The sequence below is a fragment of the Kitasatospora sp. NEAU-69 genome (genome assembly GCF_057158765.1).
In genome coordinates this window covers 1-57671 of the sequence record NZ_JBWXUE010000008.1, presented here as the reverse complement: position 1 = coordinate 57671, position 57671 = coordinate 1, and the positions used below count along the sequence as shown (strand labels likewise).

The 57671-nt window shown below is 72.0% G+C and carries 49 protein-coding genes and 1 pseudogene (1 of these 50 running past the window's edge); 27 read left to right on the top strand and 23 right to left on the bottom strand.

What is annotated here, in order from left to right:
- Positions 1-333 carry the start of a glutamine synthetase family protein gene (locus AC060L_RS11535; RefSeq protein WP_483798557.1) on the bottom strand. It extends 1026 nt beyond the left edge of the window, so the window shows 333 of its 1359 coding nt (coding positions 1-333); its start codon is at positions 331-333; its stop codon lies off the left edge, out of view.
- Positions 330-1916, bottom strand: coding sequence for an amino acid permease (locus AC060L_RS11530; protein ID WP_483798556.1), 1587 nt, complete (start codon positions 1914-1916; stop codon positions 330-332). Before AC060L_RS11530 ends, AC060L_RS11535 begins: the two co-directional genes overlap by 4 nt.
- 189 nt (positions 1917-2105) lie before the next feature.
- Here AC060L_RS11530 and AC060L_RS11525 point away from each other — a divergent pair, with 189 nt between their 5' ends.
- Entirely contained in the window at positions 2106-2852 is a 747-nt protein-coding gene (locus AC060L_RS11525; RefSeq protein WP_483798555.1) for a FadR/GntR family transcriptional regulator, read from the top strand.
- Between the two features lie 30 nt (positions 2853-2882).
- Here the strand turns inward: AC060L_RS11525 and AC060L_RS11520 are convergent, their stop codons facing one another.
- On the bottom strand, positions 2883-3767 hold the full coding sequence (locus tag AC060L_RS11520) for a DUF4389 domain-containing protein (RefSeq protein WP_483798554.1): 885 nt from the start codon (positions 3765-3767) through the stop codon (positions 2883-2885).
- A gap of 201 nt (positions 3768-3968) precedes the next feature.
- On the opposite strand from AC060L_RS11520, the gene AC060L_RS11515 reads away from it, so the two are divergent.
- Both AC060L_RS11515 and AC060L_RS11510 read left to right on the top strand, forming a co-directional pair.
- Positions 3969-4409, top strand: a complete 441-nt coding sequence (locus AC060L_RS11515) for an RrF2 family transcriptional regulator (protein ID WP_483798553.1) — start codon at positions 3969-3971, stop codon at positions 4407-4409.
- Between the two features lie 86 nt (positions 4410-4495).
- Positions 4496-5698, top strand: a complete 1203-nt coding sequence (locus AC060L_RS11510; RefSeq protein WP_483798552.1) for a globin domain-containing protein — start codon at positions 4496-4498, stop codon at positions 5696-5698.
- Positions 5699-5748: 50 nt separating this feature from the next.
- Here the strand turns inward: AC060L_RS11510 and AC060L_RS11505 are convergent, their stop codons facing one another.
- The 3 genes from AC060L_RS11505 to AC060L_RS11495 form a co-directional block, all read right to left on the bottom strand.
- Entirely contained in the window at positions 5749-6507 is a 759-nt protein-coding gene (locus tag AC060L_RS11505) for an AIM24 family protein (protein WP_483798551.1), read from the bottom strand.
- Between the two features lie 156 nt (positions 6508-6663).
- Entirely contained in the window at positions 6664-7074 is a 411-nt protein-coding gene (locus AC060L_RS11500) for a (2Fe-2S) ferredoxin domain-containing protein (RefSeq protein ID WP_483798550.1), read from the bottom strand.
- Positions 7071-9155: a heavy metal translocating P-type ATPase gene (locus AC060L_RS11495; protein WP_483798549.1), complete on the bottom strand. Its 2085-nt coding sequence runs from the start codon at positions 9153-9155 to the stop codon at positions 7071-7073. Before AC060L_RS11495 ends, AC060L_RS11500 begins: the two co-directional genes overlap by 4 nt.
- Before the next feature lie 62 nt (positions 9156-9217).
- Here AC060L_RS11495 and AC060L_RS11490 point away from each other — a divergent pair, with 62 nt between their 5' ends.
- Positions 9218-9628 (top strand): ArsR/SmtB family transcription factor, encoded by a 411-nt coding sequence (locus tag AC060L_RS11490; RefSeq protein WP_483798548.1) that lies wholly within the window; start codon positions 9218-9220, stop codon positions 9626-9628.
- 49 nt (positions 9629-9677) lie between these two features.
- Here the strand turns inward: AC060L_RS11490 and AC060L_RS11485 are convergent, their stop codons facing one another.
- From AC060L_RS11485 to AC060L_RS11475, 3 genes are all read right to left on the bottom strand, one after another.
- Positions 9678-9917 carry an SGM_3592 family protein gene (locus tag AC060L_RS11485; RefSeq protein WP_483798547.1) on the bottom strand — a complete coding sequence of 80 codons (240 nt, stop codon included), beginning with the start codon at positions 9915-9917 and terminating at the stop codon, positions 9678-9680.
- Positions 9918-10090: 173 nt separating this feature from the next.
- Entirely contained in the window at positions 10091-10741 is a 651-nt protein-coding gene (locus AC060L_RS11480) for a tetratricopeptide repeat protein (protein WP_483798546.1), read from the bottom strand.
- Between the two features lie 125 nt (positions 10742-10866).
- Entirely contained in the window at positions 10867-12069 is a 1203-nt protein-coding gene (locus tag AC060L_RS11475; protein ID WP_483798545.1) for a lactate 2-monooxygenase, read from the bottom strand.
- A 122-nt stretch (positions 12070-12191) separates the two neighbouring features.
- On the opposite strand from AC060L_RS11475, the gene AC060L_RS11470 reads away from it, so the two are divergent.
- The 11 genes from AC060L_RS11470 (at position 12192) to AC060L_RS11420 (ending at position 23119) form a co-directional block, all read left to right on the top strand.
- Entirely contained in the window at positions 12192-13235 is a 1044-nt protein-coding gene (locus AC060L_RS11470; protein WP_483798544.1) for an Lrp/AsnC family transcriptional regulator, read from the top strand.
- Positions 13236-13553: 318 nt separating this feature from the next.
- On the top strand, positions 13554-14288 hold the full coding sequence (locus AC060L_RS11465) for a DUF6875 domain-containing protein (RefSeq protein WP_483798543.1): 735 nt from the start codon (positions 13554-13556) through the stop codon (positions 14286-14288).
- Positions 14289-14356: 68 nt separating this feature from the next.
- Complete coding sequence (locus tag AC060L_RS11460; protein ID WP_483798542.1) at positions 14357-15154, top strand: alpha/beta hydrolase; 798 nt, start codon at positions 14357-14359, stop codon at positions 15152-15154.
- Between the two features lies 1 nt (position 15155).
- Positions 15156-16037, top strand: coding sequence for a tryptophan 2,3-dioxygenase (locus AC060L_RS11455; protein ID WP_483798541.1), 882 nt, complete (start codon positions 15156-15158; stop codon positions 16035-16037).
- Between the two features lie 20 nt (positions 16038-16057).
- Positions 16058-17353 carry a kynureninase gene (kynU, locus tag AC060L_RS11450; RefSeq protein ID WP_483798540.1) on the top strand — a complete coding sequence of 432 codons (1296 nt, stop codon included), beginning with the start codon at positions 16058-16060 and terminating at the stop codon, positions 17351-17353.
- Positions 17354-17365: 12 nt separating this feature from the next.
- A complete protein-coding gene (locus tag AC060L_RS11445) occupies positions 17366-18424 on the top strand; it encodes a methyltransferase (protein ID WP_483798539.1) in 1059 nt (352 codons plus the stop codon).
- On the top strand, positions 18421-19482 hold the full coding sequence (locus AC060L_RS11440) for an LLM class flavin-dependent oxidoreductase (protein ID WP_483798538.1): 1062 nt from the start codon (positions 18421-18423) through the stop codon (positions 19480-19482). Before AC060L_RS11445 ends, AC060L_RS11440 begins: the two co-directional genes overlap by 4 nt.
- A 31-nt stretch (positions 19483-19513) precedes the next feature.
- Positions 19514-20224 carry a bifunctional 2-polyprenyl-6-hydroxyphenol methylase/3-demethylubiquinol 3-O-methyltransferase UbiG gene (gene ubiG / locus AC060L_RS11435; protein WP_483798537.1) on the top strand — a complete coding sequence of 237 codons (711 nt, stop codon included), beginning with the start codon at positions 19514-19516 and terminating at the stop codon, positions 20222-20224.
- On the top strand, positions 20218-21132 hold the full coding sequence (locus AC060L_RS11430) for a 1,4-dihydroxy-2-naphthoate polyprenyltransferase (protein ID WP_483798536.1): 915 nt from the start codon (positions 20218-20220) through the stop codon (positions 21130-21132). Before ubiG ends, AC060L_RS11430 begins: the two co-directional genes overlap by 7 nt.
- Positions 21133-21164: 32 nt before the next feature.
- Positions 21165-22652 carry a flavin-containing monooxygenase gene (locus AC060L_RS11425; RefSeq protein ID WP_483798535.1) on the top strand — a complete coding sequence of 496 codons (1488 nt, stop codon included), beginning with the start codon at positions 21165-21167 and terminating at the stop codon, positions 22650-22652.
- Positions 22653-22666: 14 nt separating this feature from the next.
- Positions 22667-23119 (top strand): DUF2834 domain-containing protein, encoded by a 453-nt coding sequence (locus AC060L_RS11420; RefSeq protein ID WP_483798534.1) that lies wholly within the window; start codon positions 22667-22669, stop codon positions 23117-23119.
- A 27-nt stretch (positions 23120-23146) separates the two neighbouring features.
- Here the strand turns inward: AC060L_RS11420 and AC060L_RS11415 are convergent, their stop codons facing one another.
- Together AC060L_RS11415 and AC060L_RS11410 are read right to left on the bottom strand one after the other, a co-directional pair.
- Complete coding sequence (locus tag AC060L_RS11415; RefSeq protein WP_483798533.1) at positions 23147-25366, bottom strand: putative Ig domain-containing protein; 2220 nt, start codon at positions 25364-25366, stop codon at positions 23147-23149.
- A gap of 97 nt (positions 25367-25463) precedes the next feature.
- Positions 25464-27044, bottom strand: coding sequence for a sialidase family protein (locus tag AC060L_RS11410; RefSeq protein WP_483798532.1), 1581 nt, complete (start codon positions 27042-27044; stop codon positions 25464-25466).
- Between the two features lie 294 nt (positions 27045-27338).
- On the opposite strand from AC060L_RS11410, the gene AC060L_RS11405 reads away from it, so the two are divergent.
- The 6 genes from AC060L_RS11405 to AC060L_RS11380 all read left to right on the top strand — a co-directional run bounded on the left by AC060L_RS11405 (position 27339) and on the right by AC060L_RS11380 (position 32460).
- Positions 27339-27782: a hypothetical protein gene (locus tag AC060L_RS11405; protein ID WP_483798531.1), complete on the top strand. Its 444-nt coding sequence runs from the start codon at positions 27339-27341 to the stop codon at positions 27780-27782.
- A 186-nt stretch (positions 27783-27968) separates the two neighbouring features.
- Positions 27969-28481: a signal peptide protein gene (locus AC060L_RS11400; RefSeq protein ID WP_483798530.1), complete on the top strand. Its 513-nt coding sequence runs from the start codon at positions 27969-27971 to the stop codon at positions 28479-28481.
- 110 nt (positions 28482-28591) lie between these two features.
- Positions 28592-29005, top strand: coding sequence for a PaaI family thioesterase (locus tag AC060L_RS11395; protein ID WP_483798529.1), 414 nt, complete (start codon positions 28592-28594; stop codon positions 29003-29005).
- An 83-nt stretch (positions 29006-29088) separates the two neighbouring features.
- A complete protein-coding gene (locus AC060L_RS11390) occupies positions 29089-29850 on the top strand; it encodes an ABC transporter ATP-binding protein (protein WP_483798528.1) in 762 nt (253 codons plus the stop codon).
- 2 nt (positions 29851-29852) lie between these two features.
- Positions 29853-31226, top strand: coding sequence for an ABC transporter permease (locus tag AC060L_RS11385; protein ID WP_483798527.1), 1374 nt, complete (start codon positions 29853-29855; stop codon positions 31224-31226).
- Positions 31219-32460 (top strand): sensor histidine kinase, encoded by a 1242-nt coding sequence (locus tag AC060L_RS11380; protein ID WP_483798526.1) that lies wholly within the window; start codon positions 31219-31221, stop codon positions 32458-32460. Before AC060L_RS11385 ends, AC060L_RS11380 begins: the two co-directional genes overlap by 8 nt.
- Here AC060L_RS11380 and AC060L_RS11375 read toward each other — a convergent pair whose 3' ends face one another.
- Both AC060L_RS11375 and AC060L_RS11370 read right to left on the bottom strand, forming a co-directional pair.
- Complete coding sequence (locus tag AC060L_RS11375; protein ID WP_483798525.1) at positions 32461-33144, bottom strand: response regulator; 684 nt, start codon at positions 33142-33144, stop codon at positions 32461-32463.
- 221 nt (positions 33145-33365) lie between these two features.
- A complete protein-coding gene (locus AC060L_RS11370) occupies positions 33366-33953 on the bottom strand; it encodes a hypothetical protein (protein ID WP_483798524.1) in 588 nt (195 codons plus the stop codon).
- 141 nt (positions 33954-34094) lie between these two features.
- On the opposite strand from AC060L_RS11370, the gene AC060L_RS11365 reads away from it, so the two are divergent.
- Positions 34095-35087, top strand: coding sequence for an ArsR/SmtB family transcription factor (locus tag AC060L_RS11365; RefSeq protein ID WP_483798523.1), 993 nt, complete (start codon positions 34095-34097; stop codon positions 35085-35087).
- 87 nt (positions 35088-35174) lie between these two features.
- Here AC060L_RS11365 and AC060L_RS11360 read toward each other — a convergent pair whose 3' ends face one another.
- From AC060L_RS11360 to AC060L_RS11345, 4 genes are all read right to left on the bottom strand, one after another.
- Positions 35175-37235 carry a DUF11 domain-containing protein gene (locus tag AC060L_RS11360; RefSeq protein ID WP_483798522.1) on the bottom strand — a complete coding sequence of 687 codons (2061 nt, stop codon included), beginning with the start codon at positions 37233-37235 and terminating at the stop codon, positions 35175-35177.
- A 38-nt stretch (positions 37236-37273) separates the two neighbouring features.
- On the bottom strand, positions 37274-39511 hold the full coding sequence (locus AC060L_RS11355) for a hypothetical protein (RefSeq protein ID WP_483798521.1): 2238 nt from the start codon (positions 39509-39511) through the stop codon (positions 37274-37276).
- Positions 39508-41502, bottom strand: coding sequence for a hypothetical protein (locus AC060L_RS11350; RefSeq protein ID WP_483798718.1), 1995 nt, complete (start codon positions 41500-41502; stop codon positions 39508-39510). The genes AC060L_RS11355 and AC060L_RS11350 overlap by 4 nt, the downstream gene beginning before the upstream one ends.
- A 593-nt stretch (positions 41503-42095) precedes the next feature.
- Positions 42096-42950, bottom strand: coding sequence for a YihY/virulence factor BrkB family protein (locus tag AC060L_RS11345; RefSeq protein WP_483798520.1), 855 nt, complete (start codon positions 42948-42950; stop codon positions 42096-42098).
- Positions 42951-43212: 262 nt separating this feature from the next.
- Here AC060L_RS11345 and AC060L_RS11340 point away from each other — a divergent pair, with 262 nt between their 5' ends.
- The 4 genes from AC060L_RS11340 to AC060L_RS11325 all read left to right on the top strand — a co-directional run bounded on the left by AC060L_RS11340 (position 43213) and on the right by AC060L_RS11325 (position 47412).
- Complete coding sequence (locus AC060L_RS11340; RefSeq protein WP_483798519.1) at positions 43213-43569, top strand: PRC-barrel domain-containing protein; 357 nt, start codon at positions 43213-43215, stop codon at positions 43567-43569.
- A 187-nt stretch (positions 43570-43756) separates the two neighbouring features.
- Positions 43757-44362: a VOC family protein gene (locus tag AC060L_RS11335; RefSeq protein ID WP_483798518.1), complete on the top strand. Its 606-nt coding sequence runs from the start codon at positions 43757-43759 to the stop codon at positions 44360-44362.
- A 58-nt stretch (positions 44363-44420) separates the two neighbouring features.
- A complete protein-coding gene (locus tag AC060L_RS11330) occupies positions 44421-46199 on the top strand; it encodes a LuxR C-terminal-related transcriptional regulator (RefSeq protein WP_483798517.1) in 1779 nt (592 codons plus the stop codon).
- A gap of 136 nt (positions 46200-46335) precedes the next feature.
- On the top strand, positions 46336-47412 hold the full coding sequence (locus tag AC060L_RS11325; protein ID WP_483798516.1) for an alpha/beta fold hydrolase: 1077 nt from the start codon (positions 46336-46338) through the stop codon (positions 47410-47412).
- 9 nt (positions 47413-47421) lie between these two features.
- Here the strand turns inward: AC060L_RS11325 and AC060L_RS11320 are convergent.
- Together AC060L_RS11320 and AC060L_RS11315 are read right to left on the bottom strand one after the other, a co-directional pair.
- Positions 47422-49069, bottom strand: a pseudogene (locus AC060L_RS11320) (tannase/feruloyl esterase family alpha/beta hydrolase).
- A 175-nt stretch (positions 49070-49244) separates the two neighbouring features.
- Complete coding sequence (locus AC060L_RS11315) at positions 49245-51941, bottom strand: AAA family ATPase (RefSeq protein ID WP_483798515.1); 2697 nt, start codon at positions 51939-51941, stop codon at positions 49245-49247.
- 177 nt (positions 51942-52118) lie between these two features.
- On the opposite strand from AC060L_RS11315, the gene AC060L_RS11310 reads away from it, so the two are divergent.
- Entirely contained in the window at positions 52119-54569 is a 2451-nt protein-coding gene (locus AC060L_RS11310) for a non-reducing end alpha-L-arabinofuranosidase family hydrolase (RefSeq protein WP_483798514.1), read from the top strand.
- Between the two features lie 100 nt (positions 54570-54669).
- Here AC060L_RS11310 and AC060L_RS11305 read toward each other — a convergent pair whose 3' ends face one another.
- From AC060L_RS11305 to AC060L_RS11290, 4 genes are all read right to left on the bottom strand, one after another.
- Positions 54670-55605: an urease accessory protein UreD gene (locus tag AC060L_RS11305; RefSeq protein WP_483798513.1), complete on the bottom strand. Its 936-nt coding sequence runs from the start codon at positions 55603-55605 to the stop codon at positions 54670-54672.
- The gene (gene ureG, locus AC060L_RS11300) at positions 55602-56222 is read right to left on the bottom strand and encodes an urease accessory protein UreG (RefSeq protein WP_483798512.1); all 621 of its coding nucleotides are present in this window, start codon (positions 56220-56222) and stop codon (positions 55602-55604) included. The genes AC060L_RS11305 and ureG overlap by 4 nt, the downstream gene beginning before the upstream one ends.
- 44 nt (positions 56223-56266) lie before the next feature.
- On the bottom strand, positions 56267-56959 hold the full coding sequence (locus AC060L_RS11295; protein ID WP_483798511.1) for an urease accessory protein UreF: 693 nt from the start codon (positions 56957-56959) through the stop codon (positions 56267-56269).
- The coding region (locus tag AC060L_RS11290; RefSeq protein WP_483798510.1) for an amidohydrolase family protein at positions 56956-57671 on the bottom strand (716 nt) is incomplete at its 5' end. The genes AC060L_RS11295 and AC060L_RS11290, both read right to left, overlap by 4 nt.

Here is a 57671-nt window from a genome sequence, read left to right as displayed (position 1 = left end):
CTGCGCCACGTCGCACTGCACCATCACGGTGGCCGGGTGCCAGGGGATCATCCGCAGCGTGCTCAGGTCGGGGATGAACACGAAGTCGCCGTAGCCGGTCTCCCAGGAGGAGTTCTCGTAGCCGTCCACGGTGTTCATGTCGATGTCCACGGCGAGCAGGTAGCCGCAGCCCTCGGCGGCGTGCGGAACCACGTCGCTGAGGAAGTAGTCGGCGGCCAGCCGCTTGCCCTGCAAGCGGCCCTGCATGTCGGTCATGGCGAGCACGACGGTGTCGATGCTGCCGTCGGCGACGCTTGCGCGGAGCTGATCCAGCGTCAGCCGGGCGCCACTCATCGAATCTCCTCCATGGTGGTAGCGGGGGCGGTGTCCTGGATGCGCGGACCGGTGAACCAGCGCCGCGCGGAGAGCAGCCACCAGAGGCCGGCGAAGCCGAGCACCACCAGGACCGCCACCGAGGTGTAGTTGAAGTTCTTCGCGGTGATCGGGCTGACCGTCGGCAGCATGAAGAGCACGGTGATCAGTGCCGTCCAGGCCACCGCCACGATGCCGATCGGCCGGCTCCAGCGGCCCAGGTGCCAGGGGCCGCGCTGGAATCCGTCACCCTGGCGCAGCCTGAGGTAGACCGGGATCACGTAAGCGAGGTAGAGGCCGATCACCGAGACCGAGGTGACGGCGGCGAACGCGGTGGAGTTCCACAGCGCCGGCAGGCCGAGCAGGAACGCCCCGCCGGTGGCCAGCCAGATCGCGTTGTTCGGGGTCTGGGTGCGCGGTGCGATCCGGTGCCAGAGCTTGCTGCCGGGCAGCGCGCCGTCCCGCGAGAAGGCGTAGATCATCCGGGAGTTGGCGGTGACCGAGGCCATCCCGCAGAAGAACTGCGCGCCGATCACGATGAGCAGCAGCAGCTTGGCGCCGGTCGCGCCGATCGCGTCGAGGAAGATCTGCGCCGGCGGCACGCCGGTCGCGGTGTTCAGCTCCCCGTCGTAGTTCTGGATCGCGAAGGTCATGCCGAGCAGCAGGATCCAGCCGGCCACCAGCGAGACCAGGATCGAGTTGACGATGCCGCGCGGGCCCGAGCGGGCCGCGTCCTGGGTCTCCTCGGTCATGTGCGCCGAGGCGTCGTAGCCGGTGAGCGTGTACTGCGCGAGCAGCAGGCCGAGCAGCGCGACGTAGAAGGAACTGTGGAAGCCGGTCTCGTTGACGAACTTGCCGAAGACGACCGAGGCCGAGGTGTGGTGGGCGGGCACCAGCACCAGCGCGCCGACGATGACCAGCACGCCGACCAGGTGCCACCAGACGCTGACCGTGTTGAAGATCGCGACCAGTCGCACGCCCAGCGCGTTCAGCAGGCCGTGCAGCAGCAGGATCACCGCGAAGATCTCGACCGTGTGCGCCGGGGTGGCGGCGAAGCCCCACTGGAGGTCCAGCAGTGCGTTGGTGAAGCTCGCGGCGCCGTAGTCGACGCTCGCGGTGACGGCCACCTGGCCGAGGAAGTTGAACCAGCCGGTGAACCAGCTCGCGGCCGGGGCATGGACGCGTGCCAGCTTGGCGGACCAGTAGTACAGGCCGCCCGCGGTCGGGTAGGCGGAGCAGATCTCGGCCATGGCGAGGCCGACGAAGAGCGTCATCACGCCGACCACCGGCCAGCCCCAGGTGATCAGCGCCGGACCGCCGGTCGCCATGCCGAAGCCGTAGAGGGTGAGACAGCCGGAGAGGATGGAGACGATCGAGAAGGAGACGGCGAAGTTGGAGAAGCCGGAGAGCGAACGGGCCAGTTCCTGGGTGTAGCCGAGTTCGCGCAGCCGCTGCTCGTCGGCGGAGACGGCGCCGGCGGTGGTGTCGGCGATCGCAACATCGGCGGTCGCCGTCGGCAACAGTGGTCTGTCAGGCTGGTCGACGGGTGAGGTTTCAGGAGACATGCGCACCCCTTGGGGGTTCGGTGGGGGAGTCCGAAATGTGCGCCCACAGCGTTGTGGCGGCCAATGGACCGGAACCAGACCTTTGGCGTAGTGCGCATGGTTCACCCTCCGCCAGCACCGCGTCAAGAGGTCAGCCCCGGACGGAAGCTCACAGGTCACCGGGGCTCGCACCTGGGTACGATTCGCCTCGTGGACCTCATTGGCGACCGCGACCCGCGGATGGACTGGCAGGGCGGTGCGATCTTCCGCCCCGTCCGGACCGGCAACGCCTTCGAGGAGACGGTCGAGCGGATCCTCGAGGCGGTCAAGCTCGGCGTCTTCGGCTACGGCGACCGGCTGCCGGCCGAGCGCGAGCTGGCCACCCGGCTCGGCATCAGCCGCGAGACGCTGCGCGAGGCGATCCGCTCGCTCCAGGAGGCCGGCTGCGTGGAGTCGCGCCGCGGCCGCTACGGCGGCACCTTCGTCACCTACCGGCTGCCGCCGCCGTCACTCGGCGAACTGCGCCGCGCCGTCCAGGACATGGGCGCGGAGCTGGAGGACGCGCTGACCTACCGGATGGTGCTGGAGACCGGCGCCTCCGAACAGGCCGCCCGGCGGGAGCTGACCGAGGATCAGTGTGACTACCTGGCACGGCGGTTGGCCGATCTGGAGGGCGCCGACGCGGACGCCTACCGCCGGCTCGACTCGCGCTTCCACCTGGCGATCGCCGAGTTGACCGGCTCGCACTCGCTGGCGGCCGGCGTCGCCGAGAGCCGGATGCGGCTGAACGACCTGCTGAACGCGATACCCATGCTGGAACGCAACATCGAGCACGCCTCCCAGCAGCACCGGGCGATGGTCGAGGCGATCCTCACCGGGGACGTCGAATCGGCCCGCCGCTTCACCGAGGAGCACCTGGAAGCGACCGCCGCGCTGCTGCGCGGGTTCCTCGGCTGAGGCCGCCCCGCAGCCCCACACGGGCGGGTGTCACCCCAGCTGGCTGTTGCCCCAGCGCAGCGACGGATGCATCGGCCGGTTCGGCGCCGTGCTGACGGTCGGGTTGTCCGACTTCGAGTCCGAGGAGTTGTTCCAGAACGAGTTCCCCACGTCACTGCCCAGGCCCAGCACCAGGAAGAGCACCACCAGGCCCTTGCCCCACCCGCTGAGCACCAGCGGCCGGGTCGCCGAGTACCGCTCGCCGGCGGCCACCGCCTCGCCGTCGCCGAACAGCCGCTTGGGGTACGCCGAGGTCAGCAGCAGCCCGTACGCCGTGAGCCGCATCCGGAACCGGACCGCGGCCGCCGTCGCCTCGAAGACCGGCCGCGGCATCCGCCCGGCGATCAGCACGATCAGCCAGAGCACGAAGGCGGCGACGAGCCAGCCCGTGTAGAGCAGGCCGCTGATGATCCCGGCCGGGATCATCAGGATCAGCCGGAAGAAGACCGCCAGCCGGTTCAGCCGGTCGGGCCGCACCTCGATCCGCACCGGGTACTGCACCGGGTACTGCGCCCCGCCGTGGCCCTGCCCCGGCTCCTGGGCCGCCGGCCAGAGCGCGAACGGCGGATAGTCCTCGACGAGCAGCGTCGCGTACGCCGTCACCCGGCTCTCGTAGCCCACGTACGCGGTCAGGAAGCGCGCGATCGACTCGGGCAGCCTCGCCGTGAAGAGCGCGGCGAACCAGCCGACGATCACCACGAAGAACGCCGCGATCGAGAGCACCCAGAGCACGATGGCCTGCGGGATCACCAGCAGCCACCGCAGCAGCACGGTCCACCGCCGCTGGCTCGCCGGCTCCATGACGTCCAGCACCGGCAGGAACTCCGGCGGCCCGGCCGCCACCGGCATCGCCCAACCGCCCTGCACCTGCGCCATCGTGCGCTCCTCTGCCCTCGGCCCTTTGACCTCGGCCCTCGGCCCTCGGCCCGAACCCGGTCGGTCGCTGCCTGTCACGTTGGCAGCCCTGCACCGATCGGGCATCCGCACGCGTCCGGACGTGTCACCGGAGCAGCGCAGTGAAACCGGGCATCCGATGTAATTGGACTCTGAGATGCCAATCTGACTAGAGTCGTCAACGTGCGACTGACCAAGGGAACGGACATCGCCCTGCGGATCGCCATGCGACTGGCGGTCCTGGAGGGCCAGAACCCGACCACCCGCGAGGTGGCCGCGGCCGTGGACGTGCCGTACACCCACGCCGCGAAGGTGGTGAGCCGGCTCCAGCACCTGGGGGTGGTGGAGGCCCGGCGCGGCAACGGTGGCGGACTGGTGCTCACCCAGGCCGGACGGACCGGCTCGCTCGGCGGGCTGGTCCGGGAGCTGGAGGGAGTCGGCGACCCCGTCGGCTGCGAGGACGACCCGCCGTGTCCACTGCGGGCCGCCTGCCGGCTGCGCGGGGCACTGCGAGGCGCCCAGGAGGCGTTCTACGCCTCGCTCGACCCGCTCTCGATCCAGGACCTGGTGGCCCCGCCCACCGGCCCGATCCTGCTCGCACTGAGTCCGCGCCCGGCGGACTGAATCCGCGATCCTGCGCCCGCACCCTCACGCGGGCGCATTCGCACCCTTTCAAATGCGAAGATCATCTACCAGTTTGGAGTTGCCCGATGCTGTCCGAGAAGGCGCTGGAGACCGTCCGCACGACCCTTCCCGTGGTCGGCGGCGCGATCGGGGAGATCTCCCCGCTCTTCTACCGCAAGCTCTTCGCCGCCCACCCCGAGCTGCTGCGCGACCTCTTCAACCGGGGCAACCAGGCGAACGGCAGCCAGCAGCAGGCCCTGGCCGGCTCGATCGCCGCGTTCGCCACCCTGCTGGTCGAGCGCCCGGACGTCCGCCCCGACGCGATGCTGGCCCGGATCGCGCACAAGCACGTCTCGCTCGGCATCCGGCCCGAGCAGTACCACGTCGTCCAGGAGCACCTGTTCGCCGCGATCGTCGAGGTGCTCGGCGAGGCGGTGACCCCCGAGGTCGCCGCCGCCTGGGACGAGGTCTTCTGGCTGATGGCCAACGCGCTGATCGCCATCGAGGCCGACCTCTACGGGCAGGGCGACAACCCGGACGGTCAGGTCTGGCGCGACTACCGGGTGACCGGTCGGGTGACGGAGGCCGAGGACGTCGTCTCCTTCCTGGTCGCCCCCGCGGACGGCGCGCCGCTGCCCGCCCGGCGCCCCGGCCAGTACGTCTCGGTCCAGGTCGAACTGCCGGACGGCGCACGGCAGATACGGCAGTACAGCCTCTCCGGCGAGAGCGACGGCGAGCTGCGGTTCACCGTCAAGCGGGTCGCCGGCACCCCGCTCGGCGAGGTCTCCAACCACCTGCACGAGCACGCCGGGGTGGGCACCCCGCTGTGGATCAGCGCCCCGGCCGGCGACGTGCACCTCGACGAGAGCACCGACTCCCCCGTGCTGCTGGTCTCGGCCGGCATCGGCTGCACCCCGATGATCGGCATGCTCTGGCAGCTCGCCGAGACCGGTGCCACCCGCCGGGTGGTCTCGGTGCACGCCGACCGTAGCCCCGCCGCGCACGCGTTCCGCGCCGAACTCGACCAGCTCACCCGGAAGTTGCCCTCGGCCACCGCGCACGTCTGGTACGAGCGGCCGGAGGCCGGCTGGCCCGCCGAGCGCACCGGCCGGCTCGACCTCGCCGCCCTCGCCGGCTCCGGGGAGCTACCGGCCGACGCCACCGCCTACCTCTGCGGCCCGCTCCCGTTCCTGCGCGCCGCCCGCAGCCAGCTGCTCGCCGCCGGGCTGCCCGCGTCCGCGATCCACTACGAGGTCTTCGGGCCGGACCTCTGGCTCGGCCAGGACTGACCCCACACGGCGCGGAGCCGACTGCTCGCCGACTGCTCGTCAGCTGCTCGTCAGCTGCGCAGGATGCCGCCGACGATCGAGCCGAGGCCGACACCCTCGGCGCCGGCCGTCGCGGCATCCCGGGCCAGGTACGGCTCGAGCGCGTGCGCCAGGTTGGGCAGCGGCATGCTCTGCAGCCAGATCTCGCCGGGCCCGGTCAGCGCGACCAGGTGGTAGCCGTCGCCACCGAAGATCTTGTTCGCGATGCCGGGCACGGTGGTGATGGAGAACCGCACCTGCTCCTCGAACATCCCGACGTGGCCGGGGTGGACGAGCATGGTCTGACCGGGCGCCAGGCTGTACCGGGTGAGCTCGCCGGAGAGCTCGACCCAGGCCCGGCCCTGGCCCTCCAGCCGCTGCAGCACGAAGCCGTCGCCGCCCCACAGGCCACCGCGGAACGACTGCTGGAGCGCGACGGTCGGCGCGACGCCGGGCGTGCCGCAGACCCAGCCGTGCCGGTGTACGAGCATGCTGCGGCCGGGCGCGATGTCCACCGGCACGATGTGTCCGGGCACCTTCGCGGCGAAGGCCACCAGGCCGGCGCCGCCGTGCGCCTGGTACTGGGTCAGGAAGATCCCGCCGCCGCCGACCGCCCGCTTGAGCGTGCCGAGCAGCCCGCCGCCCCGCTGGCCGCCGGCGTTCGTGGTCTGGGACATCTGCACGTTCGCGGACATCCACGACAGCTCACCGTGCGCGGAGACCACGCTCTCGCCCGCACCCAGCTGGATCTCCAGCACCGGCAGCGTGCTGCCCTTGATATCGGCCTGCATGTCGGCACTCCCCCCGGCCGGGCCCAGCCGGCCGCCTCGCTCGCGGCATCTCCGCTGACCGTCATTGTGCCCGCGATCGGCGCTGTTCAGAACTCCGTCCGTGTCACGGAAACGCTCCTGCTCTGTCACAACGCCGCCCGGCCTCGCAGCGGATCGTCAGCCCTCGACCGCCTCGCGGACCCGGCGGGACGGCGCGAAGGCGTAGAGGTCCAGCACGCCCGGCGGGTCGGCCAGGCCCGGGCCGCCCGCGGCGACCCACTCGGTGATGTCCCGCGAGGCCTCCGGGTCGTTCACCTGACCCAGCCAGACCGGGCGGCCGCCGGCCCGGCGACCCTCCGCCGAGGGCTGTATGACGATCACATTCGCGCGCTCGCAGGCGTCGAGGCACCCGACCGGGCGCACCTCGGCCACCCCGGCGAGTGCCTGCCGCAGGCCCGTGAACTGCGCCGCGTGGTCGAGCCCCGGCACCTTCGGCGTACCGCAGCAGCAGCCCCGGCAGACCGTCACCGTGCAGCGCGGCACCCCCTCGCCCGCCGCCCCGCCCTTGCGCCCGCCTCGCCGGCTCATCGCTCCCCTTCCCTCGTCCTTGTCACCTGCACCGCCGCATGGACCGCCGCACCACCGGCACGCTGCCAGGCGGCCTCGCGCAGCAGCCGCAGACCGTTCAGTCCGACGATCACCGTCGATCCCTCGTGCCCCAGCACTCCCAGCGGCAGCGGCAGGTGCCCGGCGAGATCCCAGACCACCAGGCCGGTGACGAAGAACGCCGCGATCACCAGATTCTGCACCACCAGCGCCCGGGCCCGCCTGGACAGGGCCAGCACCCGGGGCACGGTGGCCAGCTCGTCGCGCACGATCACCGCGTCCGCCGTCTCCAGTGCCAGGTCCGACCCGGCCCGGCCCATCGCGATCCCGATGTGTGCGGCGGCCAGCGCCGGCGCGTCGTTGACACCGTCACCAATCACCAGCACCCGGCGCCCGGCCTGCTCGCACTCGCGCACGGCGGCCACCTTGTCGGCGGGGAGCAGCCCGGCCCGGACGTCGGTGATGCCGACTTCCGCCGCGATCCGAACAGCGGCGGACGGGTTGTCACCGGTCAGCAGGATCGGCACCGCGCCGGTGAGGGCGCCGAGCGCGGCCACCGTGCCGACCGCGTCCGGCCGCAGGCGGTCGGCGATGCCGAGCACCCCGACCGGGACGCCGTCGCGGACCACCAGCACCGCCGTCAGCCCGTCGCGCTCCAGCTCCGCCACGGCGCGATCGGCGGCAGCGGCCGTCACGGCATCCGCACCGATCGCCGCACCGGCCCGGTGGCCGGCCGGAAGGCGCTGCGGCGCGCCCACCTCCACCCACTGCCCCGCGACCAGCGCGCCGACCCCGACCCCGGGCGTGGCCGCGAACTCCTCGGCCGCCCCGAGCGGCAGGCCGCGGGAGCGGGCGGCGCCGACCACCGCGCGGCCCAGCGGGTGCTCGCTCGGGTGCTCGGCGGCGGCTGCCAGGGCCAGCAGCCCGTCCTCGTCCAGGCCCGAGCCGGCCAGCGGCCGGATGCCGGTGACCTGCGGCACGCCCTCGGTCAGCGTGCCGGTCTTGTCCAGCGCGACCGCGTCCACCTGCCCGATCCGCTCCATCACGACGGCGGACTTGACCAGCACGCCGTGCCGCCCCGCGTTCGCGATCGCGCTGAGCAGCGGCGGCATGGTCGCCAGCACGACGGCGCACGGCGAAGCCACGATCATGAACGTCATCGCGCGCAGCAGCGATCCGCTCACACCGGCGCCGAAGGCGAGCGGCACGGCGAAGACGGCGAGCGTCGCGGCGACCATGCCGAGCGAGTAGCGCTGCTCGATCTTCTCGATGAAGAGCTGGGTGGGCGCCTTGGTCTCGGACGCCTCCTCGACCAGCTGCACGATCCGGGCGATCACCGAGTCGGCGGCGTCCCGCTCGACGGTCACCCGCAGCGCGCCCGTCCCGTTCAGCGTGCCGGCGAAGACCTCGTCCCCCGGCCCCTTGGCGACCGGCAGCGGCTCGCCGGTGATCGTCGCCTGGTCCACGTCGCTCACGCCGGCCAGGACTCGTCCGTCCGCACCGATCCGCTCGCCGGGCCGGATCAGGATCGTGTCGCCGACCGCCAGCTCGGCCGTCGCGACCGTCTCCTCACCGCCGTCGGCGGTGGCGGTGGCGGTGGCGGCGCTCAGGCGGGTGGCAGTGGCGGGCGCCAGGTCGAGCAGCCCGCGCACCGAGTCGGCGGTCCGCGCGGTGGCCACCGCCTCCAGCGCACCGGAGGTGGCGAAGATGACGATCAGCAGCCCACCGTCCATCACCTGACCGATCCCGGCGGCGCCGAGCGCGGCCACGATCATCAGCAGGTCGACGTCCAGCGTCTTCTCGCGCAGCGCCTGAAGGCCCGCCCAGCCCGGCTCCCAGCCGCCGGCCGCGTAGGCGAGCGCGTAGAGCGGGCCCCAGGCCCAGGCGGTACCGCCGGTCAGCTGGAGGGCGAGTGCGATCAGGAAGAACGCGGTCGCGGCCGCGGCCCAGCGGACCTCGGGCAGCGCGAACGCCCGGGTCCGCCGCCGAGGTGCGGCGAGAGCGGCGGTGGCGGCCGCGCCAGTGGCGTCGGCTGCCGGGCGCGTGGTGAGCAGGGAGGTCATGAGACCTCACCTTACAGGAATACATGAACAGCTCTTCATTCGTCATCAGTATGATGGACGCCATGGGTCATGGAGCCGTTACGCGCACCGGCGGGCACACCGCCGAGGACACCAAGAGCGTCGAGACCGCCGAGCGCGGGAGCGTTCCGCCGGCCCGGCTGGACGCCGGCAACGCGAGCAGCGTCGCCACCACGCTCCAGGCCCTGGCCACGCCGTCCCGCCTGCTGATCCTGGCCCGCCTGCGCGAGGGGCCCTGCGCCGCCACGGAACTCGCCAACGCGGTCGGGATGGAGCAGTCCGCCTGCTCGCACCAGCTGCGGCTGCTGCGCAATCTGGGCCTCGTGGTCGGCCGGCGCAACGGGCGCTCGATCGTCTACGCACTCTACGACGACCACGTGTCCGCGCTGCTCGACCAGGCCGTCTACCACACCGAGCACCTGCGCCTCGGGCTCGCGGACCCCACCGAGGACTGACCCCCGTGCCCGCCGGTTCGCGGCGGGCCGGCCACGGGTCAGCAGCGGCTCAGCCGCGGCGCCGGCGCCCCTTGCGCACCCGGCTCCAGAACCACCCGGCCGGTGGCTGGTCGGAGCGCCACGGCTCCGGCTGCGGCGGCTCCCGGCGCCACCGCGCGGTCAGCATCCGGGCCCGGCCGGACGCCTCGGCGACCGGCGCCGAACGAACGAAGTCCTCGTCCAGCACGACGTCGTCCCAGTCACCCGACTCGTCCGCGCCGCCCTCGGGCGGCGTCCCCACACTGCCCATCGACGCTGCACCCGCCTTCCGTTCCGTGCCGGTACCTTCCCCTCTGCCAACGTACGACCCCGCCACCCGGTGCCCGGAGCCCCGGGCGGCGATCGACGGGCGAACGGGTGAACGGGCGACGGGCCCGCGGGATGACCCGCGAGCCCGTCGGCGTCCTGCCACTCCCCCGCCTGCTACAGCTGCTCGAACTGCCCGCGGCTCGCCTCGATCCACGACAGCACGCCCTGCGCGCCGACGCCCCGGGCGATCTGCGCGGCCTCGTCCAGCAGCGCCCGGCCGCGCTCGCGGTCCCCGTGCCTCAACTCCCACTCGGCGAGCGCGTGCTTGCCGGCGGCGACCCCGGCCGTGAACCCCAACTCCTCACGCAGGCTCACCGATTGCTCGAAGCGCTCGCGGGCCAGCGCGAGCTCCCCGGCCTCCGCGTCGCCGAACGCGAGGTGCCGCACGGCGTACGAGAGCGTGAGTTTGTCGCCGAAGCCGTCGGCGAGCGCGGCGGACTCCTCGAAGTACCGCCGCGCCGCCGCACCGTCGCCACGCACCACCTGGTGGCACGCGCCCACCCAGAACAACGCCTCCGCCTCGCCCCGGACGTCACCCACCGAACGGAACAGCCCGACCGCCCGCTCCAGCGCCGCGAGATGCTGCGGCCGCTCCTGACGGTCGATCAGGAAGCGCGCGTGCAGCACCCGCCCGCGCCCGAGCAGCAGGTCCGCCTCGACTCCGTCCAGCTCCTGGTCCGCGCAGTCCAGCGCCTTGCCGGCGCCACCGAAAACCGCCTGCTCGTACAGCTGGCGAGCCCGTTCGATCCGATCCACTTGCCCCATGTCCTGCACCCCTCCGCCGAGTTCATCGAACAGTTCGAACAAGTCCGAAACTACCGGACGGGGCAAGCGGGATTCTGCCGAGCCCAGCGCAGGTAGCTCAGCGCAGGCGGCCCACCACAGGTAGCTCAGCGCAGGCGGCGCAGCGCCTCGCGCGTGAGTGCGGCGAGGTCGGGGTAGCCGTCGACCGCCATGGTCAGGTCCGCCTCGGCCAGGACCGAGCGCAGGACGTGCACGATGCCCTCGGTGCCGCCCAGCGCGAGGCCGTAGGCGTACGGGCGGCCGATACCGACCGCGCTGGCGCCCAGGGCGAGGGCCTTGACCGCGTCGGTCCCGCTGCGGACGCCGGAGTCGAACAGGACGGGCAGCTCACCGGCCGCGTCGACGACGGCGGGCAGCGCGTCGAGGGCCGGCAGCCCGCCGTTGGCCTGGCGGCCGCCGTGGTTGGAGCAGTAGATGCCGTCCACGCCGCCGTCCTTGGCGCGGCGCACATCCTCCGGGTGGCAGATGCCCTTCAGGATCAGCGGCAGCGTGGTGAGCGACCGCAGCCAGGGCAGGTCGTCCCAGGTCAGCGGGTTGCCGAAGACCTGCATCCAGCGCAGGACGGCCGCGCCGGGGTCCTCCTGCGGGCTGCGCTCCAGCTGGGAGCGGAAGACCGGGTCGCTGGTGTAGTTGGTCAGGCAGTGGCCGCGCAGCTGGGGGAAGTTGCCGGTCGCCAGGTCCCGCGGGCGCCACCCGGTGACCCAGGTGTCCAGGGTGACCACGATGCCCTTGAACCCGGCCGCCTCGGCGCGCCGCACCAGGCTCTCGGCGAGGTCCCGGTCGGTCGGGGTGTAGAGCTGGAAGAAGCCCGGGGTCGCGCCGAACTGCGCGGCCACCTCCTCCATCGGGTCCACGGACAGGGTCGAGGCGATCATCGGGACCCCGGTGCGCGCGGCGGCCCGTGCCGTGGCGAGGTCGCCGTGCCCGTCCTGGGCGCACAGGCCGATGACCCCGACCGGCGCCATGAACAGCGGCGTCGGCAGCCGTATCCCGAACAGCTCGACGGACAGGTCGCGTTGCGCGGCCCCGACGAGCATCCGCGGCACCAGCCCCCAGTCCTCGAACGCGGCCACGTTGGCCCGCTGGGTGTGCTCGTTCCCGGCGCCACCCGCCACGTACGACCAGACCGACGGGGGCAGCGCGGCCTGCGCGCCCGCCTCCCAGCCGCCGTAGGTCATCGGGTACGACGACACGACCCCGCGCAGGCCGGCCGCATAGATCTCGTTCTGGTAGGACCCGAACGCCTGACTCCTGGGCTGCGCCTGACTCCTGGACTGCGCCTCGCTCATGACCATCCCTTGCTCCTCGAACCATCGGATCCCGGGGCACCGGAACTCCGCCGGCCCCAGAGTGCGATGATCATCGGCAGAACCGGCGCAGACGCAGGAATCCCGCAGGAAAGAGCACTTGGATGCAGGAAACAGCGGCACTGCTGAGCGAGGAGGACCTGGCGCTCGTCCATGCCCTGCAACTGCGCCCACGGGCCTCCTGGACGGTGCTCGGGCGCGCGCTCGGGGTGGACCCGGTCACTGTCGCCCGGCGCTGGAACCGGCTGGAGCAGCGGGGCGATGCCTGGGTGCTGGGCTCGCCCGGTCCGCGCCTGTTCGACCACGTCTGCGTGGCCTTCGTGGAGGTCGAGTGCGCCGTCGGCAGCGCCGCCGCCGTGACCCGGGCGCTGAGCCGTCACGCCCACGCGCTCACCATCGAGCGTCCGGCCGGCAGCCACGACCTCCTCGTCACGGTGTCCACCCGCGACCTGCTCGCGATGTCCCGCTTCACCCTCGATCTCGTGCCGGCGATCGAGGGCGTGACCGCCGTGCGCCCCCGGATCGTGACGCACATGTTCGTCGAGGGCGGCAGTTGGCGCATCGACGCGCTGGCCACCGGTCAGCGGGCCCGCCTGAGCGAGCCGTCGGACGAGCGGCCCAGCCGCCAGGGATCGCCGGAGATCAGCCCGTTCGACCGGTCGATCCTGCGCCGGCTGGCCGTCGACGGCAGGGCCTCCTACCAGGCGGTGGCCACCGAACTGGACACCAGTGCCGCCACCGTGAAGCGCCGGATCGACCGGCTGGTCCGCCTCGGGCTGATCACCTTCCGCTGCGACTTCGCCCGGCCACTGGGCGGCTGGCCGGTCGCGGTCGCCTTCTGGGCCCGGGTCCCGCCCGCGGACCTGCCGGAGGTCGGCCACGCGATCGTCCGCTACCCGGAGACCCGCAACTGCGCCGCCGTCACCGGACCGCAGAACCTCATCGTGGAGGCGAGCCTGCACTCCCTCGCCGACGTCCTGCGGTTCGAGATGCAGCTGGCGACCCGGCACCCCGGCCTGGAGATCGTCGACCGTGCGGTGATGCTCCGTCAGGACAAGCTGCTGGGCCACCTGCTCGATCCACACGGCAGGTCCGTGGGCGTCGTGCCGGCCGACCTCTGGTCCACCCCCGGCACCCCGGCCACGTAAATGCCCATGGGCCGAAAGCTTCCGGATTTCCATGATCTCCATTTTGCCTTCACCTGACCCGGAGAAAGCGGCCGGACGATCAAGCCGCCGAGAAAGATCACGCGTGTCCGTCAGTGATCAACGCGCCTACCTGGGCAGATGATTTATCGGCCCGTCCGGAAGGCCCGGCGCACCCCCGGATACACCTGACGCACTCCGAGGGGCACTTGACGAGTTGCGTATTCAGCCGCGATTCCCGAGGCTTCGCGCTGGCGTGGTCTCGCTCCTTCCACTTAGCCTCTGAATGGCTACCAAATACCACGGGGGAAGGAAGTAGCTATGCAGGACAGCCATGCTCGGGCCGGAAACGAGGCCTCGGCCGACGGTGGACCGGACCGGTTTCGAATACCGCCGCAGGAAGAGTTATCGCAGGCCGAAGAGCGATTCCGCGCACTGGCCGCGGCGCCGGACCAGCGGATCCGGGCGGTCATCCACGACTGGCTGGACGACTACGTCTGCCGGCCGCACGAACAGATCGGACGCAGCGGGGCCGTCTGCCCCTTCGTCCTCCCCGCGCTACGGGCGCATTCGCTGGAGATCCAGGTGCGAAAGGCCGGCCCGGCCCCCGGCCTCGCGGCGATCACCGACATGATCCGCCAGGCCATGGACGCATTCGATCTGATCGAGTGGCAGGGCTCGAACCCGACGCTGCGAAGCCTCCTGGTCGCCCTGCCCGATCTGTCGCCGACCGACTGCCACCTGCTCGATGACGCGCACCGGGCGGTCAAGCCCGAGGCGGTCCACCGCGGCATGATGATCGGGCAGTTCCACCCGTTGTGCCAGGAGCCGGCCGCCCGGAACCCCTGGTTCCCCGTCAACCGCTCGCCGGTGCCGCTGGTGGCGATCCGGTCGATGGCCCTGCACGACGTGCTGTTCCTGAACGAGCGCAAGGACTGGTTCGAGGAGTACCACCGGCGCTTCGCCGGTCAGTACCGACCCGGCCGGGATGCGATGGACCCACTGTTCGTCGAAGTGTTCCAGCAGGCCCTGGAAAAGCACGGGACCGGCTCATGAGTAATTCCAGCGGCTATGTCGGATTCAGTCGCCAGGAGCTCGACCGGGAATACTCGCCCAGCTCCGTCGTGCCGAGTCTCGCATTCTATCTGCATGAGTACGCGACCCTCAGCGCGGCCGCCCGGGAGAATCACCGAGTATTCGCCGATCTGCATTACGGCACGCTCCCCGAGGCCCGGCTCGATCTGTTTCCCGTGACCGGCGGTGCGTCCGCGCTCCAGCTGTTCGTGCACGGCGGCAACTGGCAGCAGGTGACGAAGGGGGAATCCGCCTTCGCCGCCCCGGACTTCGTCGCCGCCGGCACCGCGTTCGCGGTGCTCGACTACGGGCTGGCACCCGCCTACCCGCTGGACCGGATCGTCACCATGGTCGGGGAAGCCGTGGCCTGGATCCATGCCAACGCCACCCGCTTCGGCATAGACCCGCGGCGCATTCATCTCAGCGGAAGCTCCGCGGGCGCCCAGCTCGTGGCGATGGCGCTCGTGCGGGACGACGCACGGCGGATCGCCGGCGCCACCCTGCTGAGCGGGATCTACGACCTCGAGCCCGTGCGGCACAGCTACGTGAACGACGCCCTGGGGCTGGACGCCGACGCCGCGCTGCGCAACAGCCCGGTCTACCACCTGCCGAAGCGGCTCCCGCCGATCGTCATCGCCCGCGGCGGGGTCGAGACGGCGGAGTTCGTCCGCCAGCACGACACCATGGCGGCGCTGCTCCGCCCGCGCGCCGCGGTCACCGAGATCGTCAGCCCGGCACGCAACCACTTCGACCTCCCCTACGACCTGGGAAACCCCGACACCGCACTCGGCCGGGCCGTGCTCGCCCAGGTCCAGGCGCCCGCCACCGTCTTCACCGAGGAGGGCTGACGTGCCCACGAACGGCCGGCAGAGCAGCACCGGCGGCTGCCCGTACCTGTCGGCCGCCACCGGGGACGACGGACCCGAAGCGGGCCCGCTCCTCCCCTCGGGCAGCACTCCCTATGCGGCGTACGCCGAGATGGACACCCTGCTGTCGCTGCAGCACCCCAGGACCGACTCGGAGACCGAGCCCGGCTTCATCATCCTGAGCCAGGTCAAGGAGCTGCTGTTCAAGCTGCTGCACACGGAGTTCACCACGGCTCGCGACCACCTCACGGCCGACCGCCTCGACGACGCGCTCTGGACGCTGCGCCGCGCGGGCCGCGTGCAACAGCTGCTGCTCTCCTGCTGGGACGCCTTCAGCGCGCTCTCCCCGGCGGAGTTCGCCTCGTTCCGGGAGGTGCTCGGCTCCGCGTCCGGGTTCCAGTCCGTCATGTACCGCCGGCTCGAGTTCCTGCTGGGCAACAAGAACGCGCAGCTGCTCGCACCGCACCGGCACACCGCGAACTACCCCGAGGTGCTCGCCCAGTTGAACGAGCCGAGCCTGTACGACGAGGCCGTTCGCCACCTGGCCAGGCGCGGCCTGGAGATCCCGCCGGAGTTCGTCGAGCGCGACGTCTCGCTGCCGTACCAGCCGAACGAGAAGGTGGCACAGGCCTGGCGCCTGGTCTACGAGCAACCCGACCGCCACCACGGGCCGTTCCTGCTCGCCGAGGCGCTCACGGACGCCTCCGACCTGTTCGCCCGCTGGCGCTACACCCATCTGCTGACCGTCCAACGGATGCTGGGCGACAAGCCGGGCACCGGCGGGACCGAGGGCTCGCAGTGGCTCGCCACCATCGCCGAGCACCGGTTCTTCCCCGAGCTCTGGTCGATCCGGTCCAGCTTGTGAGCGAGAGAGGTACCGCAGGCATGAGCAGGACGACGACCGGCATCACCCGCGCCGCTGCCGAGGAGCTCGACGCGGCCGATGAACTACGGTCTTTCAGAGCTGAGTTCGTCTTCGAGGAACCGCAGACGATCTATCTCGACGGGAACTCGCTGGGCCGCCTGCCGGCTGCCACGGCCGGCTTCCTGGAGCAGGTCGTGCGGGACGGCTGGGGTCGCGGGCTGGTGCGCTCCTGGGAGAGCTGGATCAGCTGGAGCAGAGCCCTCGGCGACCGGCTGGCCGCCCACACCCTGGGCGCCGAACCGGGTGAAGTGGTGCTCGGCGACTCCACCTCGGTGAACCTCTACAAGCTGGCGGCCGCGGCGCTGGACGCCAGACCCGGGCGCGGGACCATCGTGGCCGCTGCCGACGACTTCCCCACCAACCGCTACATCCTGCAAGGGCTGGCCGAACAGCGGCAGTTGAAGCTCGTCATGTTGCGAAGCCCCGATTCCGGCCGCGGGGACCCCGACCCCGGCCGCGGGCTCGACCCGGACGGGCTGCGCGAAGCGATCGGCGAGGACACCGCCCTCGTGGTGCTCTCCCTCGTCTCGTACCGCTCCGGAGCGCTGCTCGACATGGCCGCCGTCAACAGCGCCGCCGAGCGCGCCGGCGCGCTCGTCCTCTGGGACCTCAGCCACGCCGCCGGCGCCGTTCCGGTGCAACTCGGCGCGGCCGGGGCGAAGCTGGCCGTGGGAGCCACCTACAAGTACCTGAACGGTGGACCGGGCTCGCCCGCCTTCCTGTACGTCCGCCGGGATCTCCAGCAGCAGCTGCGGCAGCCGATCTGGGGCTGGTTCGGCCAGCGCGACCAGTTCGGGATGGGGGACCTGCACGAACCGGTGGGCGACGTCGATCGCTTCCTCGTCGGCACCCCGCCCCTGCTGTCGCTGGCCGCGGTCCAGCCCGCGCTGGACGTCATCGAGCGGGTGCCGATCCCGCTGCTGCGCCGAAAATCGATTCAACTCAGTGAACTGACCATCGAGTTGGCCGACGAGTGGCTCGCTCCGCACGGCTTCCGGCTCGCCTCACCACGCGAGGCCGCCCGGCGCGGCTCCCACGTCGCGCTGGCCCACCCCGAGGCGGCGCGCATCTGCCGAGCACTGCGCTCGCAGCAGCAGGTGATCTGCGACTTCCGTCCCCCCGATCTGCTGCGGATCGGACTCGCCCCGCTCTACACCCGCTTCACCGACGTCTGGGACGGCCTGGACCGCCTGCGCAGCCTCGTCGAGAGTCGCGGCCATCTGCACCTGCCCGCCGAATCGCCCCGCGTGACCTGAGAGGGATGACCAGTGACCCCCAAGACCCCCCTGACCAAGGACGATCTGGTCGGCATCCTGTTCGGTGCGGGAGCCTTCCAGATGCTCAACGCCGGCTGCGAGCTCGGCCTGTTCCGGCTGCTGCGGCGCAGCCCCGCACTGACCCAGGAGCAGATCGCGCAGGAACTGGGCCTGGCGGCACGGCCGGTGCAGATCATCCTGCTCGGCACGACCGCCCTCGGCCTGACCGTCCGCGCCGATGACCGCTACCGCAACGGCGAGTTGGTGGACGAGCTGTTCCGGGAGGACAGCTGGGACATCATCGAGGATCTCGTCGAGTTCCAGCAGCACGTCACCGGCCCCGCGAGCCTGGACTTCGCAGCCTCACTGCGGGAGAACACCAACGTCGGGCTGCGGCACATACCCGGCGACGCCGGCGACCTGTACCAGCGGCTGGCCGCCGACCCGGAGCTGGAGCAGCTCTTCTACCGCTGCATGAAGTCCTGGTCGTCGCTGTCGAATCCGATCCTGGTGGAGAACGCCGAGCTGACCGGCGTCGGCCGGGTCCTCGACGTGGGCGGCGGTGACGGCGTGAACTCGATCGCGCTGGCCACCGCCAACCCCGGCGTCGAGTTCACCGTCTTCGACCTGCCCGGAGCCGTGGCCATCGCCGAGGAGAAGGTCCGGCAGCGCGGGCTGGAGAAGCGCATCGGCGTCCTCGCGGGCGACATGTTCGCCGACGCCTTCCCCGATGGACACGACTGCCTGCTCTTCGCCAACCAGCTCGTCATCTGGTCGCCCGAGGAGAACCGCGCGCTGCTGCGCAAGGCCTACGACGCGCTGCCGGACGGCGGGCGGGTGCTGATCTTCAGCGCCATCTCCGACGAGACCGGCGACGGCCCGCTCTACGCGGCGCTCGACAACGTCTACTTCGCCACGCTGCCGACCGGGAGCAGCATGATCTACCACTGGGCGCAGTACGAGCAGTGGCTGACCGAGGCCGGGTTCTCCGACGTGGTGCGGCTGCCCGGGAAGACCTGGACGCCGCACGGTGTCATCGCCGCCACCAAGCCACGCGGAGGGGCGAAGTGATCGACGTCGGCCTGGCCTTCTTCCCGGACGTGGACGATCGCGACCGAAGCGCTGCCGAGTACTTCGCCCAGTGCCTCGACTTCGTCGAACTCGGCGACCGACTCGGGTTCCAGCACGTGCGCATCGTCGAGCACTACTTCCGCCGGTACGGCGGATACTCGCCGAACCCGATCGTCTTCCTCGCGGCCGCCGCCCAGCGCAGCCGCCGGCTGAAGCTGATCACTGGTGCGGTGCTGCCCGCCTTCAACCATCCGCTCAAGCTGGCCGGCGAGATCGGCATGCTCGACGCCCTCTCGCAGGGCCGCGCCGAGATCGGCTTCGCGCGGGCGTTCCTGCCGCACGAGTTCCAGCGGTTCGGCGTCGACATGGACGAGAGCCGGGACCGGTTCGACGAGGGCATCCGGGTCGTCCGGGACCTGCTCGCCGACCAGGAGGTGGCGCACCACGGGAAGTTCCACCGGTTCCCGCCGACCACCTCCCTCCCCCGGCCCACCCAACGCCCCCACCCGCCGTTCTGGGTCGCCGCGCTGTCCTCACCGGAGAGCTTCCGGCTCGCCGGTGAGCTCGGCCACGGCATCATGGCGCAGCCCGTGGTCCCCGACTCGCTCCGCCGCAACCTCGACGTGTACCGGCAGGCTTGGCGGGAGGCCGGCCACCCGGGCCGGGGCCGCGTCATGCTCGCGTTCCACATGCTCTGCACGGCCGACGGCGCCCAGGCGCGCTCGCTCGCCCGCGAGCCGGTCAACCGCTACCTGCGGTTGCTGGCGGAGGCCACCAGCGAGTGGACCACCGGAGCCGGCAGCGACGCGTACCCCGGCTACCGGCAGATGATCGAGAAGCTGCGCCAGGACGACTTCGACCGCCTGCACGAGCGGGGCTCCGCGCTCGTCGGCTCACCGGACGAGATCACGGCGATGCTGCTCGACTACCACGCGGCGTGCGGGGGCTTCGAGGCCGCCAGCATCCAGTTCTACTTCTCGGACATCGATCCCGCGCTCGCACGCAGCTCGCTCGAACTCTTCGCCACCCAGGTCCTGCCGAGGCTCCAGCAGGCCTGAAGCCGCTCCTCACCGATTGGTGGTCCTCCCCGTGTCAGCCATTCGCAGCGACTTCATCACCGACTACGACGGTCTCGCCGATCAGTGGTGGGATCCGCGGGGCCACCTCGCCCCGCTCAGCTGGATCGCGCGGACCCGCGCCGAGTTCGTCCCCGAGGCCCGCGGCGACCAGGCCGCCCTGCTCGATGTCGCGTGCGGGGGCGGCCTGTTCGGACCGCATGCGGCCGCCAAGGGCTACCGCGTGGTCGGCGTGGACCTCTCGGCCGCCTCGCTGCGCGAGGCCCTGCGCCACGGCTTCGACGAGGTCACCCAGGCCGACATCAGCAGCCTCCCGTTCGACGACGAGTCCTTCGACGTCGTCACGGCCGGTCAGTGCCTCGAACACGTGCCGGATCCCTACGCCGTGGTGCGGGAGTGCTGCCGGGTCCTGCGCCCGGGCGGCACCCTGGTCGTGGACACCATCCCCGACACGAAGCTGGCCCGGCTGGTCTCCATCACGCTCGCCGAGAACCTCCCGCTGCCGGGCCGGCCGCCCCGCGGCACCCACGACCACCACCTCTTCGTCAACCGGAAGCGGCTGACCGACACCGCGCGCGAGCACGGCGTCGAGCTCGAACTGGTGGGCCTGCGCCCGAAGATGCGCGACATGGTGCGGTACGTGGCCGGGTGGCGCGAGGACGTCCGCATGGTCCGCACCAGGTCCACCGATGTCGTCTTCCTCGGTGCGGGGACGAAATGGTGACGCTCCTCGAGGAGAGACCGACCGCCGGCACCGCGCGGAGCCTCACACGGAGCCTGCTGCTCGGCGCCCGGTTGAAGACCCTGCCCGCGACCTTCGCGCCGTTCGCCGTCGGGCTCGCCGTCGCCCGCTCGTACGGGCAGCTCAGCTGGTGGCGGGTCACCCTGACGGTGCTGTTCCTGCTCGCCTTCGTCATCGGCACGAACTTCTTCAACGACTACAGCGACGGGGTCCGCGGCACCGACGCGGACCGGGCCGGGCCCGTGCGACTGGTCGGCTCCGGGCAGGTGTCACCGCGCCAGGTCCTGCGCGTCGGGCAACTGCTGTACGGCGTCGGGGCGCTGGCCGGGGTCCTGCTGGCCGTGACGGTCTCCTGGTGGCTGCTCGCGGTGACGGTGCTCTGCGCGCTCGGCGGCTGGTTCTACACCGGCGGCGCCCGCCCGTACGGCTACCGGGGGTTCGGCGAGCTGAGCGTCTTCGCCTACCACGGTCTCGTCTTCACGTGCACCACGGCCTACGTCCAACTCGGCCGGGTGCCCTGGCTCGCGCTCGGCGCCTCGGTCCCCGTCGGCCTGCTCGTCTGCTCGCTGCTGGTGACCAACAACCTCAGGGACATCCCCACCGATGCCGCGGCGGGGAAGATCACCCTGGCAGTCCGGCTGGGCGACCGGCGGACCCGCGTGCTCTACGCGGCCTTCGTCGGCCTGAGCCTCGCCGGCGCCCTGGCCCTGGCGCCGGCTGCCGGCCGGCCCTGGGCGCTGCTCGCGCTCGCCGCCGTCCCGTTCGCCATCCGCCCGCTGCGCCTGGTGCGCAGCGGGGCCCGCGGCCGAGACCTGGTGGCGGTGCTGGAGGGCACCTGCCTGCTGCTGCTCGCCTTCGGGACCCTGCTGGCGATCGGCCTGGCGCTGTGACCGCGCAGCCGGGGGAAGTGAGGAGAAGACCAATGACACCGGATCACGAAGTCGTGGTGATCGGCGCCGGGTTCGCCGGCATAGCCGCCGCGATCAAGCTGCGCGAGGCCGGCATCGACGACTTCCTCGTGGTGGACGAGCAGGACGACGTCGGCGGCTCCTGGCACGCCAACCGGTATCCCGGCGTCGCCGTGGACATCACCGCGTTCACCTACTCCTTCGCCTTCGAACCCGTCCCGTCCTGGTCCCGGGTCTTCCCGCCCGGATCGGAGCTCAAGGCGTACGCGGACCACTGCGTCCACAAGTACGGCATCGGGCCCCACCTGCGCCTGAAGACGGAGGTCGTGCGGGCCGAGTACGACGCGCAGGCGCACCTGTGGCAGCTCTCGCTGAGCGACGGCGACTCGCTGACCGCACGCTTCGTCATCTGCGCCACCGGCTGGCTCACCAAGCCCAAGAAGCCCGACATCGAGGGCCTCGACCGGTTCGAGGGAGAGCTGGTGCACACGGCGCTCTGGGATCCGTCCGTGGAGCTGACCGGCCGGCGCGTGGGCGTGATCGGCACCGGCGCGTCGGCGGTGCAGGTGGTGCCGGAGATCGCCGCTCGCGTGGCGCAGCTGAGCGTCTACCAGCGCACCCCGATCTGGCTGCTCCCGAAACCGGACTTCGCGATCCCGCGGGCCGTCCGCCGGCTGTTCGAGACCGCGCCGTGGACGCAGCGGGCGATCCGGCTCTTCACCGACGCCATGACGGAACTCAGCTTCGTGATCGCCATGGTGTACAACCGTCAGTTCCCGTTCCTGGTGAAGGGCGGGGAGGCGCTCTCCCGGCTCTACCTGCGCAGCCAGGTCAGGGGCGACCGCGCGCTGATGGCCAAGCTCACGCCCCGCTACGCACTGGGCTGCAAGCGCCCGTCGTTCGCCAAGGGCTACTGGCGGTCCTTCACCCGCGACAACGTCGAGCTGGTCACCGAAGGCATCGAGCGGATCACCGAGACGGGCGTCCGCACCGCCGACGGTGCGGAGCAGGACCTCGACGTGCTGGTGCTGGCCACCGGATTCCACGTCCTGGAGAACCTGCCGCCGTTCCCGACCTACGGGAGCGACGGCCGGGAGCTGCGGGAGTTCTGGCGGACCGAACGGTTCCAGGCCTACGAGGGCAGCTCGGTCAAGGGCTTCCCGAACCTCTGGTTCCTCGTCGGCCCGTACTCCTTCACCGCCGGGTCCTGGTTCGGCGCGATCGACTACCAGGTCGCCCACGCGCTGCGGGTGATCGTGGAGGCCCGGCGGCGGCAGGCGACCCAGGCGGTGGTCCGCCCGGAGAAGCACGACCGGTCGTTCCGCCAGACGCTGCGCCGGCAGCGGAACACCATCTACGCCAACGACCGGTGCCGGGGCTCCAACAGCTACTACTTCGACGCCCGCGGGGACGCGCCCGCCGTCCGGCCGGCCTCGACCTACGAAGCCGCTTGGCGGGCAAGGCACTTCGACCTCGACGACTACCGCTACGACCGGTCCTGAGCAAGGAGCCAGCTGTGCTGCGATTCGATCACGTACACGGAAGAGACCGATCACTGAGCCTGTTCTACGGCCTGTTCACCATCGGCGGCCTGCTCGTCATGGGTGCGATGGCCGTCGCCTACGTACTGGACCACAGCGGCGACGGCCCCTACGGCATCGTCCGGGACTTCCTGCGCGAGGCGACGACGAACCTGGCCGCCCAGTTCGTCTACGCGGACCTGACGCTCGTCTGGATCGCGCTGTCCGGATTCATGATCGTCGAGGCCCGGCGCCTCGGGATCCGCTACGTCTGGGCGTACATCGCCGGTGCCCCGCTGCTGGCCTTGTGCGTGACCTTCACGCTCTTCATGCTCGTCCGGCAACTGAAGCTGGCGGCCACGGCGACGACCCACGAAGCGACGGCCGACGAAGCGACGGCCCCCGCGACGCACCGATCGTCGCCGCCGGCCGGCACCCTACGGGTGTGACGGGGCCGGCCGGCGGCGACTCCGGGTTCAGGAGGCGTTGAGCGCGGTGTCGTCGATCACGAAGCTGGTCTGGGCGGAGGAGGAGTTCTCCACGCCGTTGAACTTCAGCGTGACGCTCTTGCCGGCGTAGGAGGAGAGGTTGAACGTCTTCTGCACGTAGCCGTTGTTGGCGTTCAGGTTGCTGTAGGTGGCCAGCGTGGTGCCGTTGGCCGAGACGGTCAGCTTGTCGGCCGCGGTGGTGCCGGTCTTCGCGGTGTCGATGTGCAGCCAGAAGCTGAAGGTCGCGGAGCAGCCGGCCGGGATGGTGACGGTCTGCGTGATGCTGTCGGTGTGGGCGGCGCCATAGCCGTCCAGCCAGGCGTCCCAGCTGCCGGAGTGGGCCGGCTCGGAGACGGTGTCGTTGTTGATGACACCGGCGGTGGCGGTCCACGGGGAGGCGCTACCGGTCTCGAAACCCGGGTTGCCGAGCAGCTGGCCGGCGCCAGTGCAGCCGCCGCCGCTGGTGCTGACGGTCCAGGTGAACGAGGTGCTACCGGTGGCACCGGTGGAGTCCTTGGCGGTGACCGTCACCGAGTAGCTGCCCGCGGTGGTCGGGGTGCCGGAGATCAGGCCCGAGGAGCTGATCGACAGGCCGGCCGGCAGGCCGGTGGCCGAGTAGGTCAGGGTCTGGCCGGAGGCGGAGTCGGTGGCGCTGACCTGCACGGACGCGGCCGTTCCGACGGTGCCGGTCTGGTTGCCCGGGTTGGTGACGGTGACCGTGTTACCGCCCGTGGGCTGCCCCACCGGCAGGCCGCCGGTCGGCGAGTACATCGCCACGTCGAAGGTGCTGCCGCTGGGGGCGTGGGCGATCGGGATGACGGGGACGGCGTTGCCGCCGGCGAGCACCGAGGTGGAGATGTAGTCGCCGAACATCCGGCCCTGGCTGGTGTTCGGCAGCCAGGCCAGCGTCATCGGGCCCGCGAGCTGGACGGGCGCGGTCCAGGTGGCGCCGCCGTCGGCGGAGGAGACGTAGCCCGCGTCCAACTGGCAGGTGGTGTCCGTGCAGGAGGCGTTCGGGTAGTAGTAGTACGTCAGGCCCAGGCGGGCGCTGCTCCCCGAGCTGCTCGGGTCCACGCCGATGCCCGCCGTGAAGTGGTCCACCGTGCTGGTGACCGGGTCGATCGGCACCCGCACCGGCGTGCTCCAGGTGGTGCCGTCGGTGGAGGTCGACATGATGATGTCGTTGCTGCTGCAGTTGGTGCGGAAGCTGCAGTCGGACCAGACCGTGTAGACCTTGCCGGCGGCGTCGATCTCGGCCGACGGTAGCGGGCTCTCGCGCAGCGTGTCGTGCGGCAGCTTGGCGATGTCACCGGCTGCGGCGTCGTTCTCCAGTCCGGCGACAGTGTGGTGCGAGACCGCGGCGATCTGCACGCTCGCGGTCCAGCTCGCGCCGCCGTTGCCGGAGGTGAAGGCGTCCTCGGCGTTCGAGCTGCCCGAGGAGAACGGCACGACGACGGTGCCGGAGGGCTGGACGACCGGCTGACCACCCAGCCCGCTGGGGCTGTCGGCCGGGCTCTGCTGCGCACCCCAGGTCAGGCCGCCGTCGGTCGAGGTGCGCATGTGCTCGGCGTCACCGGAGTTGGCGTCGTCGTACTCGGTGTAGCAGTGGCCGTAGTACGGGCTGGACGCGTGGTCGTCGCAGACCGTCCAGTTCTTGTCGTCGAACGTGCCGGTGGAGATGGCGACCGGGCTGCCCCAGGTGTGTCCGCCGTCGGTGGAGCGGCTCAGCTCGACGTCGACCTCGCTGCCGGAGGTGATGCCCAGCCAGGAGACCATCCAGACGCCGTCCTTGGCGTCGTAGGCCACCGAGGCGTCGCTGGCCGCCGCGTACGGGCCGCTGGTGTTCGTGGTGGAGGCGGGCATGAACCCGTGCGTCCAGCTCTGGCCGCCGTCGGTGGACGTCGCCCAGCCGATGTTGGACGCACCGCCGCCGGTGACCCGGCCGACCTGGAACGCGGAGACGACGGTGCTGCCGTAGCTGTAGGTGTCCGGCTCGACTTCGGTGGCGTGCTGGGCCTGCGCGTCGGTGTACGGATCGCTGCTGACCCGGGTGAGGGCAGGAGCGGTGACCCGGGGCGCGCGGGAGCCGGGGGAAGCGCCGTGGGCGGTGGCGGTGGCGGTGGCGGCGAAAGCGGGAGCGGTGAACGCCGTCGCAGCGGCCAGCGCGCCGGCGAGGAGGAGGGAACCTTTTCTGGTCAGTCCGGACATGTCTCTCCTGACATACCGAGCGGTATCGGATGGATGTCGGCTGCCGCCGACACGGGACAGCCGGATGCCGGCAGGCTCACCGGCCCCGGGTCCTTCGTCAGCGCCGCAACCGGTGGGCGTTGTCCAGGCTTGCGCTGGGGCTCGGCGCGTGGCTCAGCGCGTGGCTCGGCGCCGTCCTCGTGGCGGACGGGGCGGGGTTCGCGCGGATCACCGTGGGCTGGAAAGTGCCGCTGTAGGCGTCGGTGCTGTCCTGGGGGTTCGAGCTGTTGGTCTCGATCAGCAGCGGGCGCACCGCGCTGCCGTCCAGCGTGAGGCCCTCGTAGTCGCCGAGGAAGTGGCCGGAGCCGGCGTAGGGCGCCTGGAGCCAGTCGAAGACCGAGCTGATCCGCCGCTCGGTGGGGTAACTGCCGTCCCCGTGCGGGAGGGTGACCAGCCAGGCGGCGGTGGGCAGCGTGCTGGTGTTGCCGGGAGTGAGGTAGCGCAGGTCGTAGTAGGTGACGGCGACCGTGCCGTGTTCGTCGACGGTGGCCGTGGGAGTGAACGCCGGGGCGGCCGGGGCCTGGTTGATCTGCTCGGGGCCGGACCAGGTGGCGCCGCCGTCGGTGGAGTGCACCAGTTGGATCGCGTCGTACCGGCCGCCGGTGAAGTCGGTTCCCTCGTAGGCGACGTAGAGTTCGCCGGTGCGCGGGTCGATGGCCGGGCCGGGCAGGCCGCTGCCGGCGCGCAGGGCCTTGGTGGCGTCGGTCGGCGCGTTGGGGTCGACCTCGGCGACGGAGGTGTCCGTCGCGACGGTGGTGGGTCGGCTCCAGGTCGCGCCCTGGTCGGTGGAGTGGACGACGGCGAAGTGCAGGTCGGTGGCCTGGGTCCCGGTGGCGTCGGAGTAGGTCTGCCACTCGAAGAAGTCGTAGAGGGTGTCGGTGCGCGCGTCGACCACGATGACGTTGCCGATGGTCTGCGAGTTCGCCACCGTGCCGGTGTCGACGAACGGGCGGGCCGTGCTCCAGGTGTGGCCGTGGTCATGGGTGACGGAGATGTAGGCCGGGCCGTCGTAGTGGGCGTTCGGGCCGCTGGAGACCTGGTCGATGCGGTCCCAGACCTGGTAGGCGACGCCCGGGTGGACCGGGTCGGCGGTGACCGAGTTCTTGTCGTCCGTGATGGCCGGATCGGTGTCGGCGATCAGCGGTGTGGTGTGCTGCCAGGTGCGGCCGCCGTCCTGCGAGGTGGCCGCCGCGACGCCGCCCCGCGTGGTGGTGGCGTCGAACACGAGCCCGCTGGCATAGGCGGTGCCGTCCGGACCGATGCTCACCCAGCCGTCCGAGGCGCGCTGGTAGTCGAGCCCACCGGGAGCGCAGGAGCTGAACGGCAGTGGCGTCTCGGCGAAGTGGCGGCCGTCGCTGCTGTAGGTGGCGACCAGGCCCTTGGCGCCGCCGTCGGACCAGCGGTCCTGCTGGAAGGCGCCGATCACGCGGCCCGGGTGGCTGGGATCGGCGGTGACGTCGGGTTCCACCTCCGACGAGGGGTAGTTGACGCCCTGGGGGCTCGCGCCGATCGTGCAGTTGGCGAAGGGATCGCCCGCGGAGACCAGGTGCACCGGCTGGTCCGCGGCGCCCGGCGCCGGGCCGGCGTGGGCGGTACCCACGACTGCGGAGAGCAGGAACAGCGCGGTTGCTGCGGTCACGGAGGCTCTTGCACGCATCTGCGGATCTCCTTGATCCTTGGCTGTGCGGCCGACCCGGCAGACCTTACCCGCGCATGACAGCGATGAGAACGCCCCGCACACCACACGGGTCCCGGTGTCTGACGAGCCGACAGGTCGCTTCCTGTACAGCTGATTTGACAGGATCACCCCCACCCCGCAGCCCGCCGCCCGCCGCCCGCCGCCGCGGTATGCGGGAACCAACCCGCGGGCCGTATCGTCCAACTGGCCGATGCCCGGACCGGGTGCCCCGGAGTGAACGCGGAGAATCGTCCTATGTACAGGCGGATGCCGGTCCTGATCGTCGGCGCGGCGATCCTCGCCTCGCTTTCGGCCTGCGGTTCGAGCAGTGGGGACCGGGTGGTGCCCGCCAAGGGACCCTCGCACGTGTCACCGCCGCCGACGGCGGCCGGCACCCCGCCCGCAGCCGCGAGCGCCGAGTCGTCCGTGCACGCAACGCCGTCAGCGCCACCGGTGCCGAGCGCGACGAGCGGGCTCCGCACTCCCGCCGCACCGTCCGCCACCGCACGGCCGGTCTCCCCCGCGAGCGCACAGCCCCCGAGCGCACAGCCCGCGAGCGCGGTGCCGGCGACCGTGACGCCCGCGAGCGCGGCGCCCACCACGACCGCGACTGGGCCTGGGTCCGGGCCCGGCGACGTCGAGAACCCGGTCGACCCGGTGCGCCGCGGCACCGCCCCGCCGTCCCACCCGACCGGCTGACGCTTCGGCCGGGCCGCCGGATGCGCCGCAGGCCACTATCGCGCAGGGTGGATGGGTACAGCCTGCACGGACAGCGACGGTCTGTGCGCCACCGGAAGCGCTCGGTCACCAGGCACCGCGTCCCGTGCCCGGGCGGCTCCCGCCGGCGCACGCCACGGCGCCACCGATGAGCGAAGGAGTCGCAGCATGCCCACCAGGAAGATCCGTCGCCCCATCCTGGCCCTGGCCGTCGCCGCCCTCGCCGCGCCGGCGACCGCCGCCCTGGCGGCACTGGCACCGGCAGCGGTCGCCGCCACGCCCGCCGCGACGGCTGCCGCGTCGGCCTCGCCGACTGTCGCGCCGACCGGCTTCGTCAACCTGCCGACCAGCCCGCTGCCGACCGACGGCGCGCCGCACGAGATCTCCTACCAGTACCGCAACGACTCGGCCGGTGACCAGACCATCGCTCCGCAGGTCCTCATCGAGTCCCCGGTCAACGGCCCGTTCCTCGATCCGACGGCCGTCAGCCTCCAGGTGGAGAACGCCGCCGGCCAGTGGCTGCCCCTGCCGCTCGGCGTGGAGACCGGCACGCTGTACACCGACCTGATCCCGGCCAAGCTCGTGCTGCACAGCCACCACACCCTGACCGAGCACTACCGCCTCACCGTGCTCAGGCCGGCCGTGGGCACCGTCGCCCCACGGGTGGCGCTGTACGGGTAGCCGAACCGGACGGAGCGTCACCCCTCCCGCCGCCCAGCCCTCCTGTCGCCCACCCGATCCGGTGGGCGGGCAGCCTCGTGCTCGAAGGAGGATTGAGCGACACTGGCGGCATGCCTCTCACCGCCGCGGAAGCGGACAAGATCCTTGACGACAACTTCGCCCCCTGGGTGCTGGCACTCGGACTCTCGGTCGTGGAGACCGGGGAGCGCTCGGCGGTGCTCCGCCTGCCCTGGTCGGCGCAGTTGGCGCGCGAGGGCGGCGGGATGTCGGGGCAGGCCCTGATGGCCGCGGCGGACACCGCGACGGTGATCGCACTGTCGGCGGCGCTGGGCGGCTTCGGGCCGATGACCACGATCCAGCAGTCCACCAGCTTCCAGCGCGCCGTGGTCGGGGCGGACGTGCTGGCGACGGCGCGGGTCACCAAGTTGGGGCGGCGGCTGGCCTTCACCGAAGTCCAGCTCACCGCGGAGGGCGAGGCCGAGCCGGCCGCCCAGGCCAGCACGGTCTACGCCTTCCCGGGGTAACCGGGAGGGGTTCGGATTTCCGTACCAAACACTCGGGTGTGAGCACGATCGTTTCCCGGGCCTCATCTCCCGAAGATGAAGTCATGGCTGACAGGACAGGAAACGAGCGCTCGACGAGCCCCCGCCCCGCGGCGCGGGCCGAGGATCTGAGCCGGGAGTACGGCCGGGGCACCGGCCGCGTCCGCGCGTTGCGCGGGGTGACGCTGGAGCTGTGGCCCGGCACCTTCACCGCGGTGATGGGACCGTCGGGCTCGGGCAAGACCACCCTGATGCACTGCCTCGCCGGGATGGACCGGCCGACTCGCGGGACGGTCTGGTGGGGCGACACGGAGGTTTCCCGGCTGGCGGAGCGGCGCCTTGCCGAGCTACGGCGAAGCCGGGTCGGATTCGTGTTCCAGGCGTTCAATCTGATGCCGGCCATGACGGTGGCTCAGAACGTCGAGCTGCCCGGGCGGCTGGCCGGCGAGCGGGTCGACCGCGCGGCGGTGCGGGCGGCACTGGATCAGGTGGGTCTGGCCGGCCGTGAGGGGGACCGACCCGGCCGGCTCTCCGGCGGCCAGCAGCAGCGCGTGGCCATCGCCCGGGCCCTGGTCTCCCGGCCGTTGGTGTTGTTCGCGGATGAGCCGACGGGAGCGCTGGATCGCCGTACCGGGCAGGAGATTCTCGCGCTGCTGCGCGACGGGGTGGACCGGCGCGGGCAGACCTGCGTCATGGTGACCCACGACCCGGTCGCGGCGGGGTACGCGGACCGGGTGGTGGTGCTGGCCGACGGCCGGGTGGTCGATGACCTCGACCGGCCGTCGGCGCAGGCCGTCGCCGACCGGTTGAGCCGGCTGGGAGGCTGACCGTGCTGACCTTTGCCCTCGGGCAGATCCGGCTGCGGCCGACGGCGTTCGTCGGTCTCGCGGTGGCACTGTTCCTCGCGATCGGCACCCTCACGCTCTTCGGCTCGCTGCTGACCGCTGGTGGCGCCGCCCGTGCTGCCCCGGGCCAGACGGTGACCGGACCCAGCCTGGCGGTGATCGCGGGTGTGTTCGGGGAGATCGCCGTGCTGGTGTCGTTCTTCGTGGTGGTCAACACCCTCGGCTTCGCGATCCGCCAACAGCACCGGGAGCTGGCCCTGTTGCGCACGGTGGCGGCCACGCCCGGTCAGGTCCGGCGGCTGGTCCGCCGGCAGGTGCTGGTGACGGTGCTGCTGGTCGCCCCGGCGGCCTGGGCGGCGGGGGCGCTGGGAGCACGCTGGTTCCTGAACGCACTGCTGGCACGCAACATGGTCGCCCCCGGGGCCCGCATCCCCCACTCTCCCGTGCCCATGCTGGTGGCGGGCGCGGCCACCCTCGGCATCGGCCTGCTGTCGGCCTCGGTCGCCGCACGCCGGATCACGCGGATCACGCCGGCCGCGGCGATGGCGGCAAGCAGCACCGAGCACGGGCGGACGGGCTGGTTCCGGCTGACGGCCGGGCTGGTCTGGCTGGGCGGCGGGGCGATGCTCTGCCGTCTCGTCGCGTCACAACCCGCCGAGAAGGCCGGCCAGGCGGCACTACTGGCGGCGCTGGTCCTGCTGGTGGCGGTTGCCCTGCTGGGGCCCCTGCTCGCCAAGGCCGTCGTGACGGTGCTGGGTGCACCGGTCCGGCTGTCGGCCAGACGTACGGGCTGGCTGGCCGACGCCAATCTGCGTGGCTACTCCCACCGGCTGTCGGCCGCGGTGGTGCCGGTGTCCCTCCTGGTGGGGCTGTCCTGCACCATGGTGTTCATGACCAGCACCGTCGATCGAGCGACCCACCGGCTGGCGGGCACGAGCCTGGGGACGGTGAACTCGGCGAGCGACGTGTGGTTGCGCCAGGTCGAGCTGGCCATGCTGGTCTGCTTCGCCGCCGTCTCGACGGTCAACACACTGGCCGCCCTGACCGCCGACCGCCGCCGGGAGTTCGCCCTGCTCACCCTGGTCGGGGCGACGCGTCGTCAGCTGGCACGCACGCTCGGCGTCGAGATGCTCCTGACCGCGGCGGTGGGCGTGATCCTGGGCACCGCGGTCGCGGGGACCACCGCGGCGGCGTTCAGCCTGTCCGTGACCGGCTCCGCAGTACCCTCCGTGCCGTGGCACGCGTACGCATGGATCGTGGCGGGTGCGGTCGCGCTGACCGCACCGGGCATCCTCGGCACCGGTCTGCGCGCCACCTCGGGCTCCGCGACGGAGTCGGCCGGAGGGCAGCGTGACTGACCGCAGGCGTGGCCTGTCCCGCCGCTTCCGGCCTGCCATCCGCCGAGGCGACATCGCCTTCGCCATCATCGGGCTGCCGCTCGCGATCATCGGCTTCGGATATCTCCTCGCGGTGCTCTACGCGGGCGCACTGCTCTCTCTGACCGTGCTGGGGCTGCCCTTGGTCGCGGCCGCAATACGGGGGGCCCGCGCCCTGGGCGAACTCCACCGACGCCTGGTGGGCCGGCTGCTCGGGGAGACCGTCGAGCCACCGGCGCCCTTGCCGGCGGCCCACGGCGTGATCGCCCGGGCCGAGGTGCTGCTGACCGATCCGGTGGGCTGGCGGGCTCTGCTCTACCTGGGCCTGCGTCTGCCGGTCGGGCTGCTGACCTTCGTCACCGCCGTCGTCCTGCCGCTCGCCGCCGGCTGGCTGATCGGGTTTCCCCTCTGGTCCCGTCTGCTGGCACCACAGGACCGGCCGGCGTGGTGGCTCGGCCCGGCCGGCCTGGTGCTCGGCGTGGCGCTGCTCGTCGCCGTGCCCGCCGCGGTCCGGGCCATGAGCAGACTCAACCGCCACCTCGCCCGGCAGTTGCTCGGGCCCGCCCGTGCGCAACAGCGCCTGCGGGCACTCGAGCAGGCTCGCAGCACGCTGGTGGCGGAGAGCACCGAGAACCTGCGCCGGCTGGAGCGCGATCTGCACGACGGCACCCAGGCGGAGCTGGTCGCCATCGCCATCACCCTGTCGCTGGCCGATGACGCGCTCGCCCCCGCAGACGGCGCCGACCTCGACCGACTGCGCACGCTGCTCACCCGGGCGCGCGAGCAGACCGACAGCACCATCGCGGGTCTGCGCAGGCTCACCCGCGGCATCCACCCGGTGGCCCTCGACGCGGGCCTCGGTGAGGCACTGCCCATGCTGACGGATGCCGGCCCGATCCCCGTCGCCACCCGTCTGGAACTGCGGGAGCGGCCGGATCCGACGATCGAGCGGGCCGTCTACTTCTGCATCGCCGAACTCCTCACCAACATGGCCAAGCACAGCGGAGCGGACGCGGCCACCGTCGAAGTCCGCTCCGATCAGGGGCGGGTGCGCATAGCGGTGAGCGACAACGGCCGCGGCGGCGCCTTCCTCGGCGGCGGAACCGGCCTGCTCGGCCTGCGCGAGAGGCTGGCCGCGGTGGACGGCACGCTGCGGATCGTCAGCCCGGTCGGCGGGCCCACCACCGTCACCGCCGAACTCCCCACCCACATCTGATCAGCCCGCGGGTGACGCCGAGCCCGCTTCGGCCAGATACGCCAGCACCGCCTTCACCCGGCGGTTGTCGGTCTCACTGGCCGGCAGGTCGAACTTGGCGAAGATCGCGGCCACGTGCTTCTCCACGGCCCGCTCCGACACCACCTGCCGCGCGGCGATGGAACGGTTCGAATGGCCCTGGGCCATCAGCTCCAGCACCTCCCGCTCCCGTGGCGTGAGCGACTCGATCCGACTGCGACGCCGCCCGCCGCGCATCAGCCGGGTGACGATCTCCGGGTCGAGCGCGGTTCCACCCGTGGCCACCCGGTGCAGCGCCTCGACCAGGTCCGACGTGCGGGCGACCCGTTCCTTCAGCAGATAGCCGACCCCGGCCGCGCTGCCCTCCAGCAACCGCTCGGCCCAGACGGTCTCCACGTGCTGGGAGAAGACCAGGACGCCGAGCCCCGGCTGGGTGGCCCGTAGCTCGACGGCGGCACGGATCCCCTCGTCGGTGAACGTGGGCGGCATCCGTACGTCGACGACGGCCACGTCAGGACGGTGCTCGGCCACCGCCGCCAGCAACTCCCCCGCGGTCCCGGCCGTGGCGACGACCCGGCACCCTCGCGCACCGAGCAGTTCCACCATGCCATCGCGCAGGATGACGGAGTCCTCGGCGAGGACGACGTTCAGCAGACGGTCAGTCATGCCCCCATTGTCGCCCGGCCGTGCCCGACCTGCGACGTACCCCCGGCCCGCGCGGTGGCGCGGCTATCGGCGGCGGCCCGGGTGTTCGCCCCCGGCGTCTCTGGCAGGCCGGGCCGGTGCCGCCCGCCGGGGCGCTCGCCCTGGCGACTACCCGCCCGTGCCGCTGGGCGCGGGCCGTCGGCTCCGCCCGCACCCCCGTGACGGGCAGAGCCGGCGGTGGCTCAGCCGAGCGTCCGGCAGAGGTCCTCGACCTGGTGCTGCACCAGGACCTGGCGCGCGCCGTCGGAGTGGATCAGCAGCCGGACGCCGCCGGTGAACAGGTAGTCCCCGGCGGCGTGGTAGGGGTCGCCGGGGTGGATCTCCGCGCTGAGGTGCGAGTCGCGCGGGATCACCCAGAGCCGGCTGCCGTCCGCGCGGTAGGTGAGCGTGCCGAACCCGCTCTGGTCGCGGTCCACGCTGCGGCCGGTGTCCACGTTGGTGTAGCGCAGCACCAGCGGGCCGCGGAACAGCACCTTCCGCGGCGAGCCGTCGGGGTAGCGGGCGGCGGTCTTGGTCTCCTCCCCGTCGGCCAGGACCCCGACGTAGAGGTGGAACGGGCAGACCGTCCCGGCCGGCAGGTCCTGCGGTGTGCTCCGGTACGGCTGCCAGCCGCCCGTCGCACCGCCGGGCGCACCGCCCGTCGCACTGCCGGGCGCCGCGGCGGCCTGCGCGGCGGGTGCGCCGAGCAGCAGCGCGGCCGCCGCAAGCGATGCGAGCGATGCGAGCACTGCGAGCGCCGGACGTGTGGGCCGGTTCGGGCGGACGGGCATGGCAGCTCCCGGAGTTGATGGGCCGTTCCCCCCTGTCGGGCCGGCCGCGCACTGGCTATGGTCGGACGGCAGGGACAGCCGGCGCGAAGCTTTCGGCGACAGCCGAAACCTCCGGCCCGAGCGCTCACGGAGGTGCACGGGGTGCTGCGGATCCACTTCACCGCCGAGGACCTGCTCGGCGTCCGGTTCGCCGACGGGCCGGCCCCGCTGATGGAGCTCAGCCTGGCCGTCGCGATGCTGCAGCGCCCCGGCCCCGATCCGGGGTTCGCCCGGTGGCGCCGGTCGGTCACCGCGACCGGCGCCGCGGCCGCGCTGGCGCCGCTGCGCGAGCTGGTGCCGCCGACCGGTGCGGGGCCGCTCTTCCTGGACCCGATGAGCGCCGGCCTGGACGACGGCGTGGAGCTGGTGCGCCGCTCCCCCGCCGCGCAGGTCCGCTCCGAGCTGACCCGGGTGTGCACCGCCGGGCTGCCCACCACTCCGCTGCTGCGCCGGCTCGCCACGCAGGACCAGCAGGCCTGGCAGCACCTGGAGAGCGCGCTGCGGGCAAGCCACCAGGCACTGCTCGGCCCGAACTGGCCGCGCCTGCGGGCGGGCTACGAGGCCGACCTCGCCTGGCGCACCCGGCTGCAGCGCGAGCAGGGGCTGCGCGGGATGCTGGCGAGCCTGTGCCCGGGCAGCCGGTGGCGCGGCAGCACCCTGGAGATCCCGCGCGGCAGCGACTACGACGTGCATCCGGACGGGGCCGGGCTGATGCTGCTCCCGTCGGCACAGTGGACCGGCCCGCCCCTGGTCGGGCACTACCCGCAGGGCCTGGTGCTGGTGTACCCGGCCCTCACCCCGCTCCCCTACCTGGCCGAGACCGACCCGGCTCCCGGCTCCGATCCCGACGACCCGGTGGCCGTGCTGCTCGGCCGCACCCGGGCCGCCGTACTGCGGATGACGCTGCGTGAGCCGACGACCAGCCAACTGGCCCAGGGCCTGGGCATCGGGCTCGCCTCCGCCTCCGAGCACGCCCGGGCGCTGCGCCGGGCGGGCCTGGTCAGCACCGCGCGGGCCGGCCGCGCCGTGCGGCACAGCTGCACCGAGCTGGGCCACCGCCTGCTGGCCGCGGCGGCGAGCCCGGACAGGCCCTAGCCGGTACACCGTGGCCAGGAGCCTCTCCGAGGTCCTGGCCCCTGTGGAGATCCAGAGGGGCCAGGGCCGGTCGTGTGGGGCGGGCTGTCAGGGGGACGGCTTCTTGTCGATCTGGAGGTCCGCCTCGGGGAGCCTGACGGTGTTTCCGGGAGGTCCGGCGGGGCTGCTGGTGTTGTTGTCGAGGTTGGGGTCGTAGGTGTCGGAGCTCGCGGTGGCGACGTTGCGGATGTCGGCGCCGTTGCCGAGGTAGGCCGGGTCGAGCTGGACGGTGAACACCCATCGGTGGGAGGTACCGGAGGCGATCGGGACACGTCCGCAGGTGACGCTCCGGCCGGCAGCGGTGCAGCCGTCGGCGGAGTCCACGAAGGTCAGTTGCGCGGGGATGGTGTCGCGGACCATCACGTTGACGGCTTCGGAGGGGCCGTTGTCGGTGGCGGTGATCGCGTACTGGAACGTTTCACCGGGCGCGACCGGCGTCGTGGTGACGGTCTCCTTGGTGGTGGAGATGTCGGCGCTCGGTGTGCCGGCCTTGTTACCCGGCAGGCCGGCGGTGGAGCTGTCGTTGTCGGTGATGGGGTCGACGTTGTCGGCGGTGACCTTGGCGGTGTTCTTCAGATCGGTGCCGTCGCCCCGGTAGGAGGGGTCGAGTCTGACGGTCAGGATGTACTGGTCGCTCTCGCCGACCTTCATCGGGGTGGCGCGCGTGCAGGAGACGACGCTGCCGGTCTCGGTGCACCCGGCGGGGGTCGAGGAGACGTAGCTCAGTTCCTTGGGCAGCTTGTCGGCGAGGGTGACCTTGTAGGCGTCAGCGGAGGGGCCGTTGTTGACGATCGTGATCAGGTAATCGAAGGTCGTGCCCGGGACGGGGGGCGTGGTGCCGACGGCCTTCTTGGTGATGGCCAGATCTGCGGTCGGCGGATTGGTCTTGGCGCCGGGAGGGCCGGCCGGGGCGCTGGTGTTGTTGCCGGGGTCGGGGTCCAGGGTGGCGGAGTTCACCGTGGCGGTGTTGAGGATGTCGGATCCGTCGCCGCGGTAGCCGGAGTCGATCTTGACCTTGATCGTCCAGGCCAGGGAGTCGCCGGCGGCGATGCCGGCCTGGGGTCCGCAGGTGACGGTGGCTCCGGTCGCGGTGCAGCCGTCCGGGGAGGAGACGAAGCTCAGCATCGCCGGCAGCTTGTCGGTCGCCGTGACGGATGTCGCGTCGGAGGGGCCGTTGTTCGTCGTGGTGATCCGGTAGTCGAAGGTCTCGCCGGGGGCGACCGGGGTGTCGGTGGTGGCCAGCTTGACGACCGACAGGTCGGCTTCGGGACTGGCCACCCCTCCCGGCGGGTCGGCGGGCTTGCTGGTGCTGTTGGAGGGGTCGGGGTCGACCGCATCGGACTTGGAGGTCGCGGTGTTCTTCACATCGGTGCCGTCTCCCCGGTAGGACGAGGCCAGCTGGACCTTGATCTTCCACGCCTTGGAGGCGCCGGCCGGCAGCGTCTTGACGGGACCGCAGGTCACGGTCTGGTCGGTGGCGGTGCATCCGTCGGCCGAGGAGACGAACGTGAGTGCGGCGGGCAGTTTGTCGATGGCCATCGCGTTGGGCGCGTCGGACGGGCCGTTGTTCTTCGTGGTGATCTCGTACTCGAACTGCCGGCCGGGGACCACGGGGCCCGCTCCCACACCCGTCTTGGTGGTGGACAGGTGCGCCTTGCGGTCGAAGGGACCCTGTGGTCGAACGGGCGGGTTGGAGTTGTTGCCCGGGGCCGGGTCGAGGGCATCGGAGGTCGTCGTGGCAACGTTGCCAAGGTCGGAGCCGTCGCCCTCGTAGGAGGGGCTCAGCCGCACGAGAATGGTCCAGGTCTTTGTGGTGCCGACCGTCAGGTCCGCCGGGCCGCAGGTGACCTTCTGCCCCACCGCGGTGCACCCGTCGTCGGAGGAGACGAAGGTGATGCCGGCCGGCAGGGTGTCGCGCGTCATGACGTTGCGCGCGAGCGAGGGGCCCTTGTTCTTCGTGGTCAGCGTGTAGGTGAACGTCTCACCCGGCGTTACGGCCGGCCGGGCGTGGGACGTGGCAACCGGCCACAGGGACATGACCGTGGCCAGCATGACCACCGTCAGCTCCCGTGCCGACCGGCGCCGGCCGGTGGTTCTCGTCGTGCGCATCGGTTCCTGCTTTCGTGTCCGGACGCTGTGTCCTGGCATCAGGGGGTCTTCTTGCCCAGCTCCAGGTCGGCTTCGGGGGGCTTCACCGTGCCACCGGGTAACCCGGCGGGCGGGCTCGTGTTGTTCGCGGGGTTGGGGTCGTTGGTGGCGGAGCTCGCCGTCGCCGTGTTGCGGACGTCCGCGCCGTTGCCCTGGTAGCCGGGGTCGAGCCGCACGGTGAACAGCCACGTCCTGGACGTGCCCGGCGCGAGGGGAGCGGAGCTCTTGCACGTCACGGAGGAGCCCGAAGAACTGCAGCTGTCCGTGGAGGACACGAACGACAGCATCGCCGGGAGCGGGTCGACGGCTTTGACGTCCACCGCCTGCGACGGGCCGGCGTTGGAGACCGTCACCTGGTAGTCGAAGGTCTCCCCTGGAGCGATCGGCGTGGTGCCGACCGGCTTCTTCACGGCGGACAGGTCGGCCTGCGCGGCGGCCACACCGCCCGGTGGTCCGACGGCGGCGCTGGTGTTGTTGCCGGGGTTCGGATCGGTGGCGTCCGAGGTGGAGGTCGCGGTGTTCAGCACATCGCTGCCGTTGCCCGTGTAGGCCGGGTCGAGGCGGACCGTGACGGTCCAGGAGGCGCTCTCCCCCACCCGCATGCGCGCAACAGGGCCGCAGGTGATCTTCCGGCCGCCGGCTGTGCACCCCGACGAGGAGGAGACGTACAGCAGCGGGCTGGGGAGGAGATCCGTCATGGCGGCGTTGGTGGTGTCGGCCGGTCCGAGATTGGTGGTGGTGATCTTGTAATCGAATGTCTGTCCCGGGACCACCGGTCCCTGGCCGACGGCCTCCTTGCCGGTGGAGATGTCGGCGGGGCCCGCTGTGACGGCGGTGGTGACGGTGGCGGAGTTGGCGGAGTTCAGGTTGGTGCGGTCCGTCGGTGGTGTGACGGTGATGGTGTTGCTGATCGTGGTCGGTGAGGCGGGGGCGGTGCCCGTGATGGTGTACGTGGCGGTGCCGCTGCGTTTGAGGTTGGCGGTGGTGTTGAGCGTGTTGCCGGTGCCGGAGGCCTGCCCGCACGCGCTTCCCGTGGTCGCCGTGCAGGTCCAGGAGACGCCGGTCAGCGCGGGCACGGTGTCGCGCACGACGGCGCCCGTGACGTCGTTGGTGGCGTCGTTGGACACGACGGCCGTGTAGGTCACCTGGTCGGCGCCCGCGCGGACGGTGGCGGGTGCGCCGGTCATGGTGACCGACAAATTGGCCGGGACGTTGATCGTGAGGTCGGCGATGTCGTGGTTGTTGGTCGCCCCACCGGTGCCGGCGGAGAAGCCGACCTTGAGCGTGGCAGGCAGCTTCGGCTGACTGGTGATCGTCGAGACGTCGAAGTCGGTGATCATCTGTGTCGAGGTGGTGCCCGGTCCGGTGTCGGACCAGAGGGAGAGCAGCAGCTTGCCGCCACGGGGCAGGATGGAGATCCGGACGGTGCGCAGCTTCTCCCGGCTGCCGGTCTCGACCGATCCACCGGGGCCGGCGACGCCCTTGCCGAAGCGGTATCCGGTGGTCTTGTCGCCGCCACCGCGCAGCACGATGTTGTTCGCGGCCGCGCCTGGTCCGCCGTTGCCGATCGAGGAGGACGAGAAGTTGCCGAACTCGTCGAGGCCGACGCCCAGGAACGCTCCGGGCACGCCGTTGGTGCTGCACGTGGTCGAGGTCCCGCTGCACGCGTAGCCGAGGGCCCCGCCGAGCGCGCCCGTCCCACGGGCGGCGGCGCCGTCGGCTAGGAAGAAGGCCATACCGTCGCCGCGCTTGCCGTCGAAGGCGGTCCCGCCCCAGGTGGCGTACTGGAACTCGGCGATGATGCCCAGGTCCGCCGGGAAGCTGTCGGTCATCTCCCACGAGCCGGTCTGGCTGGCGGCGGTGCTGGTCAGGCGCATCCAGCCGTTGTCGAAGGTCACCGGGCCGGACGTGGTCCCGCTGTTGGTGGCGGAGTCGAAGGTCTCGTGCACCGGGAAGGCGAGGGCCGCCCGGTGCGACGAGGCGCCGTGCGGCCGCTCAGGCACGGGACCGGTCGCGCGCCCGGCTGCCGAGGTGGCGGCGCCGGCCGGCATGGTCGCGGCCAGGATGACTGCGGTCAGGACGCCTGCGGTCAGGGCTCGCAGCGGGCGGCGGCGTGACGGTGTGCCGGCCGGGCTGTGCAGCCGGTGGCGGCCCGGCCGAGCCCCGGGCGGTGACGGCGTGTCGGCTGCGGTGGGCGTTCCTTGACGGCCGGTCCGGGATCCGGGCGGCCGGGTCACGACCGACCCCGGTAGTGGCGGCGGGCGCTCCGGCGTCTTCTCCCCGACAGCGCCAGGCTGCACACCCCGGCGAGGAGTGCCGCGGCTGCGGCCGGCGGCAGCCATCCGGGCAGGGAGCTGCCGGTGCCGGGCAACTGTCCCCCACCGGGCACCGGGGGTACGGGCGTGGTCGGCGTCGGGATCGGGGCCGTGGTCGGCGTCGGGGTCGGGGTCGGTGTGGGGGTCGGCGTCGGCGTCGGCGGGACCGTGATGGGAAGCGGGCCGCCGTCGGGACCGGTGGTACCGGGCCGGTTGGAGTTGTTGCCCGGCACGGGGTCGGCTGTCTGCGATGTCGCGGTGGCGATGTTGTCGACGTCCGCGCCGGTGCCCTCGAAGGCGGCCGCCAGACGCACGGTGATGTCGAACACCGCTGTCTCTCCCGCGGGCAGCGATCCGGCGGAGCGGCAGGTGACGGTACGGCCCTCGGCGGTGCACCCCTGCGGCGACGAGACGAACGACAGCGGTCCGGGCAGCGGGTCGGTGACCGTCACCGCACTCGCGTCGGACGGACCGTGGTTGGCCACCCCGACGCGGTAGCTGAACACGTCGCCCGGCTCGACAGCCGACCGCCCCACCGGCAGGACCGCCCTCTTGGTGGTCTCCAGATCGGCGCTCCCGGCCAGGGTGGAAGCCGTCCAGGTGGCGGAGTCGTTGGCGGGATTGTCCTCCTCGGGGTTGCGCACGACGGCCGCCCCGCCGCTCAGCACGCTGTCCGGCGGGGCGGACGGTGCGACCAGCAGCGGGAAGCTGACCGACAGCGGCGCGTCCCCGGTACCGCCCGCCAGGTGCGGCTGCGGATCGATGGTGCAACGCATCTGCCGCCCGGCATCCAAGGCGACACACCCCACAGGAAGACCGGCACTGGGGACCGTCGTGTTCTCCGGCATGGTGACCGTCACCGAGGCGGGCTTGCGCCTGGTGGAGGGCCCCAGGTTGGTGAGGGTGAAACGGCCGGTGCTCTGCTCGCCCGGGTGAACGGCTGCGGCGTCCTCGGCGCTGATGGTGAGGTCCGATTCCGGGGCGCCGGGCTCGATGCTCGCATCGGGGTTCGGCAGGCCGGTGACCGAGACGGTGTTGTGGCCCGGGATCGGCTCGATGGTGCTGGAGTTCACCGAGGCGCGGTTGACCACGTCCGACCCGTCATCGGCGTAGGCGGGGTCGAGCCTGACCGTGACGGGGAACGCCTTCGAGGCGGACGGATCGAGGTTCCCGACGCTCGGACAGGTCACGGTGGCGCCGTAGTCGCCGACCGCTCCGGTGCACCCGGCCGACGAGGCGACGAAGCTCAGAGCAGGCGGCAGATGGTCGATGACCGTGACGTCCTTCGCTTGCGAGGGGCCGTGGTTGACCACGGTGATCAGGTAGTCGAATGCCTGACCGGGCGCCACCGGGCCCGTCCCTGACGGCCTCTTGGTGATCGTCAGATCCGCTGTCGGCCCGGTCACCGTGCCACCCGGCAGGCCGGCGCCGGGATGCGGGCCGGTGTTGTTGCCGGGAGACGGGTCGGGCGTGGCCGCGACGACGGTGGCCTGGTTCGCGATGTCCGATCCATCACCGGGATACGCCGGGTCCAGACGCACCGTGATGACCCATGACGCCGTCGCGAGAGGCGCGAGCACGGGCAGCGGGCCGCAGCTGACCGTCTGCCCGCGTGCCGTGCAACCGTCGGCGGACGACACGAAGGAGAGAGGCCTCGGGAGCCGGTCGGTCACCATGACCTGCCTGGCTGCCGACGGACCGTGATTGATCACCGTGATCGTGTACCTGAACGTCTCCCCCGGGGCGACCCGTCCACCGGAGATCCGCCCCAGCGTCTGCAGGCGCGACGAAGACCCCAGGGCCTTGGCCCCGGTAGCGCCTGACGACCGGCCCGACAGCCGGCCCGACAGCGGCAACCAGGCGCTGCACCGAGCCGTCCGGGCGAGGACCTCGGCGACCGGGCCGGCCCCCACCGCAGGCGCGGCCGTCGGGCGCGTAACGGTCACCTCCCGCCCCGGCGAAAGGTCCCCCTCCCACAGAAGGCCACCGGAACCTGACGCCCCCTCGGCCTCCTCAGCCTCCTGACGGCCCTCGGCCGGCCCGGCCACACCCGTGGAGGGCGCGGCCAGCAGGGCCAGGCCGCGGATCGGCGCACTCCCGCGATTCGCCACCGTGATCACCTGCGCGGGACCGGCGGCGTCCGAAGCTGCGACGACACTCTGACGAGCCGCCAGCCCACCGCTCTCGCCCGCGCAGCCATCGGCACCCAATGCGGCGGCCGGGCCGCCTGGCGCCAAGCCGACACCCACCACTGCCAGAGCCCCGGACACCACCACCGCAACCCGACGCAGCAGACCCCCCGGGGCACACGTGCGGCGAGCACAAGGCCCTGCTTCTTCCTTCACGCGTCACTCCCGGGGGGACGGCTCTCTCAAGAACACGCTCCATACCCGAAGAAAATGTGACAATCACACCACTGATACATAGGTCATCTGTTCGGACCGCAGCACTCACCCCATCGGCAGTGACCGCCCCCGTGGTGGGGCCGTCCACACCGATTCGCTCGTCACACGATGCTGCGCGGCCAGAGCCTCCGCGCCAGGACGACGTTGACCTCCGCCGCGCACACGGTGAGTTGGGCACCCAGGGAGAGCCAGGCCAAGAGGCCGATCACGGTGGCGAAGAACCCGTAGATCTGAGTGGCATGCCGCAGTTGGTGGGTGACGAGCAGGCCGCCGAAGGTCTGGAGAACCGTCCACAGGGGGCCGGCCAGCAGGCTTCCCGGCAGCAGGGCGCGCAGCCCGATGTCCTTCGGCGTGAGAATGCGGAAGCAGACCAGGACAAGGGCGATGTTGAGCAGGACGGAGAGCACGAGGGCGCCGATGCGGGCCGGCAGCCCGCCCACCGCGGTGCCGATCAGGGCCGCGGCCGCGGTGCCGGCCGCCAGGCCGGTGCCGAGGGTGACGAAGAGCAGCAGGCTCCGTGCCAGACGCGGGAGGTAGCCGGGCCGGCGCCCGCCGGGGACGTTCCAGATCTCCGCCATCGCGTGCTGGAGGGCCTGAGCGACGCCGAGCGAGCCGTAGAGCAGGCCGAGCACGCCCACGGCCAGGGCGAGTCCGTTGCCTTGGACGGAGTGCACGTTCCCCCGCAGCTGCGAGCCGATGATCGGGAAATCGGCGAGCGCGGAGTTGACCACTGCCTGCTGTGCGCCCGGGTGGCCGTGCAGGACGAAGCCCAGGACCGTGCTGAGCAGCAGCATCAGCGGCAGCAGGGAGAGGAAGCCGTAGTAGGTGATCAGCGCAGCCAGGTAGCCGCCCCGGTCGTCTCCGTACTTCTTGACGACGCCGAACACGACGGCCGGCGCCGGGTGTCTCTGCTGCGCCCGGTCCAGCGCGCGCACCGTGCGTTCCAGCGGGTTCATCGCACCCCCTCGGTCGGGGCCGGCCACTGTCCGGCATGGTGCGCCTGCCCGGGTCCGCCGGGTCCGACACCGCTCAGGCCGACCGGAGTGCCTCGGCACTCGGCGCGGCGCGCGCCCGCTACCGGGGTTCCCGGCTCCGTGCTGCGCTGGTGTCCGCCCGGGGACGGGGGCACGCTGTTAGGGAACCCGTCGAGAAGACCGCAGGTCAGCGCCCCGGCCGAGCATGTGGGCCCCGAACACGCGGCCACATGAAGGAGTCCCCGTGATCCAGGTAGGCGACATCCGCGAATGGCGCACCCACGACGTCATCGACCCGGACGGCCACAAGATCGGCACGCTGGAGGCGATCTACATCGACACCGGCACCGACGCGCCGTCCATGGCCACCGTCCGGATCGGCCTGCCCGCCCGCCACCGCCTGGTCTTCGTCCCCTTGGACGGGGCGACCGTGGGACCCGGCTATGTGAAGGTCAACCACGCGAAGGCACTGGTGAAGGACTGTCCCGCGATCGCCGCCGACGACGTCCTGCCCGCCGAGGACGAGGGCGCGATCCTCCGGCACTACGGCCTGACCTACACCCCGGGCGCCGGTGGCGAACACCGCCTCGCCCGCCCCTGACCTTCGCGCGCTTTCGGTAGGCGTCAGCGGCGGCGGCCCGTCGAGCCGGTGCCGGACACTGGTCGGCCCCGGCCCGGGGCATGGCACGGGTACTGGCCAGGGTTCGGCACGGGCTCGACGGGCCCGCAGTCCCGGGATCGTGATCGGTGGATGCCGACCGGCATCCGTGGCGGCACGGGAGCTGACGATGGTGGAATTCAAGATCGAGGTCGTGGTCGTCCCGGTTTCGGACGTGGACCGGGCCAAGGACTTCTACACGCGGATCGGGTTCCGCGAGGACGTCGATTTCTCCGGCCCCGGCGGCTTCCGGGTCGTGCACCTGACTCCGCCCGGTTCGGCCGCGTCGCTCGTCATCGGCAGTGGCGTGACCGACGCGGCGCCGGGCTCCGAGCGCGGTGTGCACCTGATCGTGGACGACGTCGTGGCGGCCCGCGCCGAGTTGGCGGCCGCCGGGGTCGAGGTCAGCGAGGTCTTCCACGACGCCGGCGGGGTCTTCCACCACGCCGGCGCCGCCGAACGGGTCGCCGGCCCGCACCCGGCGCGGCAGTCGTACGGCTCGTTCGCGTCGTTCGCCGACCCCGACGGCAACACCTTCGTCCTGCAGGAGGTCACCACGCGGCGCCCCGGGCGGATCGGCCACGTGGCCTACCGCTCGGCCGACGAGCTCGAGTCGGCGCTGCGCGACGCGGCGCTCGCCCACGGCACGTACGAAGGCGAGCTCGGCCACCCGGATCCGGATTGGCCGGCGTGGTACGCCGCTCACCTGGCCCGCGCGGCCGGGCTCGGCAGCTGACGGGCGCTGATGGAACTGCCGTTCGGTGAGGGCGATTTCAGGAAGGAGCAGGGGCGGCATGAAGTCCATCACCACGACGATGGTGGGCCGCGAGGAGGAGCAGGCGGAGCTCGTGGCGTTCGTGACGTCCGCCACGGGTCGGGCTCTCGTCCTGCGCGGGGAGGCGGGGGCCGGCAGGAGTTCGCTGTTGAGCCACGCCGCCGCGGTGGCGGAGCGGGAGGGTCACGGCGTCATCCGGGCCGCCGAGCTCAGCGAGAACCGCACCGACCGGTCCCGGCGGCTGGCCGAGGCGGCCTTCGTCGCCGCTCACGCCGCCCGCCCCGGCCAGGCGCACCGGCTGGTCCGCGCGGGCCTCGCCCCCGGTTCGACGGGGTCGCCGGCCTCGGTACTGGCGGCCGCCTACCAGGCGCTCTACCAGGACGGAGACGTCCGCTCCACCCACCGGCAGGTCTCGGCCGCGATCGAGAAGCTGCGGGACGGCGGGTCGGCCGCGCTGTCCACTGTCGGCAGAGCCGAACCCGACGAGATCCTCACCCGGCTGGTGATCCTCCTCCTGGCGATCAGTCAGTACAGCGGGGACCACGCGGTCTGGGAGAGCACGCACGAACTCCTCGCCTCCCTGGGGAGCCTCGTCACCGAACGCTCGCGGATCTTCAGCGGCACCTGGAGCGATGTGACCAGGTACGGAGCCGTCTGGGCCGGGCCGGTGCGAGAAGCCGCCGCGAGCCTGCCGGACCTGGAGCCCTGGGACGTCACGCGATTCGGCGCGGCCGCGTACCACCTCGACCTCCTGAGCGACTACCGCCCGCACCTACAGCGCGTCGTGGACCGCGAGTTGGAGACCGGGGCGGTGGCCACCGGCATGGTCATGCTGCACCAGATCATGCTCGACCAGCTGGCTGTCGGCGAGTGGGCCGCAGCCGAGAACACCGGACGGCGCGGCCTGGACCTGGCGACCGGGCACGGCCACCGGCTGTTCGCCGCCCAGAGCCGCGCGTACCTGGCCCAGCTCGCGGCGCTGCGCGGACAGGTCGGGCGGGCGCGGGACCTGCAGGCCGAGGTGGACGCCTGGGCCCGCCCGCGCGGAGTGGGCTTCCTGACCCAGGTCGCCGACTCCGCCGGCGCGACCGCCGCGCTGAGCCGCGGTGACTACGAGGCCGCGTACCTGTACGCCATCGGCATCACGCAGCCGGGCACGTTCCGGCCCTGTGCGCACCAGGCCTCGCGCACCCTGCTCGACCTCGTCGAGGCCGCCCGACACACCGGACGCGTCGAGCAGGCCCGGGCGCATGCCGTCGCCGCCCGCGACGCCGGTCTGCCGCTCGTGTCACCCCGCCTGGCGCTGATCACCTACGGCGCGCTGGCGATGACCGCGGAGAGTGAGCCGGAGGCCGCCGAGATGTTCGCTCGGGCCGAATCCCACCCGGACGCCGCCCGCTTCCCGTTCGAGCTGGCCCGGATCCGGCTGGCCCACGGCATCCGACTGCGCCACGTCCGGGGCCGGGCGGCGGCGCGGCAGTACCTGGTCCCGGCGGCCGAGGCGCTCGAGCGGCTGGGCGCGGCCGGCTGGACCGAGCGCGCCCGAGCCGAACTGCGCGCCACCGGGGGCCCACCGCGCGCCTCGACGCTGAACGTGGCCTCGCTGACCTGGCAGGAACGCCGCATCGCCGACCTGGCCGCCAGTGGCCTGACGAACAAGGAGATCGGCGGGCGGATGCGGCTGTCGCCGCGTACGGTCAGCTCGCACCTGTACCGCGTCTTCCCCAAGCTGGGCATCGCGAGCCGCGCGGCGCTGCGCGATGCGCTGAGCCGGGCCGAGGAGTTTGCGCAGGTCTGATGCCACAGGTCCTCGATGCCTCAGCGCCTCAGTGCCTCGGTACCCCTTCGACTGTCTCGACGTCATGTGACTGATGTGTCCGGCCGATGGCCGAAGAAGAGTGGAGGCACCAGTGAGCCTCCGGAAAGGATCAGACATGATCAACAGGCGTACCTTCACCAAGGCGGTCGGTCTCGGCGCGGGCGCCACGGCCGTGTCGGTCGCCGCGGCCGCGAACACGTCTGCGGCCTTCGCAACCGCTTCCGACCGGCCCAGCCGCCCCGGCCGCCCGGCCCCGGTCATCCCGACCATCGCCCCGGGCACGCACACCACGTTCTCGGACCTGAAACGAGTGCAGGCCGGCGTGCTCGACATCGGCTACGCCGAGGCCGGGCCGAAGCACGGGCCCGTGGTCATCTGCCTGCACGGCTGGCCGTACGACATCCACAGTTTCGTCGACGTGGCGCCGCTGCTGGCGGACGCCGGCTACCGGGTGATCGTGCCGTACCTGCGGGGCCACGGCGCCACCACCTTCCTGTCGCCGACGACCGCCCGCAACGCGCAGCAGTCCGCGATCGCCCTCGACATCATCGCCCTGATGGACGCCCTGAAGATCCACCAGGCGGTGCTGGCCGGCTTCGACTGGGGCTCGCGGACCGCCGACATCATCGCGGCGCTGTGGCCGGAGCGGGTCAAGGCGCTGGTGTCGGTGAGCGGTTACCTCATCACCAACCTCGCTTCGCAGCGGAACCCGCTGCCGCCGAAGGCCGAACACACCTGGTGGTACCAGTACTACTTCGCCACCGACCGCGGCCGCGTCGCCATGGAGACCAAGCAGAACCGGCACGACCTGTGCCGCCTGGTGTGGGACGAGGTCTCCCCGACCTGGGACTTCGACGACGCCACCTTCGAGCGCACGGCCGCCGCGTTCGAGAACCCCGACTACGCCGCCATCGTGATCCACAACTACCGCTGGCGCCTGGGCCTGGCCGACGGCGAGCGCCGCTACGACCGCTACGAGCAGTTGCTCGCAGCCCGGCCGGTCATCACCGTGCCGACCATCGCCCTGGACCCCGCGCTCGACCCGTTCCTGGCCACGACCGACGGCACGGGGTACCGGAACTTCTTCACCGGCGCCTACCAGCACCGCGTGCTCACCGGTATCGGCCACGATGCACCGCAGGAGGCGCCCACGGCGTTCGCCCAGGCCGTGGTGGACGCCGACCACCTGTGACCCGCACGGTCAGTCGCGCGAGTCCTGGACGCAGCGGAAGCGGCTCGCGGCGCCCGGGTCACCGTGGCCGGTGTAGCGGGAGACCATCGGGTAGCGGCACACGTCGCGGGCGACGGTCCGGCCGGCGGCGGTGGGCAGGGTGGCGTGCAGCACGGTCGGGGCCTGGCCGTGCTCGACCCAGGCGGTCAGCGCGGCCAGGTCGTCTACGCCGCCGCCGTTCAGGCCGCAGTGCGCGACTCCGGGCGCCAGGAAGACGCGGTAGAAGCCGTCGACCTTCTTGGTGTCGCCCATCAGGGCATCGACGCGCTTGCGGTAGTCGACCGTGCCCGCGGTGGGGATCAGTTGGTCGGCGTCACCCTGCCAGGTGATCAGCTTGCCACCGGCGTTGCGGAACGCGGAGAGGTCCGCATCGCGGGTGCCGATGACCGAGTCGTACTCCGTGCGGGCCTTCCGGAAGATCTCGTCGAACTGCGCGTAGCTGAGGTTCGCGGTGTCGAACGAAGGCTGCTGCTCCACGAAGTTGGCGACCCACTGGGCCGGGACGATGAACGGCGAGCCGGTGGTGACGCCGTTCGGATCGGTCTTGCTGGCGGCCAGGTAGCTGAAGTCGGCGCCGATCGGCAGGCCGTACCAGAGCCGCTTGCCGAACGCGTCGCGCGGGCCGTCCCAGATCTTGCGGACCACGTCGGCATCGGCGGCGGTGATCGTGTACTGCTTGCCGTCGCACACGACCGTGGTGCCGATCAGGCGGCGCGGGTCGTAGTCGCAGCGGTTCGGGTCGCTGATCAGGCCGTCGACCACGCCGTCGAGCTTGTCGCAGGCCTTCAGCGCGGCCTGGTTGAAGGCGTTGAACTCGCACGTGGTGGGAGTAGGTGTGCTCCTGGTTCATCACCACCTGCGGCCAGAGGGTGGCCACTTCGAACTGGTTCCAGTTGACGGCGGGGGCGTCGGCGTTGATGCCGTTGAAGTCGGTGGGGTACTGCTGGGCCTCCAGGTAGCCTTGACGGCCGCCGGTGGAGCAGCCGTTGAAGTAGGCGTAGGACGCGGCGTGGCCGTAGACGTCGTCAACGACCTGCTTGCCGACGATCGCCATCTCGTGAACCGAGCGCGAGGCGAAGTTCCGCAACAGTGCGGCGTTGAGCCCGCCTTGGGGGTTCAGCGCCCAGCTGCTGTCCAAGCCGCTGGTGTCCACGCCGGCGTCGGTGGTGGCGGCCGCGTAGCCCTGCTTGATCGCCGCGGCCACGGAGCCGATGTTCCCGGCCGCGTAGGCGGCGCCGCCGTCCGCCTGGAAACGGCCGTTCCAGCCGGACTGCGGCAGCCAGATCTGCACCTTGGCGTGGTCGTTCGCACCCGGGTGGGTCAGCGTGACCGTCACCTCGCAGTGCGCCGGGACGTCGGGCGCCGGGTAGCCGCCCAACGGCGGAGCACCGGGCACCTGGAACGTGCCCGCCGGGACGGCCGTCGCGGTCACCGACTCCACCGTGGTGCCGTCCGGCGCCGACAGCCGGGCCGGGGTGCAGGCGAACGAAGCGGGGCTGGCGGCGGCCAGGGTCGCGGTGGGCACCGGACCGGCCGACGCACTGGCCAGTGCGCATACGGCACCGGCCGCCGCCAGCGAGACACCAGCCGACGCGAGCGTCAGAAGCCGTCGTTTCATGATCTCTCCTCGGATTCGGGGGTGGCGCCATCACTGTCCTCGGCACACCGGCCCGGGCACATCAGTCAACTGACGCTGAGTCAGGACTGCGGGTGCACTCGCCCTACCAGGCAGAAGGCTCGACGTCAGTTGACCGATGCGGCCGGGGAGAGCCGCGGGCGACGATCCGCGGCATTCATCGATGGGAGAAGGCGCCGGCGATCTCCCGACGGGAGGAGATCCCCAGCTTGGCGAAGACCTTGCGCAGGTGCCACTCGACCGTGCGAGGGCTGAGGAACAACTGCGCGCCGATCTCCGCGTTCGGGTGCCCGGTGGCCGCGAGCCGGGCTATCTGCGCCTCCTGCGGGGTCAGGACCGGCGCGCCGAGGGTCCGCTTGCGGACGGTCTCACCGGTGGCGAGCAGCTCCCGGCGGGCCCGTTCCGCGAACGCCTCGATGCCCATCTCCGCGGCCGCCTCGTGCGCCGCGCGCAGCTCGGTGCGCGCCTGGGCCCGCCGGTTCTGGCGGCGCAGCCATTCGCCGAGCAGCAGCCGGGTCCGCGTCTCGAGCACGCCGAGTCCGCCCCGGCCGAAGTGGTCGGCGGCCTCGCGGTAGTGGTCCTCGGCCTGTTCGGGTGCTCCGGTCAGGGCGTCGGCGACGGCCAGCGCGCCCAGCGCCCAGGGCGTGCCGGCCCGGCTCCAGTCGGCCAGCTGCTCGCGCGCCAGGGCCGCCGCGGCCCGGTCGCCGGCCCGGGACGCCGCCTCGACCAGCTCGCTGCACGTCCAGTGGTGCACGACGAGGTCCTGGTATTTGGCGCCCTGGAGGGCGGCTTCCATCGCGAGCGGGTAGTTGCCCAGGCCGTTGTGGAGCACCGCCCGGGCGCAGGCCGCGGTGGCTGTGAGCCGGCCCAAACCGTGCTGCTCGCCATCGCGTTCCAGCTCCTCGATCAGCTCCAGGGCCGGTCGTTCCCGCCCCCGGTACGCGCTGATCAAGGCTGTCGTGGCCAGGCGCGTCGCCGTGCCCGCTGCGTCCGCGACGGCCGCGCCCTCGGCCAGCAGGTCCCAGGCCTCGGAGGTACGCCCCGCGTAGCCCAGCGCGGCCGCCCGGTAGGGCACCGCCGTCGCGAGGATCGACAGCGTGCCCGTCGTCCGGGCGAAGCGAACCGCCCGGTCGGTGATGTCCAGCCACGCCTGGAGATCGCCCAGCTCCACGGCGGCGTCGGCGGCCGGCCACAGGAGAGCCGGATCCTCGTCGTCGGTGAGGGAGCGCACTGCCCTGAGGGAGCACGGCGCCCGCGCCAGCAGCGGGAAAGCGGCCACCGGGCCGTCCAGGGTCCACACCACCAGGGCTCGGAGAAGGACCCCTGCCGGCTCATCGCCGGGCGGCAGCTCGCGAGCGGCCTCGGCGACCCGTCGCAGTCCGCCTTCGTCGTGCCGGCCGGCCCAGATGGCCGCGCCGAACGCCGCGAGGTGGGTCTCCCGCGCGGCGGCCGGGTCGAGCTCGCTGAGCCGGCCCGCCGCGTCGAGCAACGGCTGCACCACGCCCAGCCCTTGACTGGTCATGGCCGAGGCCTTGGCCCGCAGCCGGCTGGCATCGGCCTGCTGCAGCCGGTCCAGCGGCCCCAGTTCGGCGGCGGCGAGCAGGTCGGGCACGCGAGCCGGCGCGCCTGCGGCGAGGTGGGCCCCCACGGCTGCCAGCGCGCGCCGCGCCCGCTCCTTCCGGTCGGGGGTGAGCGCGGCGGCCCGTTCCAGGAAGGAGGCGGCGGCTGCCCGGCCGCCGCGCGCCAGGGCCCGGCCGGCGGACCGCTCCAGCGCGGCGGCGACCGGCTCGTCCGGCCCGACCGCGGCATGGGCCTGGTGCCAGGCCCGCCGGTCGGGATCGCGCTCGGCATCGGTGGCCTCAGCCAGGGCGCGGTGCGCCGCGCGCAGGGCGGCGGCATCCGCGCCACGCCAGACGGCCGAACGCACCAGCGGGTGCCGGAACCGCACCGGGGCTCCCAGCGTGATCAGGCCTGCGGCCTCGGCCGGTGCCGCAGCCTCGATCCCGATGCCCAGCAGGGCCAGCGCATGCCACAACAGCGGTCCGTCGCCGACCGGTTCGACCGCCGCGACGAGCAGCAGGGCGCGGGTGTCGGCCGGCATCGCATCGACGCGCCGGCGGAAGCCGTCCTCGATCCGGGTCGCCAGCGGGCCGACCCCTGGTCCGCCGAAGCCGAACGCCAGCTCCGCCGGTGACAGGCCCCGGGGCAACTCCAGCAGGGCGAGCGGGTTTCCGCCGGTCTCGGCGACGATCCGGTCCCGCACCCGGGCGTCGGCGTCGGCCAACCCGTGCAGGGCAAGGTCCGGCAGACCGGAGAAGCCCGCCTCCTCCCTCCCGCCGGTGATCCGCTCGGCGAACACCAGGGCCACCGATTCGGCGTCCAGCCGACGCCCGACGAACGCCAGGATCCGATGGGACATCAGGTCCAGCCACTGCGCGTCATCGACCAGGCAGACCAGCGGGGACCGGGCCGCCGCCTCGGCGAAGAGCCCGAGGACGGCGAGCCCGACCAGCAGCATCTCGGGCGGGTTCCCCGCGCTCAGGCCGAACGCGACCCGCAGCGCCTCCTGCTGCACCGCCGGCAGCCGATCGAGGTGCGACAGCAACGGGACGCACAGGCGTTGCAGGGCCGAGTAGGCAAACTCGGACTCGGCTTCGACGCCGGCCGCCCGTACCGTCTGCAGCTGCGCCGCCTGCCCGGCGAGATGGTCGAGCAGCGCCGATTTGCCGACGCCGGCCTCGCCGCGCAGCACCAGCACCCGACTGCGCCCGTCGCGCACCTCGCGCAGCAGGCGGTCCAGTGCCTCCAACTCCCGGGCCCGCCCGAGTAGCTGCTGCTTCGCTTGGTTCGGCATGGCCCCTCCGGCACGAGTTCCTCCCGGGGGAGCTACGCCCATCCTACGAAGAGCACCGGCTGAGCTACACGGAGTCGATCACCGGAAATTCCTCCCCGATCACGGCAACCTTCGTGCGGGTGGCGGCAACTGACAGGCAACCGAGGCCGAGACCAAGGCCCACTACGCCAGAGGGACATGCCGTTGCCTGACAAGAACCGTTCCCATCGCCGCCGTCCGGCAACCCGCCGCGTACTCGCCGCCGCCCTGCTTCTCGCCGCCGCGGGCGCCTCCGTGCCGCTGATCGCCCAGGCCGCACGCACGACGAAGGCCCCCACACCGACCACGATCGGCGACGCGGCGGCCGGCAGCGGCCGCTACTTCGGTACGGCGGTGTCCACGGGCAGGCTCGGCGACTCGACGTACTCCGGCATTCTCGACCGGGAATTCAACATGGTCACCCCGGAGAACGAGATGAAGTGGGACACCACCGAACCCTCCCGCGGGTCGTTCAACTTCGCCCCCGCCGACTCGATCGTCGACCAGGCCTCCGCGCACGGCCAGCGGATGCGCGGCCACACCCTGGTCTGGCACTCCCAACTGCCCGGCTGGGTCGGCTCCATCACCGACGCCAGCACCCTGCGCAGTGTGATGGACAACCACATCACCCAGGAGATGACCCACTACAAGGGCAAGATCTACGCCTGGGACGTGGTCAACGAGGCCTTCGCCGACGACGGCAGCGGCGGCCACCGCAGCTCGGTCTTCCAGAACGTGCTGGGCAACGGCTTCATCGAGGAGGCCTTCCGCACCGCCCGGACCGCCGACCCTTCGGCCAAGCTCTGCTACAACGACTACAACATCGAGAACTGGTCCGACGCCAAGACGCAGGGCGTCTACGCCATGGTCAAGGACTTCAAGTCCCGCGGCGTGCCCATCGACTGTGTCGGCTTCCAGAGCCACTTCGGCGCCGGCGGCCCGCCGGCCAACTTCCAGACCACGCTGGCCAGCTTCGCCGCGCTCGGGGTGGACGTCCAGATCACCGAACTCGACATCGCCCAGGCGTCTCCCGCTGCGTACACCAACGCCGTTCAGGACTGCCTCGACGTCGCTCGCTGTACCGGCATCACCGTGTGGGGCATCCGCGACAGCGACTCCTGGCGCACCGGCGAGAACCCGCTGCTGTTCGACGGCAACGGCAACAAGAAGCCCGCCTACAACGCGGTACTCACCACTCTGAGCAGCGCCGGCGGCGGCACCCCGGGTGGCGGCACACCGAGCGGGGGCACGCCGGGCATCAGCTCCGGCAGCGTCTACACGCTCTCCGACGCGGCCGCCGGACGCGTTCTCGACGAGTACGCGGGGCAGAACGGCAACGGCACCCCGCTCCAGGTGTGGGACGCCAGCAGCGCCGCCAACCAGCAGTGGAAGGCCACCCGGAACGGCGACGGTTCCTACACGCTGACCAACCTCGCCAGTGGCCGGGTCCTGGACGAGCCGGGCAACCAGACCGGCAACGGCACGAAGATGCAGGTCTGGGACTCCAACGGCGGCGCCAACCAGCACTGGAAGGCCACCCGGAACGGCGACGGCTCCTACACGCTGACCAACCTCGCCAGCGGCCGGGCGCTGGAGATCCCCGGCGGTCAGACCGCCAACGGCGCTCCCGTCCGCGTCTGGGACGCCACCGGCGGCGCCAACCAGCACTGGAACCTCAGCTCGCCCGCGTCGACGGGCGGCGGCACGTGCGCGCTGCCGTCGACGTACCACTGGTCCTCGACGGGTGCGCTCGCGCAGCCGGCGAACGGCTGGGCGTCGGTGAAGGACTTCACCGACGTGGTGTACAACGGCAAGCACCTGGTCTACGCCTCGAACGTGTCGGGGTCGTCATACGGTTCGATGATGTTCAGTCCCTTCACGAACTGGTCGGACATGGCCTCGGCCGGCCAGACCGGGATGGCCCAGGCCGCGGTGGCGCCCACGCTGTTCTACTTCGCGCCCAAGAACATCTGGGTGCTGGCGTACCAGTGGGGTCAGTGGCCGTTCATCTACCGCACGTCGAGCGACCCCACCAACCCCAACGGCTGGTCCGCGCCGCAGCCGCTGTTCACCGGCAGCATCCCGGGCTCCGGCACCGGCCCGATCGACCAGACCCTGATCGCCGACGGCCAGAACATGTACCTGTTCTTCGCCGGTGACAACGGCAACATCTACCGGGCGAGCATGCCGATCGGGAACTTCCCGGGCAACTTCGGCTCGTCCTACACGACGGTCATGCACGACACGCCGAACAACCTGTTCGAGGCGCCGCAGGTCTACAAGGTCAAGGACCAGAACCAGTACCTCATGATCGTCGAGGCACAGGGCAGCGGCGGGCGCTACTTCCGCTCCTTCACGGCCTCCAGCCTGAGCGGCGCGTGGACCCCGCAGGCCGGCAGCGAGAGCAACCCCTTTGCGGGCAAGGCCAACAGCGGCGCCACCTGGACCAACGACATCAGCCACGGCGACCTGATCCGCAACAACCCCGACCAGACCATGACCATCGACCCCTGCAACCTGCAGTTCCTCTACCAGGGCAAGTCCCCCACCGCGACCGGCTCGTACGACCAACTGCCCTGGCGGCCGGGCGTCCTGACCCTGCAACGCTGACCAGCCTGATCCACGGGTGACACTCACTGCCCGAACGCAACCCCAGCCGTGCATCGGCTGGGGTTGCCCCATTTCCAGCGCACCACTCGGAGGCCGGCGGTCAGGACTTGCGCAGCGCCGGGGCCGGTGCGCCGATCAGCAACCTGCGGACGGCGTCCCAGGCTTGGCGGACCGCCGCGCTGACGGCCGGCGGGTCGCTGCCGAGCACGCGCAGCCAGGCGCCGGTGTCCTCGGGCAGCACGCTCACGCCGTACAGCAGGCCGCAGCCGTCGAGCGCCTGGTGCAGGACGTCGGCGACCTCGTCGGCGGGTGCCAGCGGGGTGACGGCGTAGAAGGTGGACACCAGATCGTGCCCCGCCAGCACGGCGGGGCCGGTGACCCCGGAGCCGGCGGGCTCCAGGCGGACGGTGTCCAGCGCGAAGAGCCGGCCGCCCGGCCGGCGCCACTCCAGGTCGGCGGCGAACACCTGGTACGCGTTGCGCTCGCCGTGCGCCAGCCGGCCGGCCAGCACGGTCTCCCCGGCGAGCACGGTCGCGGTCGGGTCGGCGGTGATCACCGTGCGCTGGTAGAACCGCGAGCCGCGGTGCGGGATGGTCGGCTCGGGCAGGTACTCGACGTAGCTGTCCTCCGCCGCGGTGAGGAAGACCTGCTGGGTGGCGTAGTCGGTGTCCATCCGGTGCAGCTTGGTGGCGGCCTGGGTGGTGAGGTGGACGGCGGTGCCGGCGCCGCAGTGCAGGTCGAGCCGGAGGCGGTCGGCCTGCACGATGCCGCCGCCGGTGGACATCAGGTACGTGATCGCCAGGTCCGGCCGGGCCGGGTCGAAGTAGAGCGGACGCATGATCTGCAGCGGCGACTTCTGGTAGTGGGTGACCAGTTCGGTCCGCCCGCCGACCTGCTCGAAGCCCAGCTCCAGCAGGCCGATCTTGCCCGGCCGGCCGACCCCGAGCGCCGACGGCCGGCCGGCGTGCCGCAGCACGGCGCCGGGGACGCGCGCGGGCTCGTAGTGGGCCGGGGCCAGCCTCGCCACTGTGGTCACGCCGGGACCTTGCGGTAGGACTCCAGCAGGTCGGCGACCCGGTCGAGGCCGTCGCCGGTCAGGCTGTTGGTGAGCACCACCGGGCGGCCCTCGCGCACCCGGTCGGCGTCGGCGGTCATCACGTCGAGGTCGCAGCGGACGTACCGGGCGATGTCGATCTTGTTGATGATCAGGACGTCGGAGTCGGTGATGCCCGGGCCGCGCTTGCGGGGCATCTTCTCGCCCTCGGCGGTGTCCAACACGAAGAAGAACATGTCCACCAGCACCGGACTGAAGGTCAGCGTGAGGTTGTCGCCGCCCGACTCGTAGAGCAGCGTGTCAACGTCCGGGAAACGCTCCAGGAGTTCGGCGCCGGCGGCCAGGTTCATGGTCGGGTCGTCGCGGACGGCGGTGTGCGGACAGGCGCCGGTCTCCACCCCGACCACCTTGGCCGGGTCGAGCAGCCCGGCCAGGTTGCGGCGCACGTGCTGCGCGTCCTCCTGGGTGTAGATGTCGTTGGTGATGACCGCCGGGCGCCGGCCCCGGGCGATCAGCACCGGCACCAGGGCCTCGATCAGCGCCGTCTTGCCGGAGCCCACCGGTCCGGCCACGCCGACCCGCAGCACGTCGTCCGTCATGTCCTGCCTTCTCTCTCGATGCGTTCCGACTGATCTGACTGCCGTCAGGACGCGAACATCCTTGCCTCGGCGCGCTCGTGGCGGCCCGACATGACGTCGGCGAGCGGTACGCAGCCGCCGAGGTCGGCCGCCTCCCGGTGCAGTGCGGCCTCGGTGACCTCCTTGATCACCGGGGCGATCGCCCGCAGCGTGATCTGGGCACGGCGGTGGTCGGTCAGCCGCAACCGCAGTGCGGCTCCGGTGAAACTGACGGCGAACGCGAACAGGTCGCCGGCCACCGCCTGTTCGGCGCCCACGCCGCCGGCCGCGTACGCTACGCCGGCCGCGACCGCCTGACAACAGGGCGTCCGCTTCGCTGCCACCAGCTCCGCGAAGCGGTCCAGGGCGGCGCCGCCCAGCGCGAGTTGCGCCGTGTCCAGCATCTGCCGTCCGGTCCGGGTGGCGGCCAGCCGCAGCTCGCGGTTGAGCTTGCTGGCGTGCAGCCGTTGGTCGATCTCGACGACGGTGTCCCAGTCCCCTTTGGTGGCGGCCCGGTTGGCGATGGCGAGTGCGGTGGCGTCGGCCGGGCCGACCGAGTGGCGCAGGAGGTCGGTGAGTAGTGCGGGCATGCTGTGCTGGTCGACCTGCCCGGCCTGTCGGAAGCCCTCCAGGCTGTGGGAGAGGGTGTAGAGGCCGCTGGGGAACGCGGAGTCGGTGAGTTGGAGGCTGACCAGCAGTGCGTCGAGGGTGGCGGTCATGCGAGGTAGAAGAGGTGGTTGAGCGGCAGGGTTTCGGCCGGCGCGATGGTGGCCGGTTCGCCGTCCAGCGTCACCTGGTACGTCTCCGGGTCGACCTCGATCCGGGGCAGCGCGTCGTTGCGCACCATGTGCTGCTTGCCCACCGTCCGGCAGTGCCGAACCGGCAGCACCCGGCTCTCCAGGCCGAGTTCGGTCGGCACCCCGCGGTCGATGGCGGCCTGGGACATGAAGGAGACGCGGGTGGCCTGTCGGGCGCGGCCGTAGGCGCCGTACATCGGGCGGTAGTAGATCGGCTGGGTGGTGGGCAGCGAGGCGTTGGGGTCGCCCATCAGCGCCCAGTTGACCATGCCGCCCTTGATCACCAACTTGGGCTTGGCGCCGAAGGAGTTGATCGGCCACAGCACGATGTCGGCGAGCTTGCCCGGCTCCAGCGAGCCGATGTAGTCGGCGGTACCGGCGGCGATCGCCGGGTTGATGGTCAGCTTGGCCAGGTAGCGCAACACCCGGAAGTTGTCGTGGCGTTCGCTGTCGCCGCCCAGCTTGCCGCGCTGGTCCTTGCAGTGGTGGGCGGTCTGGAACGCCCTCGCGAAGGACTCGCCGATGCGGCCCATGGCCTGGGAGTCGGAGGAGAAGATGCTGATCACGCCCTCGTCGTGCAGCACGGTCTCGGCGGCCACCGTCTCCGCGCGCACCCGCGAATCGGCGAAGGAGA

What these genes read in the sequence shown, in the direction of transcription:
- AC060L_RS11325 (WP_483798516.1), top strand. Translation starts at nt 46,336, where the DNA reads ATGATCAACAGGCGTACCTTCACCAAGGCGGTCGGTCTCGGCGCGGGC.
- AC060L_RS11505 (WP_483798551.1), bottom strand. Translation starts at nt 6,507, where the DNA reads ATGCAGGCCGATATCAAGGGCAGCACGCTGCCGGTGCTGGAGATCCAG.
- AC060L_RS11520 (WP_483798554.1), bottom strand. Translation starts at nt 3,767, where the DNA reads ATGGCGCAGGTGCAGGGCGGTTGGGCGATGCCGGTGGCGGCCGGGCCG.
- AC060L_RS11400 (WP_483798530.1), top strand. Translation starts at nt 27,969, where the DNA reads ATGCCCACCAGGAAGATCCGTCGCCCCATCCTGGCCCTGGCCGTCGCC.
- AC060L_RS11310 (WP_483798514.1), top strand. Translation starts at nt 52,119, where the DNA reads ATGCCGTTGCCTGACAAGAACCGTTCCCATCGCCGCCGTCCGGCAACC.
- AC060L_RS11405 (WP_483798531.1), top strand. Translation starts at nt 27,339, where the DNA reads ATGTACAGGCGGATGCCGGTCCTGATCGTCGGCGCGGCGATCCTCGCC.
- AC060L_RS11370 (WP_483798524.1), bottom strand. Translation starts at nt 33,953, where the DNA reads ATGCCCGTCCGCCCGAACCGGCCCACACGTCCGGCGCTCGCAGTGCTC.
- AC060L_RS11375 (WP_483798525.1), bottom strand. Translation starts at nt 33,144, where the DNA reads ATGACTGACCGTCTGCTGAACGTCGTCCTCGCCGAGGACTCCGTCATC.
- AC060L_RS11470 (WP_483798544.1), top strand. Translation starts at nt 12,192, where the DNA reads ATGCAGGAAACAGCGGCACTGCTGAGCGAGGAGGACCTGGCGCTCGTC.
- AC060L_RS11335 (WP_483798518.1), top strand. Translation starts at nt 43,757, where the DNA reads ATGGTGGAATTCAAGATCGAGGTCGTGGTCGTCCCGGTTTCGGACGTG.
- AC060L_RS11480 (WP_483798546.1), bottom strand. Translation starts at nt 10,741, where the DNA reads ATGGGGCAAGTGGATCGGATCGAACGGGCTCGCCAGCTGTACGAGCAG.
- AC060L_RS11490 (WP_483798548.1), top strand. Translation starts at nt 9,218, where the DNA reads ATGGGTCATGGAGCCGTTACGCGCACCGGCGGGCACACCGCCGAGGAC.
- AC060L_RS11510 (WP_483798552.1), top strand. Translation starts at nt 4,496, where the DNA reads ATGCTGTCCGAGAAGGCGCTGGAGACCGTCCGCACGACCCTTCCCGTG.
- AC060L_RS11530 (WP_483798556.1), bottom strand. Translation starts at nt 1,916, where the DNA reads ATGTCTCCTGAAACCTCACCCGTCGACCAGCCTGACAGACCACTGTTG.
- AC060L_RS11430 (WP_483798536.1), top strand. Translation starts at nt 20,218, where the DNA reads ATGGTGACGCTCCTCGAGGAGAGACCGACCGCCGGCACCGCGCGGAGC.
- AC060L_RS11415 (WP_483798533.1), bottom strand. Translation starts at nt 25,366, where the DNA reads ATGTCCGGACTGACCAGAAAAGGTTCCCTCCTCCTCGCCGGCGCGCTG.
- AC060L_RS11395 (WP_483798529.1), top strand. Translation starts at nt 28,592, where the DNA reads ATGCCTCTCACCGCCGCGGAAGCGGACAAGATCCTTGACGACAACTTC.
- AC060L_RS11425 (WP_483798535.1), top strand. Translation starts at nt 21,165, where the DNA reads ATGACACCGGATCACGAAGTCGTGGTGATCGGCGCCGGGTTCGCCGGC.
- AC060L_RS11485 (WP_483798547.1), bottom strand. Translation starts at nt 9,917, where the DNA reads ATGGGCAGTGTGGGGACGCCGCCCGAGGGCGGCGCGGACGAGTCGGGT.
- AC060L_RS11330 (WP_483798517.1), top strand. Translation starts at nt 44,421, where the DNA reads ATGAAGTCCATCACCACGACGATGGTGGGCCGCGAGGAGGAGCAGGCG.
- AC060L_RS11495 (WP_483798549.1), bottom strand. Translation starts at nt 9,155, where the DNA reads ATGACCTCCCTGCTCACCACGCGCCCGGCAGCCGACGCCACTGGCGCG.
- AC060L_RS11500 (WP_483798550.1), bottom strand. Translation starts at nt 7,074, where the DNA reads ATGAGCCGGCGAGGCGGGCGCAAGGGCGGGGCGGCGGGCGAGGGGGTG.
- AC060L_RS11315 (WP_483798515.1), bottom strand. Translation starts at nt 51,941, where the DNA reads ATGCCGAACCAAGCGAAGCAGCAGCTACTCGGGCGGGCCCGGGAGTTG.
- AC060L_RS11465 (WP_483798543.1), top strand. Translation starts at nt 13,554, where the DNA reads ATGCAGGACAGCCATGCTCGGGCCGGAAACGAGGCCTCGGCCGACGGT.
- AC060L_RS11360 (WP_483798522.1), bottom strand. Translation starts at nt 37,235, where the DNA reads ATGCGCACGACGAGAACCACCGGCCGGCGCCGGTCGGCACGGGAGCTG.
- AC060L_RS11390 (WP_483798528.1), top strand. Translation starts at nt 29,089, where the DNA reads ATGGCTGACAGGACAGGAAACGAGCGCTCGACGAGCCCCCGCCCCGCG.
- ureG (WP_483798512.1), bottom strand. Translation starts at nt 56,222, where the DNA reads ATGACGGACGACGTGCTGCGGGTCGGCGTGGCCGGACCGGTGGGCTCC.
- AC060L_RS11475 (WP_483798545.1), bottom strand. Translation starts at nt 12,069, where the DNA reads ATGAGCGAGGCGCAGTCCAGGAGTCAGGCGCAGCCCAGGAGTCAGGCG.
- AC060L_RS11295 (WP_483798511.1), bottom strand. Translation starts at nt 56,959, where the DNA reads ATGACCGCCACCCTCGACGCACTGCTGGTCAGCCTCCAACTCACCGAC.
- AC060L_RS11345 (WP_483798520.1), bottom strand. Translation starts at nt 42,950, where the DNA reads ATGAACCCGCTGGAACGCACGGTGCGCGCGCTGGACCGGGCGCAGCAG.
- kynU (WP_483798540.1), top strand. Translation starts at nt 16,058, where the DNA reads ATGAGCAGGACGACGACCGGCATCACCCGCGCCGCTGCCGAGGAGCTC.